At 70.2% G+C, this 57,671-nt stretch carries 48 protein-coding genes and 1 pseudogene (2 of these 49 cut by a window edge); 38 read left to right on the top strand and 11 right to left on the bottom strand.

Annotated features, from left to right (window positions below; all coding sequences use genetic code 11):
- On the bottom strand, nucleotides 1-3,216 hold the 5' portion of the coding sequence (locus EY822_RS00730; protein WP_227496906.1) for a choice-of-anchor I family protein. It extends 405 nt beyond the left edge of the window; the window shows 3,216 of its 3,621 coding nt (coding positions 1-3,216); the start codon lies at nucleotides 3,214-3,216; the stop codon falls past the left edge of the window.
- Nucleotides 3,217-3,392: 176 nt separating this feature from the next.
- On the opposite strand from EY822_RS00730, the gene EY822_RS00725 reads away from it, so the two are divergent.
- Entirely contained in the window at nucleotides 3,393-4,202 is an 810-nt protein-coding gene (locus tag EY822_RS00725) for an NAD-dependent epimerase/dehydratase family protein (RefSeq protein WP_150306519.1), read from the top strand.
- A gap of 44 nt (nucleotides 4,203-4,246) precedes the next feature.
- Nucleotides 4,247-5,554, top strand: a complete 1,308-nt coding sequence (locus EY822_RS00720) for an alpha-hydroxy acid oxidase (protein ID WP_150306518.1) — start codon at nucleotides 4,247-4,249, stop codon at nucleotides 5,552-5,554.
- A 33-nt stretch (nucleotides 5,555-5,587) separates the two neighbouring features.
- Here EY822_RS00720 and EY822_RS00715 read toward each other — a convergent pair whose 3' ends face one another.
- Nucleotides 5,588-7,054, bottom strand: coding sequence for an MDR family MFS transporter (locus EY822_RS00715; protein WP_150306517.1), 1,467 nt, complete (start codon nucleotides 7,052-7,054; stop codon nucleotides 5,588-5,590).
- 103 nt (nucleotides 7,055-7,157) lie between these two features.
- On the opposite strand from EY822_RS00715, the gene EY822_RS00710 reads away from it, so the two are divergent.
- The 7 genes from EY822_RS00710 to ligD all read left to right on the top strand — a co-directional run bounded on the left by EY822_RS00710 (nucleotide 7,158) and on the right by ligD (nucleotide 14,272).
- Nucleotides 7,158-7,463 carry a hypothetical protein gene (locus EY822_RS00710; protein ID WP_150306516.1) on the top strand — a complete coding sequence of 102 codons (306 nt, stop codon included), beginning with the start codon at nucleotides 7,158-7,160 and terminating at the stop codon, nucleotides 7,461-7,463.
- A gap of 48 nt (nucleotides 7,464-7,511) precedes the next feature.
- Nucleotides 7,512-9,173 carry a circularly permuted type 2 ATP-grasp protein gene (locus tag EY822_RS00705; RefSeq protein WP_150306515.1) on the top strand — a complete coding sequence of 554 codons (1,662 nt, stop codon included), beginning with the start codon at nucleotides 7,512-7,514 and terminating at the stop codon, nucleotides 9,171-9,173.
- Nucleotides 9,173-10,114 carry an alpha-E domain-containing protein gene (locus tag EY822_RS00700; protein WP_150306514.1) on the top strand — a complete coding sequence of 314 codons (942 nt, stop codon included), beginning with the start codon at nucleotides 9,173-9,175 and terminating at the stop codon, nucleotides 10,112-10,114. The genes EY822_RS00705 and EY822_RS00700 overlap by 1 nt, the downstream gene beginning before the upstream one ends.
- The gene (locus EY822_RS00695; RefSeq protein WP_150306513.1) at nucleotides 10,111-10,956 is read left to right on the top strand and encodes a transglutaminase family protein; all 846 of its coding nucleotides are present in this window, start codon (nucleotides 10,111-10,113) and stop codon (nucleotides 10,954-10,956) included. Before EY822_RS00700 ends, EY822_RS00695 begins: the two co-directional genes overlap by 4 nt.
- A 47-nt stretch (nucleotides 10,957-11,003) precedes the next feature.
- Nucleotides 11,004-12,224 (top strand): MFS transporter, encoded by a 1,221-nt coding sequence (locus EY822_RS00690; protein WP_227496905.1) that lies wholly within the window; start codon nucleotides 11,004-11,006, stop codon nucleotides 12,222-12,224.
- A gap of 193 nt (nucleotides 12,225-12,417) precedes the next feature.
- Nucleotides 12,418-13,236 carry a potassium channel family protein gene (locus EY822_RS00685; RefSeq protein ID WP_150306512.1) on the top strand — a complete coding sequence of 273 codons (819 nt, stop codon included), beginning with the start codon at nucleotides 12,418-12,420 and terminating at the stop codon, nucleotides 13,234-13,236.
- Between the two features lie 13 nt (nucleotides 13,237-13,249).
- Complete coding sequence (gene ligD, locus EY822_RS00680; protein ID WP_150306511.1) at nucleotides 13,250-14,272, top strand: non-homologous end-joining DNA ligase; 1,023 nt, start codon at nucleotides 13,250-13,252, stop codon at nucleotides 14,270-14,272.
- A 168-nt stretch (nucleotides 14,273-14,440) separates the two neighbouring features.
- Here ligD and EY822_RS00675 read toward each other — a convergent pair whose 3' ends face one another.
- Nucleotides 14,441-15,493 (bottom strand): ATP-dependent DNA ligase, encoded by a 1,053-nt coding sequence (locus EY822_RS00675; RefSeq protein WP_150306510.1) that lies wholly within the window; start codon nucleotides 15,491-15,493, stop codon nucleotides 14,441-14,443.
- A gap of 73 nt (nucleotides 15,494-15,566) precedes the next feature.
- Here EY822_RS00675 and EY822_RS00670 point away from each other — a divergent pair, with 73 nt between their 5' ends.
- A complete protein-coding gene (locus EY822_RS00670; RefSeq protein ID WP_227496904.1) occupies nucleotides 15,567-17,144 on the top strand; it encodes a bifunctional phosphatase PAP2/diacylglycerol kinase family protein in 1,578 nt (525 codons plus the stop codon).
- An 18-nt stretch (nucleotides 17,145-17,162) separates the two neighbouring features.
- Here the strand turns inward: EY822_RS00670 and EY822_RS00665 are convergent, their stop codons facing one another.
- Nucleotides 17,163-17,816, bottom strand: coding sequence for an FMN-dependent NADH-azoreductase (locus EY822_RS00665; RefSeq protein ID WP_150306509.1), 654 nt, complete (start codon nucleotides 17,814-17,816; stop codon nucleotides 17,163-17,165).
- 112 nt (nucleotides 17,817-17,928) lie between these two features.
- Here EY822_RS00665 and EY822_RS00660 point away from each other — a divergent pair, with 112 nt between their 5' ends.
- The 9 genes from EY822_RS00660 to EY822_RS00620 all read left to right on the top strand — a co-directional run bounded on the left by EY822_RS00660 (nucleotide 17,929) and on the right by EY822_RS00620 (nucleotide 27,826).
- A complete protein-coding gene (locus EY822_RS00660) occupies nucleotides 17,929-19,590 on the top strand; it encodes a catalase (RefSeq protein ID WP_150306508.1) in 1,662 nt (553 codons plus the stop codon).
- Nucleotides 19,587-21,284 carry an AMP-binding protein gene (locus tag EY822_RS00655; protein ID WP_150306507.1) on the top strand — a complete coding sequence of 566 codons (1,698 nt, stop codon included), beginning with the start codon at nucleotides 19,587-19,589 and terminating at the stop codon, nucleotides 21,282-21,284. The genes EY822_RS00660 and EY822_RS00655 overlap by 4 nt, the downstream gene beginning before the upstream one ends.
- A gap of 308 nt (nucleotides 21,285-21,592) precedes the next feature.
- Nucleotides 21,593-22,366: a DUF4129 domain-containing protein gene (locus tag EY822_RS00650; protein WP_227496903.1), complete on the top strand. Its 774-nt coding sequence runs from the start codon at nucleotides 21,593-21,595 to the stop codon at nucleotides 22,364-22,366.
- A complete protein-coding gene (locus EY822_RS00645) occupies nucleotides 22,363-22,890 on the top strand; it encodes a hypothetical protein (RefSeq protein ID WP_150306505.1) in 528 nt (175 codons plus the stop codon). The genes EY822_RS00650 and EY822_RS00645 overlap by 4 nt, the downstream gene beginning before the upstream one ends.
- Nucleotides 22,887-23,867, top strand: coding sequence for an AAA family ATPase (locus EY822_RS00640; protein WP_150306504.1), 981 nt, complete (start codon nucleotides 22,887-22,889; stop codon nucleotides 23,865-23,867). The genes EY822_RS00645 and EY822_RS00640 overlap by 4 nt, the downstream gene beginning before the upstream one ends.
- On the top strand, nucleotides 23,864-25,255 hold the full coding sequence (locus tag EY822_RS00635; protein ID WP_150306503.1) for a DUF58 domain-containing protein: 1,392 nt from the start codon (nucleotides 23,864-23,866) through the stop codon (nucleotides 25,253-25,255). Before EY822_RS00640 ends, EY822_RS00635 begins: the two co-directional genes overlap by 4 nt.
- A complete protein-coding gene (locus tag EY822_RS00630; RefSeq protein ID WP_150306502.1) occupies nucleotides 25,252-25,941 on the top strand; it encodes a hypothetical protein in 690 nt (229 codons plus the stop codon). The genes EY822_RS00635 and EY822_RS00630 overlap by 4 nt, the downstream gene beginning before the upstream one ends.
- 38 nt (nucleotides 25,942-25,979) lie before the next feature.
- Nucleotides 25,980-27,053, top strand: a complete 1,074-nt coding sequence (locus EY822_RS00625) for a ketopantoate reductase family protein (RefSeq protein ID WP_150306501.1) — start codon at nucleotides 25,980-25,982, stop codon at nucleotides 27,051-27,053.
- On the top strand, nucleotides 27,050-27,826 hold the full coding sequence (locus tag EY822_RS00620; protein ID WP_150306500.1) for a glutamine amidotransferase: 777 nt from the start codon (nucleotides 27,050-27,052) through the stop codon (nucleotides 27,824-27,826). Before EY822_RS00625 ends, EY822_RS00620 begins: the two co-directional genes overlap by 4 nt.
- On the opposite strand, the gene EY822_RS00615 is transcribed toward EY822_RS00620, so the two are convergent.
- Both EY822_RS00615 and EY822_RS00610 read right to left on the bottom strand, forming a co-directional pair.
- Nucleotides 27,810-28,688, bottom strand: coding sequence for an aldo/keto reductase (locus EY822_RS00615; RefSeq protein WP_150306499.1), 879 nt, complete (start codon nucleotides 28,686-28,688; stop codon nucleotides 27,810-27,812). The two genes, EY822_RS00620 and EY822_RS00615, sit on opposite strands and share 17 nt — an antisense overlap.
- Nucleotides 28,689-29,257: 569 nt before the next feature.
- Nucleotides 29,258-29,962: an NAD(P)H-hydrate epimerase gene (locus EY822_RS00610; protein ID WP_150306498.1), complete on the bottom strand. Its 705-nt coding sequence runs from the start codon at nucleotides 29,960-29,962 to the stop codon at nucleotides 29,258-29,260.
- Nucleotides 29,963-30,101: 139 nt separating this feature from the next.
- Between EY822_RS00610 and EY822_RS00605 the strand changes: the two genes are divergently transcribed.
- The 9 genes and pseudogenes from EY822_RS00605 (at nucleotide 30,102) to EY822_RS00565 (ending at nucleotide 39,796) form a co-directional block, all read left to right on the top strand.
- On the top strand, nucleotides 30,102-30,902 hold the full coding sequence (locus EY822_RS00605; protein WP_227496902.1) for an aldo/keto reductase: 801 nt from the start codon (nucleotides 30,102-30,104) through the stop codon (nucleotides 30,900-30,902).
- 21 nt (nucleotides 30,903-30,923) lie between these two features.
- Nucleotides 30,924-31,859, top strand: coding sequence for a glycoside hydrolase family protein (locus tag EY822_RS00600; protein ID WP_150306497.1), 936 nt, complete (start codon nucleotides 30,924-30,926; stop codon nucleotides 31,857-31,859).
- A gap of 233 nt (nucleotides 31,860-32,092) precedes the next feature.
- Nucleotides 32,093-33,577, top strand: a complete 1,485-nt coding sequence (locus EY822_RS00595) for an SPFH domain-containing protein (RefSeq protein WP_150306496.1) — start codon at nucleotides 32,093-32,095, stop codon at nucleotides 33,575-33,577.
- A 77-nt stretch (nucleotides 33,578-33,654) separates the two neighbouring features.
- The gene (locus EY822_RS00590; RefSeq protein WP_150306495.1) at nucleotides 33,655-34,575 is read left to right on the top strand and encodes a J domain-containing protein; all 921 of its coding nucleotides are present in this window, start codon (nucleotides 33,655-33,657) and stop codon (nucleotides 34,573-34,575) included.
- Between the two features lie 165 nt (nucleotides 34,576-34,740).
- Entirely contained in the window at nucleotides 34,741-35,862 is a 1,122-nt protein-coding gene (locus EY822_RS00585) for an LLM class flavin-dependent oxidoreductase (protein ID WP_150306494.1), read from the top strand.
- Nucleotides 35,855-36,478, top strand: coding sequence for an FMN reductase (locus EY822_RS00580; RefSeq protein WP_227496901.1), 624 nt, complete (start codon nucleotides 35,855-35,857; stop codon nucleotides 36,476-36,478). The genes EY822_RS00585 and EY822_RS00580 overlap by 8 nt, the downstream gene beginning before the upstream one ends.
- Nucleotides 36,479-36,641: 163 nt before the next feature.
- A pseudogene (locus tag EY822_RS00575) lies at nucleotides 36,642-37,013 on the top strand (ChaB family protein).
- 122 nt (nucleotides 37,014-37,135) lie between these two features.
- The gene (locus EY822_RS00570; RefSeq protein WP_150306492.1) at nucleotides 37,136-37,345 is read left to right on the top strand and encodes a hypothetical protein; all 210 of its coding nucleotides are present in this window, start codon (nucleotides 37,136-37,138) and stop codon (nucleotides 37,343-37,345) included.
- Between the two features lie 144 nt (nucleotides 37,346-37,489).
- The gene (locus EY822_RS00565) at nucleotides 37,490-39,796 is read left to right on the top strand and encodes a glycosyltransferase family 2 protein (RefSeq protein WP_150306491.1); all 2,307 of its coding nucleotides are present in this window, start codon (nucleotides 37,490-37,492) and stop codon (nucleotides 39,794-39,796) included.
- Here EY822_RS00565 and EY822_RS15200 read toward each other — a convergent pair.
- Nucleotides 39,781-40,245, bottom strand: coding sequence for a protealysin inhibitor emfourin (locus EY822_RS15200; protein WP_227496900.1), 465 nt, complete (start codon nucleotides 40,243-40,245; stop codon nucleotides 39,781-39,783). The genes EY822_RS00565 and EY822_RS15200 overlap by 16 nt on opposite strands.
- Nucleotides 40,242-41,306 carry a M4 family metallopeptidase gene (locus tag EY822_RS00555; RefSeq protein ID WP_150306490.1) on the bottom strand — a complete coding sequence of 355 codons (1,065 nt, stop codon included), beginning with the start codon at nucleotides 41,304-41,306 and terminating at the stop codon, nucleotides 40,242-40,244. The genes EY822_RS15200 and EY822_RS00555 overlap by 4 nt, the downstream gene beginning before the upstream one ends.
- 158 nt (nucleotides 41,307-41,464) lie before the next feature.
- Between EY822_RS00555 and EY822_RS00550 the strand changes: the two genes are divergently transcribed.
- The 4 genes from EY822_RS00550 to EY822_RS00535 all read left to right on the top strand — a co-directional run bounded on the left by EY822_RS00550 (nucleotide 41,465) and on the right by EY822_RS00535 (nucleotide 43,990).
- Entirely contained in the window at nucleotides 41,465-42,058 is a 594-nt protein-coding gene (locus tag EY822_RS00550; RefSeq protein ID WP_150306489.1) for a CDP-alcohol phosphatidyltransferase family protein, read from the top strand.
- A gap of 35 nt (nucleotides 42,059-42,093) precedes the next feature.
- The gene (locus tag EY822_RS00545; RefSeq protein WP_150306488.1) at nucleotides 42,094-42,603 is read left to right on the top strand and encodes an FHA domain-containing protein; all 510 of its coding nucleotides are present in this window, start codon (nucleotides 42,094-42,096) and stop codon (nucleotides 42,601-42,603) included.
- A 2-nt stretch (nucleotides 42,604-42,605) separates the two neighbouring features.
- Entirely contained in the window at nucleotides 42,606-43,307 is a 702-nt protein-coding gene (gene ftsR, locus EY822_RS00540) for a transcriptional regulator FtsR (protein WP_150306487.1), read from the top strand.
- Between the two features lie 137 nt (nucleotides 43,308-43,444).
- The gene (locus tag EY822_RS00535; protein ID WP_150306486.1) at nucleotides 43,445-43,990 is read left to right on the top strand and encodes a MerR family transcriptional regulator; all 546 of its coding nucleotides are present in this window, start codon (nucleotides 43,445-43,447) and stop codon (nucleotides 43,988-43,990) included.
- A gap of 183 nt (nucleotides 43,991-44,173) precedes the next feature.
- On the opposite strand, the gene EY822_RS00530 is transcribed toward EY822_RS00535, so the two are convergent.
- A complete protein-coding gene (locus EY822_RS00530) occupies nucleotides 44,174-44,986 on the bottom strand; it encodes a ParA family protein (protein WP_150306485.1) in 813 nt (270 codons plus the stop codon).
- A gap of 76 nt (nucleotides 44,987-45,062) precedes the next feature.
- Between EY822_RS00530 and EY822_RS00525 the strand changes: the two genes are divergently transcribed.
- From EY822_RS00525 to def, 3 genes are read left to right on the top strand one after another with little or no spacing between them, the layout of a single operon-like run.
- A complete protein-coding gene (locus tag EY822_RS00525) occupies nucleotides 45,063-48,467 on the top strand; it encodes a pyruvate carboxylase (RefSeq protein ID WP_150306484.1) in 3,405 nt (1,134 codons plus the stop codon).
- 60 nt (nucleotides 48,468-48,527) lie between these two features.
- The gene (locus EY822_RS00520) at nucleotides 48,528-49,973 is read left to right on the top strand and encodes a mycothione reductase (RefSeq protein WP_150306483.1); all 1,446 of its coding nucleotides are present in this window, start codon (nucleotides 48,528-48,530) and stop codon (nucleotides 49,971-49,973) included.
- Nucleotides 49,970-50,461 (top strand): peptide deformylase, encoded by a 492-nt coding sequence (gene def / locus EY822_RS00515; RefSeq protein ID WP_150306482.1) that lies wholly within the window; start codon nucleotides 49,970-49,972, stop codon nucleotides 50,459-50,461. Before EY822_RS00520 ends, def begins: the two co-directional genes overlap by 4 nt.
- A gap of 35 nt (nucleotides 50,462-50,496) precedes the next feature.
- On the opposite strand, the gene EY822_RS00510 is transcribed toward def, so the two are convergent.
- Nucleotides 50,497-52,323: an AMP-dependent synthetase/ligase gene (locus EY822_RS00510; RefSeq protein ID WP_150306481.1), complete on the bottom strand. Its 1,827-nt coding sequence runs from the start codon at nucleotides 52,321-52,323 to the stop codon at nucleotides 50,497-50,499.
- Nucleotides 52,324-52,472: 149 nt separating this feature from the next.
- On the opposite strand from EY822_RS00510, the gene EY822_RS00505 reads away from it, so the two are divergent.
- From EY822_RS00505 to EY822_RS00495, 3 genes are all read left to right on the top strand, one after another.
- On the top strand, nucleotides 52,473-53,438 hold the full coding sequence (locus tag EY822_RS00505; protein ID WP_150306480.1) for an ROK family glucokinase: 966 nt from the start codon (nucleotides 52,473-52,475) through the stop codon (nucleotides 53,436-53,438).
- Between the two features lie 126 nt (nucleotides 53,439-53,564).
- Nucleotides 53,565-54,254: a lysophospholipid acyltransferase family protein gene (locus EY822_RS00500; RefSeq protein WP_150306479.1), complete on the top strand. Its 690-nt coding sequence runs from the start codon at nucleotides 53,565-53,567 to the stop codon at nucleotides 54,252-54,254.
- Between the two features lie 111 nt (nucleotides 54,255-54,365).
- Complete coding sequence (locus EY822_RS00495; RefSeq protein ID WP_150308689.1) at nucleotides 54,366-55,694, top strand: class II 3-deoxy-7-phosphoheptulonate synthase; 1,329 nt, start codon at nucleotides 54,366-54,368, stop codon at nucleotides 55,692-55,694.
- Nucleotides 55,695-55,874: 180 nt separating this feature from the next.
- Here EY822_RS00495 and pknB read toward each other — a convergent pair whose 3' ends face one another.
- A protein-coding gene (gene pknB / locus EY822_RS00490) for a Stk1 family PASTA domain-containing Ser/Thr kinase (protein ID WP_150306478.1) crosses the window boundary here: on the bottom strand, nucleotides 55,875-57,671 show its 3' portion. Its footprint extends 168 nt past the window's final position; only the last 1,797 of its 1,965 coding nucleotides appear in the window; the start codon falls outside the window, past its right edge; its stop codon occupies nucleotides 55,875-55,877.

Here is a 57,671-nt window from a genome sequence, read left to right as displayed (position 1 = left end):
GTCGATCTGACCGGAGTCCGCACGGTTCGTGCCCTCGGCGAACGTGACGAAGTTGTCGCCACCGGCGGCGAGGAACGAGTTGGCCGCGACGCGGAAGACGTCGTCCGCCCCGATGTCGGCACCGCGATAGCTCATCGACGTGATGCGCTCGCCACGGGCGGCGTCCGGGTCGTACTCGTAGCCGAATCCCTCGGAGACGCCGAGGTGCAGCTTGGGCCGCGACGCGCCGTCGGGCTGCCACTGCTCCTCGAGGATCTGCTCGAGCTGCGCACCGGTGAGGTCCATGGTCACGAGCGTGTTGCCGAAGGGCTGGACGCTCGCCACATCCCGGTAGGTGACGGACCCGTTGTCGCCGTAGAGCAGGTCGGCGCGGAGTCCGCCCGGGTTCATGAGGGCGATCTGCGCGGGTTGCCCACCGAAGGACTCGTTCGAGGTCGCCCAGAGGTGCATGTCGGCGACCAGGTTGCCGAGGGAGGACTCCGAGCCGCGGTCGGATCCGTCGGCACCGGCGCGCCGGATGTCGGCGCTGATCGAGCCGATCTCCTGGGATCCCACGACCTCCGCCTCGGCGGATGCGGCATCGACGATCGACGCCACCGCCGCGTCGGCGGGGTAGAGGCCGACGGTGCCGTCGGTGAGCGGCAGGATGTCTCCGCTCAACGAGACCACGGAGTTGTCCGCGCGGTCGACCTCGAGCACCAGGCGGTCGAGGTTCGCGCCGTACTGACCGGACTGCAGCACCGGGCGCTCGACGCCGGTCGCCCACCCCGGAACCGGGAAGGTGCAGTCGTAGATCGCGTGGGTGTGGCCGGAGAGCACGGCGTCGATGCGCGGGGAGGCTCCGGTGACCAGACCCGAGAAGGTGCTCGACCCGGCTGCGATGGTGGCGCAGTCCGTGGTCTCGGCACCGTCGTGGGTGAGGAGGATGAGAACATCGGCCTCGCCGTTGCTGTCATCGCCGTCCTGCAGCTGGTCGGCCACCCGGTTGGCGGCGGTGAGCTGATCGCCGAACTCGATGTCCGCGATGCCGTCAGGCGACACCATGGCGGCGGTCGTCTCGGTGACGGTGCCGATGAAACCGACGCGCACGCCGTCCACCTCGGTCATCCAGTACTCGTCGAGAGCGGGGGTGGTGGTCCCGGCCAGGTACACGTTGGCGCCGAGCCCGAACCGGGCGTCGCCGTAGCGGGGGAGCACCCGGTCGGTGAGATCGGCGAAGCCTCCGTCGAACTCGTGGTTGCCGACCACGGACGCGTCGAGGCCCGCGGCGACGAGCGCGTCGATCGTGGGGGTGTCCTGCTGCGAGAACGAGGTGAAGGTGGATGCCCCGATGTTGTCGCCCGCGGAGACGAAGAGGGTGTTCTCGTTGGCGGCACGGAGTTCGGCCACGGCACCGGCCAGCACGGCTGCACCGGCCTCGCCGTTGCCGGCGTTGTCCTCGATGCGTCCGTGGAAGTCGTTGATGCCGAGCACCTGGATGGTCGTGGTGTCGCCCGCGGGAGCATCCGCGGTGACGTCGATGTCGAACATCGTGGTCGTGCCCGACACCTCGTTGCCGACGACGAGCATCGGCCGCGACGTGGGCGACACGTCCGCGGCGACGAAGGTCAGACCCTCGGGGCCGAGGTCCCCGGCAGCCGAGAGCGCGGCGAGGGGGTCGGCGGCATCCTCGACCGACACCGAGAAGTCGCGGTTGTTGAGGTAGGTCACGAACTGGGCCGACGTCGGATCGGAGATGTCGAACACCCCGATCCCGCCGACGCGCTCGAAGCCGATGAAGGCGTAGGTGCGGCCGTCGATCTCCCCGATGGTGAGGTTCTCCGGCTCCGGGCCCTTGTCGTCGCTCCGGCCCTCGAGGTTCGACTCCGAGTGGTTCGAGTTGAAGAAGGCCGGGCTCGCGGCGGCGGTGATCTCCTCGAGCATCGAGCCCGAGTCGAAGACCTGCTCGCCGTCGGTGGACCAGATGGAGAACGAGCGGGCGCCGAAGGCGTACAGCTCGTCGTAGCAGCCGAGCGCGTCGTTGTAGCCGTTCTCCGTGGTGACGTTCAGACGCCCGAGCTCGTCGTCGCCGGTGCGGGCCGCGAGCGGGCTCGTTGCGCAGACGGGCAGGTCGGCGACCCGCGCCCCCTCTTCGTAGTCGCCCCATTCCCGGGCGTCGCCCTCGTTGGCGGTCACGAGGTACGTCTGGTCGCCCGCCGAGTAGGCGTTGATGCCGTCGGGCATGTACATGCCGTACAGACCGTCGAAGGTGCGGATGTCGATCGACGATCCGCCCTCTGTATCGCCGTCCGCCGGGTCCCGGTCGGAGGGGTCGATGCCGTTGCCCTCGACGCCGTGGTCCTTGAACCCGAGGGGCCAGATGTCGGTGACCGACGCCTGCTCGATGTCGACCACCGCGACCGCGTTGGCCTCCTGCAGTGCGACGTAGGCGGATCCGCCGTCGATGGCCACGTACTCGGGTTCGAGGCCGCGGGACACGGGGTTGTCGTCCTCCGCTATGCCCGCGAAAATGCGCACGTCCGGGTGCAGCGGCGTGTCGCCGTCGGCCTCGAAGGCCGAGAAGCCGGCGGTCCGCACGGCCGACTCCTCGGCGGCGGCCACAGTGTCGGGCAGCGTCACGATGCTGACCGAGCCCTCCGGGTCGACGGTGTAGTCGTCGTTCGGTTCGCCCTCGTTGGCGACCACGGCGTACTGGCCGTCGGCCGAGATGGCGACCATGTCGGGCTGCGCCCCCACGGTCACGGAGCCGAGGATGTCGCCCGCTCCACGAGCGTCGAAGAACACGAGGCGGCCGTCGTCGGTCTTGGTGGTCGCTTCCAGGGCGATGACGCCGAGTCCGTCGGCCCGGATGGCGAGCGAGTTGGCCACGCCGTCGCTCGACAGCGTGGTGAGCTTCCGGGGTGCGGCAGGGGTGCTCACGTCGAGAACGTCGACGGCGCCGGCCTGCGCGTTGACGACGAAGACGCGGTCGTCGTAGTACGCCACGATCTCGGCCGCGGACTCGTCGAACACGCCGGTCTCGTAGGTTCCGAGAGGCGAGAGTCGGAGTGCTGCGTCGGAGGCGGAGTAGCTCACCGGCTCGTCGACGATGGCCGCGTGGGCGGCCGGGACCGGGACGCCGGCCACGAGCGCGAGTGCCACGGCGGACACGGTGGTTGCGGCGGCGACGGTGCCGACCGGGCGGAGGGTGCGGCGCGTGCGCCGGAATGCAGACATGGAACTCCAGGGGAAATGTCGGGGGACGCGAACTGTCTACGGAGGAGACGTTGCCGGGAGGTGAACGCGAAGCATCCGCCCGGAATCCATTCCCGATCCGCGCCGTCCCGATCCGGCACGGCGGTCGAGCGGGCGACCGCGGTATCCGTACGGGGGAAAAGGTATAGACACGACTCATGACGATTCTCGCTATCACCGGCGCGACCGGCCGCATCGGCACTGCTCTCCGCTCGCTGCTCGCGGCGCCCGACCGCACACTGCGGCTCATCGACGTGGTGGAACCCGACGGGGTCGATCCCGAGCGCGAGGAGTTCGCGAGCGTGTCGATCGAAGACGAACGGTCGATGCACCGGGCGCTCCAGGGTGCGGATGCCCTCGTGCACCTCGCCGGGTTCCCGTCGGAACGCGAGTGGCAAGACATCCTCGAGACCAACATCTCCGGCACCTACGTGGCGCTCGAAGCCGCGCAGGAGGCGGGTGTGCGCAACGTGTTCCTCGCCAGCTCGATCCATGCCGTGGGCGCCGCCACCCTGGGCGATGTGGCGGGCGTGCGGGAGCCGAATCCGCGTCCGGACACCTTCTACGGGGTGAGCAAGGCCACGATGGAGGCTCTCGGTGCCGTCTTCGCCACGCGGCACGACATGTCCATCGTCTCTGCGCGCATCTGCCACTTCTCCGACGTACCCGACGGCAGCGGCCGCGACCTGCAGTTGTGGGTGTCGCCCGGCGACATCGCGCGACTCGTCGAGGCGACCGTGGCGCTCGACCGGCCCGGGCACACCGTCGTGTGGGCGGTGTCCCGCAACGGCGCGGCATGGCTCAGCCCGGAGGCGGGCGAGTCGATCGGCTTCGTGGCCGTCGACAGCTCCGTCGATCCCGGCCTCGGGCCGGATGAGGCGCTCGCGCACACCGGAATGACGCTCACCGACACGCTCGGTGGGGAGTTCCTCGATGACGAGGAGCACCCGCTCGGTGAGGCGCTGTGACCGAGCCCGCCCCTGTTGACCACCGCACCGATCGCGAGGATCCGATGACCGAACTCCGGGACGCCCCCGCAGACAACGGCCCCGACGCCGTCCCGGCGCCCGACGCCCGCGTGAAGACGCAGCGCCAGGTGCCGCGCATCTCCGAGGTGCGGGAGCTGCTGCAGTTCCGCGCCCCCGTGCTCGACCCCGTGGCCCGTCGGCTCGCGGGTGCGCTCACGATCGGCGACCTGCGCCGCATCGCCCGGCGCACCACACCGCGCTCCGTGTTCGACTACGTCGACGGGGCGGCCGACGAGGAACTGACGGTCCGCAAGAATCGCGCGGCCTTCCGCAACACCGTGTTCGTGCCGGAGTTCCTCAACCCGGTGGCCGACCCCGACCTCTCGACCGTCATCAGCGGCACGCGCATCGCGATGCCGCTCGTCTTCGCCCCTACCGGGTACACCCGCATGATGCACCACGCGGGGGAGACGGCGGTGGCGCGGGTCGCCGCCCGCAACAACCTGCCCTACGCGCTCTCCACGGTCGGCACCTCCACCGTCGAGGAGGTGCGGGATGCCGCGCCCACCGGGAACAACTGGTTCCAGCTCTACCTCACCAACAACCGGGCGCTGAACGACGAGCTCCTCGACCGGGCGCTCGCCGCGGGCTTCACGACCGTGGTGCTCACCATCGACACCGCGGTCGGCGGACGCCGGCTGAAGGATGTGCGCAACGGGCTGACCATTCCTCCGTCCCTCACGCTCAAGACGTTCCTCGACATGTCCCGGTTCCCGTCCTGGTGGATCAACAAGCTCACCACCCCGGCGATCGAGTTCGCGTCGGTGCGCGACTTCCCCGGCTCGTCGGCCGATGTGGCGGCGTTGCTCTTCGACCCCGGTCTCGCCTATGCCGACCTCGAGTGGTTGCGGGCCACATGGCCGCACACGCTGCTCGTGAAGGGCGTCCTCAGCCCCGCCGACGCGCGGCGCGTGATGGCGCTCGGAGCCGATGGTGTGGTGGTGTCGAACCACGGCGGGCGCCAGCTCGACCGCACCCCGGCCACGCTGGAGGCGTTGCCGGCGGTGCGCCAGGCGGTGGGCCCGGATGCGACGGTGCTGCTCGACAGCGGGGTGACTCACGGTCAGGACATCGTCGCGGCCATCGCGCTCGGAGCGGATGCCGTCATGGTCGGTCGCGCGTACCTCTACGGCCTCATGGCCGGCGGCGAGCGCGGAGTGGAACGCGCGCTCGAGATCCTCCGGTCGGAGTATCAGCGCGGCCTGCAGCTGCTCGGGCTGCGCTCGACCGACGAGATCGACGCGCGCCACGTGCGTCCGCCGTTCCCGTTGCCGGGCGGCCCCGCCGTCTGACCGCGTCGGCGGCGGCTCATCGGCGAGGGCCGATCAGCGGGATCCGGCGGTGCCCGACTCGTCGGTCGGGCCCACGGGGTCCGACGGGGCGACCGCCGCGACCGGCGTGCGTGGCATCGTCACGGCGGCGACGACGGTGAGAGCCGCCGCCACGGCGACGGCCGCGAACACCGCGGACGACGCCGACTCCACCGTCGCGGGATCCGATGCGGAGCCGCCCCCGGCGGCGAAGATCGCGTTCGCGACCGCGCCGAAGATCGCCACACCGACCGCGCTTCCGATGGACCGGGAGAACATGTTGGCCCCCGTCACCACGCCCCGCTCGTTCCAGTCCACGCTCGACTGGGCGGCGATCAGCGACGGCGTGGCCACGAGACCCAGACCGAGCCCGACGAGGAAACAGCACACCGCGACGACGAGCACGCTCGGCTCACCGGCCAGCACGGCGAGCGCCGCGGCGCCGGCGATCACGATGACCATGCCGATGAGCACCGTGTTGCGGAATCCGATCGTGAGGTAGAACCGCCCCGACAGCGTCGCCGAGATCGGCCAGCCGATGGTGAGGGCGGCCAGCGCGAGCCCTGCCGTGAGAGGCGACACACCGAGCGCCCCCTCCAGATAGGTCGGCACGTACGACGTCAGTCCGATGAGAATGGCCCCCACGCCGATGGAGACGAGCGCCGTCGTCAGCAGCAGACGCCGGGAGAACACCCAGAGCGGCAGCACCGGTTCTTCCGCTCGCCGCTCCACGAGGCCGAAGAGCGCCAGGAGCGCGCCTCCCACGGCGAACGCCCCGATGCTCTGCGGGGAGTCCCAGGCCCACGCCTGTCCGCCCTCGAGGATGGCGAGGATCAGCAGGGTGAGCGACGTCGTGAGGAGCACCGCGCCGAGATAGTCCACGCGATGCTTGCGGCGCACGATGTTCTCGGAGAACGTGCGCACGATCATCCACCCGGCGAGCACGCAGAGCGGGATGTTGATGAAGAAGATCCAGCGCCAGCTGAGGAACTCGGAGAACACCCCGCCCAGGGTGGGCCCGACCACGCTGGACACCGCCCACACGCTGGCGAGGTAGCCCTGCACCTTGGCCCGCTCGGCCACCGAGTAGATGTCGCCGGCGATGGTGATGGCCATCGGTTGCACCGCGCCCGCGCCGAGCCCCTGCACCGCGCGGAACGCGATCAGGGCGGGCATGCTCCACGCGAGTCCGCACAGGATGGAGCCGAGCAGGAACAGCGCGATGCCGATCAGGAGGATGGGCTTCCGGCCCACGATGTCGGAGAGCTTCGCGTACACCGGCACCGACACGGCCTGGGCCAGCAGGTACACCGAGAACAACCACGGGAACTGCGAGAAGCCGCCGAGGTCGCTCACGATCGACGGCACCGCGGTCGCCAAGATGGTGGCATCGATCGCCACGAGCCCGGTCGTCAGCATGAGGGCGATGAGGATCGGGCCACGCTCCGAGCGGAACCCCACGTCCGCTGTAGGTGTCACCATCCCATCTTTCCCCACCCGCGGAGCGGGTGCGGACCTTCCATCCCGGCGCGACCGCTCGCATCCCGCCACCGCGTCCGGATCCGCTCCCCGATAGTCTGGGCCGATGACCGATTCAGCACGGCACGAGAGCGACGAGTACACCGGCGATGCCACCGAGTCCGGCGAGGTCGACGCGACCCAGCCCGAGGGCGAGCGCAGCGACGGTGCCGGCGGTCCGGACGATCTCGACGAGCGCGCGGAGGCGCCGAATGACGCGGTGACCTTCGGATCCACCGCCGTGGGCAGCCCGAGCCCCGATCTCGAGCGGAGCGTCGACCGGGAGGCCAACCCGGTCGGCAGCAAGGCCGAGTCCCGCCCCGAGGCCCTCATCGAGGGCGGCCGGGTGGCGACCGCCGAAGACATGGAGTGACCCGCCGCCGGAAACACGGCGGCAACACGCCCTAGTTATGCTCGCCCCATGGGCGACCTCTTTTCCGGATACGGCTCCACCCTCGTGCCCGCACACAACGGTCTTCGTGCGTCGGCATGGGACGAGATGTTCTCCGATCCGGACACCGACGCGCGACTCGGTGTGCGCGATCCCTACCGGGAGATCTACGCGGCTCTGTCGCAGATGACGCAGGAGGAACTGCGCGACCGCACCGAGGCGCTCGCCAGTTCCTACCTCACCCAGGGCGTCACGTTCGACTTCGCGGGGGAGGAGCGGCCGTTCCCCATCGACGCGGTGCCCCGGGTCATCCCCGGCGACGATTGGCTGCGCGTCGAGGCGGGCGTGAAGCAACGGGTGCGTGCGCTCGAGGCCCTCCTCGCCGACGTCTACGGCCCGCGGAACGCCGTGCGCGACGGCGTGCTGCCGGCGTCGCTGATCACCTCCTCCTCCCACTTCCACCGCCAGGCGGCCGGAATCGAGAGCGCCAACGGCGTACGCATCCAGGTCTCCGGCATCGACCTCATCCGCGACGAGGTCGGGGCCTGGCGGGTGCTCGAGGACAACGTGCGCGTGCCGAGCGGCGTGAGCTACGTGATCTCCAACCGTCGGGTGATGGCGCAGACCCTGCCCGAACTGTTCGTGTCGCTGCGCGTGCGACCGGTGGGCGAATATCCGAACCGGTTGCTGCACGCTCTCCGCGCGAGCGCGCCGGAGGGCGTCGACGATCCCACGGTGGTGGTGCTCACCCCGGGCGTCTACAACTCGGCCTACTACGAGCACACGTTGCTCGCCCGCCTCATGGGCGTCGAACTCGTCGAGGGCCGGGACCTCTACTGCGCCAACGGTCGAGTATGGATGCGCACGACAGCCGGCCCCACGAGGGTCGACGTCATCTACCGCCGGGTCGACGACGAATTCCTCGATCCGCTGCAGTTCCGGGCCGACTCGGTGCTCGGCTCGCCCGGACTCATGCTCGCCGCCCGTCTCGGGAATGTGACCATCGCCAACGCCATCGGCAACGGGTTCGCCGACGACAAGCTCGTGTACACCTACATCCCCGAACTCATCCGCTACTACCTCGGCGAGGAACCGATCCTGCCGAACGTCGACACGTGGCGGCTGGAGGAGCCCGATGCGCTCGAAGAGGTGCTGGACCGCCTCGGTGAACTCGTCGTGAAGCCCGTCGACGGGTCGGGCGGCAAGGGACTCGTGATGGGCCCCGCCGCCTCGGCCAAGGAGTTGCGCGACCTGAAGGCGCGGCTGCTGCGCGATCCGCGCGGCTGGATCGCGCAACCGGTGGTGCAGCTGTCGACCATCCCCACCCTGGTGGAGGACGGGATGCGGCCCCGGCACGCCGACCTGCGCCCCTTCGCCGTCAACGACGGGTCCGACATCTGGGTGCTGCCCGGCGGTCTCACCCGCGTGGCGCTGCCGGAGGGCCAGCTGGTGGTGAACTCCAGCCAGGGCGGCGGCTCGAAGGACACCTGGGTGCTCGGCACCGAGCCCGGCAAGGCGCCCAGCACCGTCGACTCCCACGACGTGCTCGGCCTCGTCACCGAGCAGGCGACCACCCAGTCCATCCCGATCATCTACGACCGGCAGCACGTGCCCGACGACTCGCGCGAAGACAGCGCCCAGGCCGATCAGGGGCAACAGCAGCAGCAGGCGACCGAGGGAGGGGAGTCCTGATGCTGTCGCGAATCGCTGAATCGCTGTTCTGGATCGGACGCTACGTGGAGCGTTCCGACGGCACCGCCCGCATCCTCGACGTGCACCTGCAGCTGCTCCTCGAGGATCCGTGGATCGACGAGGACACCGCGTGCCGGTCGCTGCTGTCGGTGATGGGCAGCAGCGACCCCCATCCCGACGGGGAACGCACCGACCTCACCCGCGCCGACGTGCTGGGCATCCTCGCCGTCGACCGCGCGCATCCGGCGTCCATCGCCCACTCACTGCGGTCGGCGCGGGAGAACGCGCGCCGGGCCCGGGAGATCGTGCCCACCGAACTGTGGGAGTGCCTCAACGCCACGAGTTCGCGGATGCCGCGCCGCGTGGCCGCCGACAAGGTGCACGACTTCTTCCGCTGGGTGCGCGAGCGTTCCGCGCTGGCGATCGGCATCATCGAATCGGCCACGAGCCGCGACGAGGCCTGGCACTTCCTCACCCTCGGCCGCAGCATCGAGCGCGCCGACATGACAGCGCGGCTGCTCGCCACCCGGTCGCTCACCGAGGCGTCCGGACCGTCGTGGACCACGATCCTCCGGTCGTGCGGCGCGTACGAGGCGTACCTGCGCACGTACCGCGGCGTGCCGTCGGCGGTGAACGCCGCCGAGTTCCTGCTGCTCGACCGGCTGTTCCCCCGGTCGATCGTGTTCTCCGTGAACCGCGCCGAACAGTGCCTGCGCGACCTGCAGCCGGCCGTGGGGCGAGCCGGAATCGCCGACGACGCCCAGCGGATGCTCGGCCGGGTGCGCAACCAGCTCGAGTACCGCTCGATCACCGACACTCTCGAAGATCTGCCGCAGCACATGGAGGCCGTTCAGGTGGCCACGAGCGAGGCGAGCGAATCGATCCGGCAACGATACTTCCCCACGGATGCGGCCCCCATCTGGATCGGAGACCAGCTGTGAAGCGACTGCGGATCGAGCACCGGACCACCTTCAGCTACGCGGCCGACGTGGCGGCGTCGTACAACGAGGCACGGATGACGCCCGCGGTATCCGACGCCCAGCTCGTGATCCGCACGGGCATGAGCGTTTCCCCGGTGGGCTCGACCCACTCGTACACCGACTACTGGGGCACCGGCGTCACCGCGTTCGAGGTGCTGACCCCTCACCGGGAACTCTCCGTACTGTCCCGGAGCGTGGTCGAGGTGCGACCGGCGACCCACTCGGAGGATTCCCTGTCCTGGGAGGAACTCGAGGAGGCATCGCGGTCGACCCTCGAGCTGGTGGAGCAGTGCAACGCCACTCGCCTGACCGCACCGCCCGAGGAGGTCGCCCGACTCGCCACCGAGATCGCGTCGAGCGGGCTCGGGCCGGGTGACGCCGCGCTCGCCATCGCGCGGACCGTCGGCGATGCGGTGGACTACGTGCCCGGGGTCACCGGCGTGCACTCGACGGCGGCCGAAGCCTGGGTCGACCGCAAGGGCGTCTGCCAGGACATCGCGCACATCACCCTCGGCGCGCTCCGTTCCGTCGGGATTCCCGCGCGCTACGTCTCCGGCTACCTGCATCCGCAGCGCGACCCGGTGGTCGGAGAGACGATCCGCGGTGAATCGCACGCCTGGGTGGAGTGGTTCTGCGGTCAGTGGCGCGGCTACGACCCGACCAACTCGATCGAGATCGGCGATCGGCACGTGCTGGTGGGTCGTGGCCGCGACTACTCGGACGTGCCACCGCTGCGCGGGGTCTTCGCGGGCTCGCGATCCACGTCGCCCCGGGTGACGGTGGAGATCACGCGCGAGTCGTGACTCCGGCGTCGTGCGCGTGGATTCCGACGGGGTCGTAGCCTAGAGCGGTGCCCGCCCTCCGCCGCCTCGATCCGCGTCGGCGCACGGTACCCCGGGAGAAGCACCCCCGGGAGAAGCTGCCCCGCGACGTGCGGGTGCTCGGGGTGGTCGCCTTCTTCGTGATGGTCGGCTTCGGCGTTGTCGTTCCGGTACTGCCCGTGTACGTGCGGAGCTTCGGTGTGGGCTACGTGGAGGTGGGCGCCGTCGTCGCCGCCTTCGCGGTGATGCGACTGGTCGCGAGCCCGTTCGTGGGCAAGCTCGTCGACGTGCTGGGGGAGCGCACGGTGCTCGCCATCGGGATCGGCATCGTCGCGGTCTCGAGCGGGCTCGTCGGTCTCGCCGACACCTACCCGCAGGTGCTGCTGCTCCGCGGCGCGGGCGGCATCGGCTCGGCGATGTTCTCGGTGTCCGCGATGACGCTGCTGCTCGCGGCGTCGTCGCAGAAGACCCGGGGGCGAGCCGTCGGTTTCTACCAGGGCGGATTCCTCATCGGCGGGATGGCGGGCCCGGCCGTCGGCGGACTGCTGGCATCCATTTCGCTCACGGCGCCGTTCTTCTTCTACGCGGTCACCCTCGTGGCCGCCGGCACGGTCGGTCTCCTGATGCTCACCGGGCGCCGCCACGACGTGCCCGACGCGACCGCCTCGACCCTTCCGCTGCGCTCCGTGCTCGCCGATGCCCGCTTCCAGGCCGCGTGCCTGGCGAACCTCGCGCAGGGCTGGGCGGCGATGGGGGTGCGCGGCGCGCTCATCCCGGTGCTGGTGGTCGAGGTGCTGCACCGGGAACCGGCCTGGACGGGCATCGCGTTCGCGGCGGCGGCCGTGGTGCAGGCGCTCGCGCTCGGACCCGCCGGTCGCTTCGTCGACGGTGTCGGCCGCCGACCGGCGATCGTCTTCGCGTACGCCGTGGGCGCCGTGCTGATGCTCGCGATCCCGTTCGTGCCCGACATCTGGTGGCTCATGGCGCTGCTCTGCCTCTACGGGGTAGCGGCGGCGTTCATGGGCACGGCTCCTGCGGCATCCGTCGGCGACGCGGCTGGGGCTCGGGGCGGGCAGCCCGTCGCCGTGTTCTCGGCGTTCTCCGACCTCGGGGCCATCGTCGGCCCGATCGTCGCCGGCCTCCTGCTCGACGCGTTCTCCTATCCGGCCGCGTTCGCGTCGGCCTGCGTGCTCATGGTCGCCGCTTCGCTCTTCGCCCTCCGGATGCCCCGCGAGACGCGATCCGCCTGAGGGGCGATTCGACGCCCGCACCCCACACTCACCTTCCCGTCCCCGCTCCGCCTTCCCGTCGTCGCGACCGCAATAGGGGTGGCGGGGATGCGAAACGGAAGCGGGGATGGGGGATGTCCCGGGTCCTCGCCATGCGCCACCCGGGGCACGGACCGGAACGCACACCCGGGGCACCGCCGGTACGATCGCCTCCATGAGACAGACCGCGTGGCGCTCGGCGACCGAGTGGCCGCTGACGGCGGCGGCGGGTCTGTTCCTCCTCACCTACGGCTGGCAGGTGCTGGCCCAGCCGGAGGGTGCGCAGCTCCTCCTCACCGAGGTGATCCTCTGGGCCACCTGGGCGCTGTTTGCCGTGGACTACGTGGCGAATCTGGTACTGGCACCCGTGCCGCGACGCTGGTTCTGGCGGCACCTGCACGAGCTGCTCATCGTGGCGCTGCCCGTGCTCCGACCGTTGCGGTTGCTGCGCCTGATCTCGGTGCTGGCGCTGGTCAACCGCGTCGAGGAGGGGCTGTTCCGGGGCCGCATCGTGCTCTACGCCGTGGGGAGCTCGCTGCTGCTCATCGTGGTGGCGGGCCTCGCGATGCTCGACGTGGAGCGCGACGCTCCGGATGCCACGATCACCACGTTCGGCGACGCGCTGTGGTGGGCGGTCGTCACCATCACCACCGTCGGCTACGGCGACCTATCGCCAGTGACCCTGGCCGGCAGGTTCATCGCCGTCGCCGTGATGGTGGCCGGCATCGCCCTGCTCGGCACGATCACCGCCTCGCTCGCATCCTGGTTCCTCGACCGGGTGAGCTCGGCCGAGGCGAAGGACCGCGCCGACGCGAAGTCGGACATGGACCGCCTCACCCGGGAGGTCGCCGAGCTCCGTGCCGTGATCGTCGCGCAACGGCACGGCATCACCGCGCCGGCCCGACCGGTCGACCCCGGTGACATCCGCCCGGACCTCGTGCCCCCGACGACCGGACCCGTGCGGGCCGACTCGGCCGGTCGGAGCGCGGGCTGAGTAGATTTGCGCCATGGCAACCGAAGCGATCGTCCTCCCCGTCGACGGCCCGCACGGCACGCGCGACGTGCGGATCTCCAGCCCGAGCCGCGTGCTCTGGCCGGACCTCGGCATCACGAAGCTCGACCTCGCCACCTACCTGGCGACGGTGGGCACGGCGTTCCTCGCGGCGAACGGCGACCGACCGCTGGCGCTCCAGCGGTTCTCGAACGGCATCGACGGCGACCAGTTCTTCTCGAAGAACCCGCCGAAGGGAGCCCCCGAGTACGTGCGTTCGGTGACGGTGGTCTATCCCAGCGCCCGGTCGCATCCGCAGCTCGTGCTCGACGAGCCCGCCGCCGCGGTGTGGGCGGCGCAGATGAACACCGTCGTGTTCCATCCGTGGCCCTCTCGGGCGGGCAACTCCGACAATCCGGATCAGCTGCGCATCGATCTCGACCCGCAGCCGGGCACCGATTTCGACGACGCGATCCCCGCCGCGCTCGAGCTGCGCTCCGTGCTCGCCGAGGCGGGGCTCGACGCCTTTCTCAAGACCTCCGGCAACCGCGGCCTGCACGTCTTCGCGCCGATCGAGCCGCTGCGCGAGTTCCTCGACGTGCGGCATGCCGTGATCGCGGCCGCTCGGGAACTCGAACGCCGCATGCCCGACCGGGTCACCACGGCGTGGTGGAAGGAGGAGCGCGGCGAGAAGGTATTCGTCGACTTCAACCAGGCGAACCGGGACCGCACCATGGCCGGTGCGTACAGCCCACGGGCACTCGCTCACGCCCCCGTCTCCTGCCCGATCGAGTGGGACGAGCTGGAGAACGCCGACCCGCGCGCCTTCACCGTGCTCACCGTGCCCGAGCGGCTGGCCACCACGGGAGACCCGTGGGCGCGGATGCACGACAAGCCCGGCACGATCGACGTGCTGCTCGGCTGGTGGGAGCGCGACCTCGCCGCGGGCCTCGGCGAGCTGCCGTTCCCGCCGGACTACCCGAAGATGCCGGGCGAGCCGCCGCGCGTGCAACCGAGCCGGGCGAGGAAGACCGACTGAGCCGCCCGGCCGTGCCGCCGTCAGTGCCGGCTCAATCGCTCAGTGCGCGTCCCCATGCCGGCTCAATCGCTCAGCGCGCGTCCCCATGCCGGATTGAGCGCGTAACGCTCGCACCCATGCCGGATCAAGCGCACAACGCGGGAGGGTGGGGGGAGAGGGAGGGCCGGGTCAGGCGAGCACCCTCTGCAGGTCGTAGGCGATCGGCCGGTCGAGCTGGTCGAAGGTGCACGACCGCGCCTCCCGGTCGTCGCGCCACCGCGCGAACTGCACCGTGTGCCGGAAGCGTGCGCCCTCCATCTGGTCGTACTGCACCTCGATCACCCGCACCGGCTCCAGCCGCACGAACGACACGTCCTTCGACGACGAGAACCGGCTGCGGTCGGTCTCGCCGCGCACCGCATCGCCGGAATCATCACGCACCACGAGCTCGTCCAGTTCGTCCACCAGCTCCAGCCGGCGCGCGTCGCTGAAGGCGGATGCCCCGCCCACGTTACGCAGCGTGCCCTCGTCGTCGTACAGGCCGAGGAGCAGTGAGCCGACTCCGCGCCCGCTCTTGTGCACGCGGTATCCGACCAGCACCACGTCGGCCGTGCGGTGGTGCTTCGTCTTCAGCATGATCCGCTTGCCCGGGGCGTACGCAGCGGCAAGCGGCTTGGCCACCACGCCGTCGAGTCCGGCGCCCTCGAACTCCACCAACCAGCGGCGGGCCAGTTCGCCGTCCTCGGTCGTGCGGGTGAGGAAGATGGGCTCGCCCACCGTGCCGATCAGGTCCTCCAGTGCTGCGCGCCGCTCCGCGAATGGCGCGTCGAGCAGGCTCTCCTCCCCCTGGGCGAGCAGGTCGAAGCCAACGAACGCGGCGGGCGTGTCCCGCGCGAGCGTACGTACCCGGCTGTCCGCGGGGTGGATGCGCTGCGACAGTGCCTCCCAGTCGAGTCGCTCGCTGCCGGGTGCACCCGTGCGCACCACGATCTCCCCGTCGAGAACGCACGGCTCGGGCAGCAGGCGGGAGAAGGCCTCGACCAGTTCGGGGAAGTAGCGGGTGAGCATCTTCGACCCGCGGCTGCCGATCTCGACCGTGGAACCGTCGTAGTAGACGATCGCGCGGAACCCGTCCCATTTCGGTTCGTAGCTGAGCCCGCCGGGCACGCTGTCGGGCTCCGGCACGGTCTTCACGGCCTTGGCGAGCATGGGGGCGATCGGCGAAGCGGGACTCGGCTGCATGACTCGATCTTCCACCCTCGGCGTTGTCCCCGTCGGCGACCCGCTCACCCGGAGAGAGTCCTACCCTTGAGCCATGATGCTCCGTCGGCCGGTCGCCCCGCGCGTCGCCCTGCGCCGCCTCCGGCTGATGCCCCGTGCCGTGCGACGCGTGGATGCGGTGGTGGCGCGTCGCATCAACGGCCGCGCCGCGCATCCCGTACTCGACCGCGGCGCGGTGCACCTCTCCCGCGCGGCCGACCGCGGCGTGCTCTGGTTCTCGCTCGCCGGCATCCTGTCGCTCGCCGGTCACCGCCGCGCCGGCGTGCGCGGTGCCGCGTCGCTCACGCTCGCGAGCATCCTGGCGAACCTCGTCGGCAAGCGGATCTTCGGTGGCGACCGGCCGCTGCTGAAGGACGTGCCGGTGGGCAGGAGGCTCCGCAGGCAGCCCACGTCGCCGTCATTCCCGTCGGGGCACTCGGCGAGCGCTGCGGGATTCGCCGCGGGCGTCGCGCTCGAGTCGCCCCGGGTCGGCGCCGCGATCGGTCCCCTGGCCGGTGCGGTGGCGTACTCCCGCCTGCACACCGGAGCCCACTGGTTCTCCGACGTGGTGGGCGGCCTCGCGATCGGCGTGGCTATGGCAACGGTGGGCAAGGCCCTCGTGCCTGCCCGGGCGGATCGCCGGATGCGCGTCGGGCGGCGTTCGGGTGGCGCCGAGGTCGTCCTGCCCGCGTCGGCCGACGGGGAAGGGGTGCTCCTCCTGATCAATCCTTCTTCGGGGCGAAGCGTCTGGCGCCCCGACCCCACCGGGTTCGTCAGCGAGAATCTGCCCGCGGCCACGGTGCGGCGACTCGCGGACGGCGACGACCTCTCCGACATCGTTTCGAGCGCCTTCGGCTCGTCACGCCCGCCGACCGTGCTCGGGGCGTGCGGCGGTGACGGAACCGTGGCAACCGTCGCCCACCTGGCGCGGGCGTTCGACGTGCCACTGCTGGTGCTGCCGGGCGGCACCTTCAACCACTTCGCGCGCGCCGCGGGACTCGAATCGGTGGAGGATGCGGTGCGTGCGTTGCGCTCGGGCCACGGCGTGCGGGCCGATGTCGCCGAGCTGAGCGTCGACGGCGCGGAGCCGCTGACCGTGTTGAACGCGGTGTCGCTCGGCGTCTATCCCGCCTTCGTCGCCGAACGGGAGCGGCGGGAACGGTACCTCAGCAAGTGGCTGGGTGGCCTGGTCGCCGCGTCCCGCGTGCTCCGCCGAGCCCGTCCCGTCGACATCGTGGTAGAGGGCCGCCGGGCACGGGTCTGGTCGGTGTTCGTGGGCGTCAACCGCAATCACGCGGCCACCGTCGCTCCCATGCAGCGCCTCCGCCTCGACGACGGCGTACTCGACGTGCGTGTGCTGCACGCCGGAGCGCGACCGCACGCGGTGGCCGCGCTCGCCTTCGGTCGGCGCACCAGCGCGGCGTTGCGCACTCTCCGGCTGCTGCCCGCGGCCGCCGCGGAATCACGGATCACCGACGAGGTGGTCATCGCGGTGCGGTCGCCGGATGGAGCACCCGCGCGACTCGCGCACGACGGCGAGGTGCTCGACGGCACGGGATCGGGGACGCGGCTGCGCGAAGCGACCGTGCGCATCCGGCCCGGTGCACTCCGGCTGTACAGTCCCCGCGCCTGACCATCGGCGCGGCGAGGATCAGACGGCCGCGGTACCCAGCCGGGTGGCGAGCGCTGCGGCGTCGGTGTGCGCCTGAGCGAGTTCGCGCTCGGCGCGGGGGATGTCGTCGACGCGCGCGGGGATGACCTCGGCGAGCGTGAGGCTCGTCGTGATCACCGAGACGTCCATGCCCAGTGCCTCGCCGAGGATGATGCGCAGCACGGGCACCGCGTGGTCCCAGCCCTCGGTGGGCGTGCCCTCGTCGTAGGATCCGCCGCGGCTCGACACGACCACGGCCGGCTTCCCCGCGAGCGGCTGCGACGGAACGTCGAACGGCGTGGTGATGCCGGGAACGTGGATGTAGTCGACCCACGCCTTCAGCGTGGACGGCAGGGAGTAGTTGTACAGCGGCGCGCCCACGAGCAGCACGTCGGCGCTCAGAAGTTCCTCGAGGATCTCGTTCTGCAGCGCCTCGTCCTCGGCGGACACGGTGCTGCCCTCGGCGCGCAGGCGCTCGGGCCAGTGCAGCGCGGCGTCGGAGAGGTGCGGAAGCGGGTTGGCGTGAAGGTCCCGGTACACGACGGTGTTATCCGGGCCGGCGGCGGCCCACGCGTCGGCGAAGGTGCGAGTGATGGCGCGCGACCGGGACGAGACCGAGTCGGCGGAGGAGTCGAGGTGCAGAAGTCGGGGCATCCGCCCATGCTAGCGACCGGAAGCGCCCGAGCGACCGCCGCGCGGTGGGGTGCACAGGCCGCCTGAGGCAGGATGGAAGCATAGGCTCGACCCGTTTCGTGAAAGGAACTCCATGACAGACGTTTCTGCGCAGCCGCCCGCCGAGGGCGACGACCGACCGGTACTCACCAACCGGCAGGGTCACCCCGTATACGACAATCAGAACTCCCGCACCGTGGGCGCGCGCGGCCCGGCCACGCTGGAGAACTACCAGTTCCTCGAGAAGATCAGCCACTTCGACCGGGAGCGCATCCCGGAGCGCGTCGTGCACGCCCGGGGCGCCGTCGCGTTCGGCCACTTCGAGGCCACCGGCACCTGGGGCGACGAGCCCATCGCGAAGTACACCCGCGCCAAGCTCTTCGCCGAGGCGGGCAAGCGCACCGACCTCGCCATCCGCTTCTCCACCGTGATCGGCGGCCGAGACTCCTCCGAGGCCGCCCGCGACCCGCGAGGCTTCGCCGTGAAGTTCTACACCGAAGACGGCAACTGGGACCTCGTCGGCAACAACCTCGGTGTCTTCTTCATCCGCGACGCCATCAAGTTCCCCGACGTCATCCACTCCCTGAAGCCCGACCCCGTCACATTCCGCCAGGAGCCGGGCCGCATCTTCGACTTCATGTCGCAGACTCCCGAGTCGATGCACATGCTCGTCAACCTGTTCAGCCCGCGCGGCATCCCCGCGAACTACCGCACGCAGCAGGGCTTCGGCGTGAACACGTACAAGTGGGTCAACGCCGAGGGTCTCACCCACCTCGTCAAGTACCACTGGATCCCGAAGGCCGGGGTGTCGAGCCTCACCGAGAAGGATGCGGCAGCGATCCAGGCGGGCGACCTCGGCCACGCCTCCAAGGACCTCTACGACGCCATCGAGCGCGGCGACTACCCCGAGTGGGAACTCCGCGTGCAGGTCATGAGCGACGACGACCACCCCGAGCTCGACTTCGACCCGCTGGACGACACCAAGGTGTGGCCGGAGAATCAGTTCCCGCCGAAGGCCGTCGGCACGATGGTGCTCACGAGCAACGTGCGCAACTTCTTCGCCGAGAACGAGCAGCTCTCGTTCGGCACCGGTGTGCTCGTCGACGGACTCGACTTCTCCGACGACAAGATGCTCGTGGGGCGCACCTTCTCCTACAGCGACGCGCAGCGCTACCGCGTGGGGCCGAACTACCTGCAGCTGCCGGTGAACTCGGCGAAGAACGCCCGCGTCTCCACCAACCAGCGTGACGGCCAGATGACCTACTCGGTGGACGGCGGCGGCGAGAACCCGCATGTCAACTACGAGCCGTCGATCACCGGTGGTCTCCGCGAGGGGACCTACCCGACCCACGACGAGCAAGGTCCGGAGATCACGGGGCGCCTCACCCGCAAGCGCATTCCCCGCACGAACGACTACATCCAGGCCGGACAGCGCTACCTGCTCATGGACACCTGGGAGCAGGACGACCTCGTGTCGAACCTGGTGACGCTGATCGGGCAGGCTTCGCGCGAGGTTCAGGAGCGCATGGTGTGGCACTTCTTCCTGTGCGAGGACGAGCTGGGCGCGCGCGTGGGCGAGGGACTCGGCATCACCGCCGACGACGTGCGGTCGCTTCCGCCGCTCGCCAGCCAGACGCTGTCGGAGGACGAGCTCGCCCGCCTCGCGAACCTCGGCTCGAACGGCACTCGCGACGTGGGCGACCTCGAGATGACCCACTGCGTTCCCAACGAGCGCATGGTGCTGGCCGGCGAATGACCGCCCCCGACTTCCGCGCCGCCCGGGACCTGCTCCTCTCCTCCCGGCAGGACATCGCCTCGGCGAGCGAGCAGTTCCGGTGGCCGGACGTCGGGGACTCCTTCAACTGGGCCACGGACTGGTTCGACGTCGTCGCTCGCGACAACGACCGCATCGCCCTCTGGCTCGTGGAGGAGGACGGCAGCGAGAGCCGGATCAGTTACGCCGACATGGCCGAGCGCTCGGACCGGGTCGCCACCTGGCTCGCTGAGCAGGGGGTGTCGCGGGGAGACCGCGTGCTGCTCATGCTCGGGAACCAGGTGGAGCTCTGGGAAGCGATGCTCGGCATCATGAAGCTCGGCGCGGTCATCCTGCCCACCTCCACGGTGCTGGGTGCCGCCGACCTCGCCGACCGGGTGCAGCGGGGCGGCGTGCACGCGGTCATCGCGAACGCGGCCGACACCGCCACGTTCGACGCGGTACCCGGCGACTACACCCGCATCTGCGTGGGGCACGAGGTCGCCGGGTGGGCGCGGTTCGCCGATGCTGCCACGGCGTCGCCCGACCGCCCGCGGGTGGACGTGCAGTCCGACGACCCGTCGCTGATCTACTTCACCTCGGGCACCACGAACAAGCCCAAGATGGTGGTGCACAGCCAGGTCTCGTACCCGGTCGGCCACCTGACCACCATGTACTGGCTCGGGGTGCGCCCGGGCGACGTGCACCTCGCGATCAGCTCGCCCGGCTGGGGCAAGCACGCGTGGAGCTGCTTCTTCGCGCCGTGGATCGCCGAGGCGACGGTCTTCGTGTACAACTACGCGCGCTTCGACGCCGGCGCACTGCTCGCGCAGCTGCGCCGGGCCGAGGTGACCACCTTCTGCGCGCCGCCGACGGTGTGGCGGATGCTGATCCAGTCGGAGCTCGGGGAGCGCCCGCCCGCGCTCCGGGAGATCCTCTCGGCGGGGGAGCCCCTCAATCCCGAGGTCATCAACCAGATCGACCAGGCGTGGGGACTCGGGATCCGCGACGGCTACGGCCAGACCGAGACCACGGCCATCATCGGCAACGCCCCGGGGTCGGCGATCAAGGCCGGCTCGATGGGGCATCCGCTTCCCGGGGTGGAGATCGCCCTCCTCGATCCGGCGACGGGGGAGCGCGCCGAGGAGGGCGAGGTCTGCCTCGACCTGTCCACGGCCACGGTGAACCTCATGTCCGGGTACTTCGGAGATGCGGAGCGCACCGAAGTCGCCATGCGGGATGGTTTCTTCCACACCGGCGACGTGGCGAGCCGCGATGCCGACGGGTTCATCACCTTCGTCGGTCGCACCGACGACATCTTCAAGTCGTCGGACTACAAGGTGTCGCCCTTCGAGGTGGAGAGCGTGCTGATCGAGCATCCGGCCGTCGCCGAAGCGGCGGTGGTGCCGGCGCCGCACGAGACTCGGCTCAGCGTCGTCAAGGCGTACGTGGCTCTGGCCGCCGGGTGGGACGCCTCGCCGGAGACGGCGCTCGAAGTTCTGCGACACGCGCGGTCGGGCCTCCCGCCCTACATGCGGGTGCGGCGGGTCGAGTTCTTCGAGTTGCCCAAGACGAGTTCGGGCAAGATCCGGCGGGTCGAGCTGCGGCAGCGCGAGCAGGAGGCCGCCGACCGAGGCGAGCGCCTCCCCGGCGAGTGGCGCGACGACGAGTTCCCCGGCTTGAAGCCCGGTCGCTGAGCCTGTCGAAGCGACGCGTACGGTCGCTGAGCCTGTCGAAGCGACGTGAGGTGCGCAGCGTCCCTTCGACGAGCTCAGGGACCGAATGGTGCCTGTCGAAGCGACGTGAGGTGCGCGACGTTGCTTCGACGAGCTTCAGGGACCGTGGGGTTCGGTCGAAGTGACGTGAGGTGCGCTGCGTCCCTGCGACGAGCTCAGGGACCGGTGCGACAGGCGTCGCAGCGGAGCCGACCACGGGGCGCGCGTCGCGGCCCGTAAGCTGGCTGCACGCCGTCGACCGGCGGATGCGCAGCGAACGGAGTGGTGGCGTGCGGAAGCAGGGGGCATCGTTCGCCGTTCTCGCGGGCGCCGGAGCCCTGCTGACCCTGGCCGTCGTCGGAGCCGCGCTGCGGGGCCCGTGGGTGATCGAGCCGCGCGACTACGACTTCGCGTTCCCGCCCCCACCGACGCCCACCGCGCAGCCCCAACCCGCTGAGGAGGGAGCCAACGGTCCACTCCTGCCGCCGGCATCCGAGGCCACGCCCCTCGACCTGAGCTGGGTTCTCGCCGTGCTCACCGTGGTGGCACTGAGCGCACTCGCGTTCCTGCTGTGGCGGTTCTGGTTGCGGTACCGGCAGCCTCTGCCCGAGGCGGACGCACCCCGGGGAGCCGGCATCGTGGACTCCGCCGACGTGCTCCCCGACATCCCGGTGCTGCTGCGCGGCGTGGAGGCGGCCCGGGTGTCGTTGCGGGACATCGCCGACCCGACCGACGCCGTCGTCTCCGCCTGGCTCTCCCTCGAGGAGGCGGCGGCCGAGTCGGGTGTGGCCCGGCATCCCGCGGCCACCCCCACCGAATTCACGGTCGCCATGCTCACCGCCACCCGGGCGGCGCCCGACGCGACGGCCGAACTGCTGTCGCTCTACGAGCTCGCCCGGTTCAGCACGCATCCGGTCACGGCGGTGGAGGTGGAACGCGCGTCCGACTGCCTGGGTCGGATCGCCGCGAGCTGGCACGCGCCCGCCGCGGCGCCCGCAGCCGCGCCCGCCGCCGTCGCGCACCCCGCCGCCCCCGCCCAGCCGTCCAATGGGGACCCGTCATGAACGGCGAAACGCTCACCCCGAAGACGATTGCGATCCGCACCGCTTTGCTCGCCGTCGGCGTCGGCGGTCTGGCCTACGCGCTCGGCCTCAGCCTGGTGCTCGCGCTGCTCATCGCCGCGACCATCGCCACCATCGGTGCGCTGATCCCCCTGTTCGACCCCATCCGGGATGCGGCCTGGTCGGTGAGCGCCGTCACGCTGCGCAAGGGCGCACGGCGGGAGATCTCCCGCCTCTCCTGGTCGATGTCCACCGGAACGCGGGGAGTGAGCGCCTCGGCGGGAAGCAGGCTGCACGACATCGCCGCGCACCGCCTCGCGCTTCGCGGCATCGATCTCGACGATCCGGCCGATCAGGACGCGGCCGAGGACGCCCTGGGTCGCGTCGCCTACCGCGTGCTCAGCACGCCATCGATCACCACGGCGGATGCTCTGCTCGCCGTCGTACGCGCGCTCGACCACCTCGACGCGACACCCGACCCCGGCAGGTCGCCGCGGGCCGCGCCTCTAGCCGAAAGGTCGTCATGACCCCTTCGCCCCTGCCCGTTTCGGAAGTCGCCCGCCTGAGCGACCTCGTGCTCGCCGAGGTCGGTACCGCCGTGGTCGGCATGCGGTCCGCGCTGCGGGTGGCCCTTGCCGCGGTGCTGGCGGGCGGCCACGTGCTTTTCGAGGACGTCCCGGGGCTCGGCAAGACCCTCGCGGCGCGGTCGCTCGCCACCGCGCTCGGCCTCGACTTCCGCCGCCTGCAGTGCACACCCGACCTGCTGCCCGCCGACATCACCGGCTCGTACGTGTACGACCCGCTCGAGTCGCGGTTCGTGTTCCGGCCCGGCCCGGTGTTCACCGGCATCCTGCTGGCCGATGAGATCAACCGCACCGCGCCGAAGACCCAGTCGGCGCTGCTGGAGGCCATGGCCGAGCGCCAGGTGACGGTGGAGGGCACCAGCTACCAGCTGGAGCGTCCCTTCCACGTGATGGCGACGTCGAATCCGGTCGAGTACGAGGGCACCTATCCGTTGCCCGAGGCGCAGCTCGACCGATTCATCGTTCGGCTCTCCGTCGGCTACCCGGATGCCGACGCCGAGACCGACGTGCTCGCACGCCGACTCGCGCGCCGCACCGAGGAGGCGAACGTGGCGGCGGTCGTCGACGCCGCCACGGTGCTCGCCATGCAGGCCGGGGTGGAGGCGGTCGACGTGGACCCGGACATCGTGCGGTACTGCGTCGACATCGCGGCCAGCACCCGCAGCCATCCCGCCGTCGAGGTGGGCGCGTCGCCCCGCGGCTCCCAGGCGCTGGTGCTCGTCGCCCGCGCGCTGGCCGTGCTGTCGGGCCGCGACTACGTGACTCCCGAGGACGTGAAGGGGATCGCCGTGAGCGCCCTCGCTCACCGCCTCACCCTCACCCCGCAGGCGTGGACGAGCGGTGTGCAACCGGCCGCCGTCGTGCAGGGACTGCTCAGCGAGGTGGCCGGACCCGCCGCCGTTGCCGCGACGGCGCGATGACCTGGCGCCTCACCGAGGCGGCGACCGTCGGTGCCGCGGCCGGCGGCGTGCTGGTCGTGTTCGGCACGCTCGTCGGGCGGCCGGATGTCGCCGTGCTCGGCGTGCCGCTCGTGCTCGGCGTGCTGTGGGGCTGGCTCCGCAGCCCGGCGGGATCGGTGACGGCCGAGCTGCACCGGCCCGAGCAGTCGGCGCGCGTGGGGGAGGTGGCGAGCATCCTCGAGCTCTCCCCGGCGCCGGGAGTGCCCACGATTCGGTTGCGCGTGCAGGCGCCGGGGCACCGACCCGCCGAAGCGCTGGTCGCCGTCGACCAGCCGCGCCGCATCCGGCTCGCCATCTCGACGGTGCGCACCGGTCGACTCACCGTGTTCCCCGTGGACTACGTTCCGTCCGGCCCCGACGAGGTCGCCCGAGGCGCGCTCCGGTCGGTGCCACCGGCCGCGGTGACGCTGCTGCCACGCCTGCGGCCGCTCAGCGAACTGCCGTTGCCCTTCCGCCTGCAGGGCCTCACCGGCGCGCACGGTTCGCGGCGCGCGGGCGATGGTGGCGACCTGCACGACGTGAACCTCTTCACCCCCGGCGACCGGCTGCGGCGCATCGACTGGCGGGTCACGGCCCGCCGCGCCGGGCAGGGCGTGGGCGGCATGCCCGGGCGGCTCACCAACCTCTACGTGCGTCGCACGTTTGCCACGGCGGACGCGACGGTGATGCTCGTCATCGACTCGCGCGACGAGGTGGGTCCGGCGGTGGCCAGTTGGGGTGACATGACGCCCGTGCGCCAGGACGAGGCGACGTCGCTCGACATCGCGCGCGAGGCCGCGGCATCGCTGGCCCGCCACTACCTCGATGCCGGCGACCGCGTGGGCATGGACGACCTCGGCCGCACCCGGGCGCCGGTCGCACCCGCCGCCGGACGGCGCCACCTGCACCGGCTCGTGCAACGCCTGGTGCTCTCGGCGCCGGACGACGGCAGCCCCGCGCGCCGGGTGCGGCCGCCGCACGTGCCGTCGGGGGCCCTCGTCGTGATCTTCTCCACGTTCCTCGACGATGAGGCGGCGCGGATGGCGGCGATCTGGCGGCACTCCGGGCATCGCGTCGTGGCGGTGGACGTGCTGCCGAGGGCCGACACCGTCGACCTCGAGCCGCACGAGCGCATCGCCTACGAGATCGTGCGGCTCGAACGGGTGGACCGGCTGCGCGAGTTGGAGCGCGGCGCCGTCGAGGTGGTGCGCTGGGAGCCGGATGCGCGTTCCGGCGGTGCGCGGCACGGTGTCGACCGGCCGCACGCGGCATCGGACGGCACGAGTGCGCACGGAGACGGACACCGCGGAGGGCGCGCCGACGCCGCGGTCACCCTCGCCGCCTTCGCCCGCTCGAGGGCGCGGCGATGAGCGCCATCACCGGCACCCGCACCCGTGCCGGTGCGGGTGTCGGTGCCGCGATGCACGCCCGGTGGGCGCGCCTGATGCGCGCGCTCCGGCTCGAGCGGCCCCGCCCGCGGGTGGAGGTGGGAATCGGCCGGGCGGTCCCCGCCTGGGTGCTCCGGGCGTTCCTCGTCGTGGTCGGCGTGGGCTGCACCGCGGTGGTCGCGTTGAACGCCACGCAGTGGACCCTCACCGCGGTCGTGCTCGCCGCGGTCCTGATCCGGCCCCTCCCCGTGCTGCAGGCCGTGCTGGTGCTCTCCTGGGGCGTCGGCCTCACCCTCGCGACGACCGATCCCGCCCAACCTTCGGCATTCGCCCTGCTGTTCGGTGTTCACCTCTTCGCGGTACTCGGACGCTTCGTGGGCGGGCTGAGCTGGTCGGCGCGGGTCGAGGTGCGCGCACTCCGTCGCCCGGCGCTGCGGTTCGGCGCGATCCAGGCCTTCGCGCAGGTGCTCGCCCTGGCCGGAGCCTGGCTCTCCGGTGCCGGGGTCGCCGCCGCGTGGGTGGCGGTGCTGGCCGGAGTCGCCCTCGCCGCGGCCGCTTGGTTCGTGCTGCGACGCATCGCCTTCCCCGGTCCGGCGTCCCCGCCGCCCTCCACCGCTCCGGTCGAGAGCAGCCGAGAGGACGGATGGTCGTACCGGCTCCACACCTGACCGATGCCGGAGGAGTCCGGTCGTGGCAGGGTGGTCGAATGCGATACGTGATCATCGGCTCCGGGGCGATCGGCGGAGCGCTTGGCGCGCGACTCGCCGGGGCCGGCGGGGCGCATCCGCCCGTACTCGTCGCCCGCGGGGATCACGGCCGCGCGCTCTCGACGTCCGGTCTGCGACTGCGGACCCCCGACGAGGACATCACCATTCCGGTGGTCGTGGCGCAGACGCCGCAGGAGGTGACGCTGCGGGACGACGACGTGTTGGTGCTCACCACCAAGACGCACCAGGCCGAGGCCGCACTGCGCGACTGGGTGGACCGGCCCGTGCTCGCGGGAGAATCCGCGGCCGACCCGGGAGCGACGGTTGTCGGCACCGCGGGCGAACGCCTGCCGATCCTGCTCGCGCTGAACGGGGTGGCGAGCGAGCGGATGGCCCTCCGATACTTCGAGCGCGTCTTCGGGGTGTGCGTGTGGTTGCCCGCCGTGCATCTCGAGCCGGGCGAGGTCATCCTGCGCATCGCTCCGACGAGCGGCATGTTCCTGATCGGGCGGTATGCGGGTCCGGGCGTGGCGTCGCCTGCGGATCGCGAGCTCCTCGCCACCGTGACCGCCGACTGGACCGCCGCGAGCTTCGTCGTGCACACCATGGACGATGTGATGCGGTGGAAGTACGCCAAGTTGCTCAGCAATCTGGGCAACGCCCTGCAGGCGCTCCTCGGCGCCCGGAGCCCGTCCCTGTCCACGATCGCGGACCGGCTGCGCACCGAGGCGGAAGAGGTGTACCGATCCGCCGGCATCGAGTGGGCGAGCCCCGACGAGGAGGCCGCCCTCCGCGGTGACGTGTTCGACAACCGCCCGGTCCCCGGTACGCCGACGGAGCTCGGCGGATCGTCGTGGCAGTCGATGGCGCGGGGGTCCGGCACGATCGAGACGGACTACCTCAACGGGGAGATCGCCTACCTCGCCCGGAGTAACGGTGGTCGGGCGCCGCTCAACGCGATGGTCGCCCGCCTCGCCCGGGAGGCCGCGGTCGCCGGCGCGGGCGCCGGGTCGATGACGGCCGACGAGCTGGAGCGCCGGCTCGATGAGGCGGAACGCGCGGCCGCACCATGAAACCTTTCCTCCTGCTCGCGACACGAGCCGAGGACGAGGCGGCGGACGGCGAGTACGCGGCGTTCCTCGAGGGAGCCGAGCTCGACACGAGCGACCTGGTTCGGGTGCGACTGGAGGCCGGGCCGCTGCCGGAGATCCGGCTCGACGACTTCTCCGGCGTGATCGTGGGCGGCAGTCCGTTCAACGCGAGCGACGACGACGCGGTGAAGAGCGACGTGCAGCGCCGCGTGGAGGGCGAACTCGCGGCACTGCTCGACCGGGTGATCGAGCACGACTACCCGTTCCTCGGGGCGTGCTACGGCATCGGACTACTCGGCACCCACCTGGGCGGTGTCGTCGACCGCACCTACACCGAACCGATCGGACCGGTGCGGGTGCGCCTCACGACCGGCGGCGCGGCCGATCCGCTGTTCGTCGGGATGGATCCCGAGTTCGACGCGTTCGTCGGACACAAGGAGGCGTGCTCGGTGCTACCTTCCGGTGCGGTGCTGCTCGCGTCGAGCGCGACCTGTCCGGTGCAGGCGTTCCGCGTCGGCGAGAACGTGTACGCGACCCAGTTCCATCCGGAGCTCACGGTCGACGGCATCCTCACCCGCATCCGGGTCTACCGCGGGTACGGCTACTTCGCCGAAGACGAGATGGACGCGCTCGTCGCATCGGTGCGGGCCGCACGGGTGACCCAGCCGGCGAGGCTCCTGCGGGCGTTCGTCGCACGATATGCGGCGGACGCCGACGGGAAGCCTCGCCGGCCGGAGGTCATGCCGCCGCGCTGAGTGCGGCGAACTCGTCGTCGGTGAGCTCGATCGATGCGGCGCGCACGTTGTCCTCGAGGTGCGCGACCGTCGACGTGCCCGGGATGGGCAGCATGACCGGCGAACGGCGCAGCAGCCAGGCCAGGGCGAGCTGCGATGGCGACGCGTCGTGCTCCACGGCGAGGGCGTCGAGCGGTCCGCCGGCGTTGGCGAGCTTGCCGGTGGCGAGCGGGAACCACGGGATGAAGGCGATGCCGTTCTCGGTGGCGTAGTCGAGGAGCGGCTCGGCGCTGCGGTCGGTGAGGTTGAAAAGGTTCTGCACCGACACGATGGTGGCGACCTTCGACGCGGCCTCGACCTCCGCGATATCGACCTCGCTCAGGCCGATGTGGCGGATCTTGCCCTCGTCCTGGAGCAGCTTGAGCTCGCCGACCTGATCCTCGAGGGGCACCTGCGCGTCGATCCGGTGCAGCTGGAAGAGGTCGATGCGCTCGAGACCCAGGTTGCGGAGGCTCATCTCGGCCTGCTGGCGCAGGTACTCGGGGCGGCCGACCGGTCGCCAGTCGCCGGGGCCCGACCGGGTGAGGCCGGCCTTCGTGGCGATCACGAGGTCGTCGGCGTAGGGGTGCAGCGCGGTGCGGAGGAGCTGCTCCGCGACGACGGGGCCGTAGGAGTCCGCGGTGTCGAAGAAGGTGACGCCCATCTCGACGGCTCGGCGGAGAACGCGAACGGCCTCCTCGGGGTCCTTCGGGTCGCCCCACACGCCCGGGCCGGTGAGCTGCATGGTGCCGTAACCGAGGCGGTGCACGGGGAGGTCCCCGCCGAGGTCGAAAGTGCCCGAGGCGTGGGCGATGGGGGTGGTGTCTGTGGCGTTGTCGGTCATGGCGATCCTCCGGAGGTTCGTGCCGGGCGTCCTGCCCGACGATCGTGAGTGGATGCGGTCGTTCTTGCCCCAAGCCGATCCGCCCGGTGTCTATTCCGCCCCCTGCTCGCTGAGCCTGTCGAAGCGACGTGGGGTGGGTTGCGTCCCTTCGACGGGCTCAGGGACCGTGTGGACGTAGCGGGCGCGGATCGTGGGGTTGCGGTCGCTGAGCCTGTCGAAGCGACGTAGGGTGCGGTGCGTCCCTTCGACGGGCTCAGGGACCGTATGGGCGCTTTGGCTGCGGTTGCGGCGGGTGGGGTTCCGGTCGCTGAGCCTGTCGAAGCGACGTGGGATCCGTTGCGTCCCTCCGGCGAGCTCAGGGACCGTGCGGGCGCGGTTCGCGTTTTTCGGTCGCTGAGCCTGTCGAAGCGACGTGGGGTGGGTTGCGTCCCTTCGACGGGCTCAGGGACCGTGTGGACGTAGCGGGCGCGGATCGTGGGGTTGCGGTCGCTGAGCCTGTCGAAGCGACGTGGGATCCGTTGCGTCCCTCCGACGGGCTCAGGGACCGTGCAGCGTGGGCGCGGGGGCGGCTAGTCGGGGAGGCGGACCAGCGGCTCCACCGCGGCGAGCTCCGGCCCCAGGCCGATGTCGACCAGCTGCACGTCTCCCGCGAGATGCGACGCGGGCGGCAGCAACAATCCCGCTTTGATGCCGCCGAAGGTCACGGTCAGGTCGGCGGGCAGCACCACGGGATCGGGCACGCGGCCGTCGTCGGGGTCGATGCCGCTCGGGATGTCCACCGCCACGACTCTCGGCCGAGGCTCGCGATCGAGCACCGGCAGGATCGCCGCGACGAGCTCCCGCGCGGTTCCCCGGAGCGCCGGATCCGCGCTCGTCCCGGTACCGAGGATGCCGTCGACGATCACGGCCGCACCCTCGGCGAGCGCCGCCACGCCGCCCGCATCCGGGTCGACCACTCGAGCACCCGCACGCAGCGCCGCCGCGAGGCCCTCCTCGTGCGCGCGGTTACCCATGAGGACGAGAGCGACATCGATGCCCTCGGCGGCGAGCTCCGCGCCCGCGAACAGGGCGTCACCGCCGTTGTTCCCCGTGCCGACGAGGAGGAGAACCCGAGGCCCGACAGTGTCCGCATTGCGTGCGACATCCCGAGCGGCCATCAGGGAACGCAGCTCGGCGGCGAGCGCCGCCGATGCCATTCGCATCAGCGGTTCACCGGCTGCGAGATGGGGCAGCTCGGCCTCGCGCACCGACCTCGCCGAATATCCCAGCCTCATCCCCCCACTATGCGCATCCCGCAACCGAGGAACAAGTCGAACTGCCGCACCCGCACCCGCCGCCGCACCCGCGACCGCGCGACGGCGCTGGGACGTCGGCGCCGGAACACGCCGCGCAACGCCGGGGTAGAACTGGGGGATGACGACGAACGAGAACTACGGTCAACCCGCTGTCGCGCTCGGTGCCGGATCCGCGCCCATGCCCCTCCTCGGATTCGGCACCTGGCAGATCTCCGACGCGGATGCGCCCGACGCGGTCGGGTTCTCCCTCGAGTCGGGCTACCGGCACATCGACACGGCCACCATGTACCGCAACGAGGCGGGCATCGGACGGGCGCTCGCCGACGCGGCGCTGCCCCGGGAGTCGGTGTTCGTCACCACCAAGCTGCCCGCGGAGAACGCGGGTCGGGAGCGGCGCACCATCGAGGAGAGTCTCACCAAGCTCGGGCTCGACTTCGTCGACCTCTGGCTCGTGCACTGGCCGCCGAACGGACAGGCGGCACCCGAGGTGTGGGAGCAGTTCATCGCGGCCCAGCGCGACGGACTCGCCACCGCCATCGGCGTGAGCAACTACTCGCTCTCCCAGATCGACGAGCTGACATCCGCCACCGGCGTGACTCCCGCAGTGAACCAGGTGCGCTGGGGACCGGCACTGCACGATCCTGCCTTCGCCGCCGGACTGGCCGAACGGGGTGTGGTGCTGGAAGGCTACAGCCCCTTCAAGGCGAGCAACCTCGCCGACCCCACGCTCGTCGGCATCGCTGAGGCGCACGACGCCACGCCCGCCCAGATCATCGTCGCGTGGCACGTGCACCACGGCTTCGTGGTCATCCCGAAGTCGGCGCAGCGGGACCGGATCGTCGCCAACGCCGCCGGTGCCCGCATCGACCTGAGCGACGCCGAGGTCGACTCCGTCGATAGGCTCGGCTCCGCATCCTGACCCCCACCCCCTTGGAGCACCATGCCCGACGCCGCCGCACCGCTCTTCCGCGACCCCATCTTCGACGGAGCCGCCGATCCCACGGTGATCTACAACCCGCACGAGGATGCGTGGTGGATGGTCTACACCAACCGGCCGACCACGAACACGATCGAGAAAGGAATCTACTGGCTCTTCGGCAGTGACCTCGGCGTGGCATCGTCCGACGACGGCGGCGCGACCTGGCAGTATCGCGGCATCCTCGAGAACCTCGCGTTCGAGTGGGGGCGCGGCACGTACTGGGCGCCGGAGATCTTCGAGCACGAGGGCGTCTTCCACATGTACGTGAGCTACATCCGTGGCATCCCGGTCGGCGGACCGCCCGCCGAGATGAAGATTCATCACTACACGAGTTCCGACCTACTCGACTGGACCCACGTCGGCCCCCTCGCGCTGCACTCCGACTTCGTCATCGACGCGTGCGTCATCCGCCGTCCCGACGGCGGATTCCGCATGTGGTACAAAGACCAGCTGAACGGCTCGATCACCTGGGCTGCCGACAGCGACGACCTCTACGAGTGGACCGACCGTGCGGAGGTGCTCCGCACCCCGGGCGGTCACGAGGGGCCGAACGTGTTCGAGCTCGGCGGCTTCTTCTGGCTCATCGTCGACACCTGGGCGGGGCAGCTCGTGACCAGGTCGACCGACCTCGAGAAGTGGACCGAACAGGGGCTCATCCTGGCCGGCGAGCACGGGGTGCCGAACACGCGTGCCGACGACGTGGGACCCGGTCTGCATGCCGACGTGGTCGTCTCGGGCGAACGCGCGTGGATCTTCTACTTCACCCACCCGGATCGCGTGGGCTCCGAGCACCCCACCGTCCGCAGCCGCCGATCCTCCATCCAGGTCGCCGAGCTCCGTGTGGAAGACGGCACGCTCGTGTGCGAGCGCGACCGGGTGGCGGCGCCCCAACTCTGATCGACCGACGCCCCCGTCGCGTCGACCCGATCCGCGGAATTCCGCAGGCCGCGCGCCGTGGGTGTCCGGATCGACGTCCTCCCCCTGCCCGGACGCACCCGCGGCACGCGAATCGAGGGATGACTCGGAGCGCCGCCGTCCGACATACTGTGTCGTGTTCCCCGGCTGCCGAATAGTGCTCCGGTGCCGCCCGTCATCCCGACCGGGCCAGGGACCCGTACGGAGGACACCTCATGCCCCCTCTCGAACCCGTCGGCGCCGCACTGCTCGGCCTCCTCGCCCTGATCGTCTTCATCGCCCTCATCGTGCTGCTCCGGGGGATCAAGGTCGCGAAGCCGGACGAGGCCATCATCGTCACCTCGCGGCAGAAGACGCTCCGGCCGGGCGACGTCGAGACCGAGAACGCGGGCCAGCGGGTCGTCTTCGGATCGCGGGTCTTCGTCAAGCCCGTAGTCGAGGCGCACTTCAAGCTGAGCCTGCGCAGCCGTCAGCTCAACGTGCAGGCGACGGCGCAGACGCGCGACGCCATCACCATCAAGGTCAACGCGGTGGCCGTGGTGAAGGTGGGCGGGTCGGAGTCGATGGTGCGAGCCGCCGCCCAGCGGTTCCTCAACCAGCAGGACCAGATCGAGTCCTCCACCGAGGAGGTGCTGAGCGGCTCGGTGCGCTCGATCGTGGGCCAGCTCACGGTCACCGAGATCATCACGAACCGTTCCGCACTGCAGGGCCAGGTGCTCGAGGCGGTGCGCGAATCGCTTGACGTGCAGGGCTTGCAGATCGACACGCTGCAGATCAAGGAGATCGACGACGACAACGGCTACATCCGCGACCTGGGCCGCGCGGAGGCGGCCCGCGTGAAGCAGGTGGCGGAGATCGCCGAGTCGGTGTCGCGGCAGGCGTCGGAGGAGGCGCGGATAGCGGCCGATCAGGCCGTCGCCGAGCAGCAGCGCAAGCTCGATCTGCGGAACGCCGAGATCCAGAAGGAGACCGACCGTGCGCGGGCGGAGGCCGCGGCATCCCGTCCGCTGGCCGAGGCGATCTCGCAGCAGGAGGTCATCTCGCAGCAGGAGGTGACCGCCGGGAAGCGCGTCGGTTTGCGCAAGCAGGAGCTCGACGCCGAGATCCGTGCCGTCGCCGACGCCGAGGCGTACGCACTCGAGAAGCGTGCGCAAGCGTCCGCCGCCGCCAACGTGGCATCCGCCAACTCCGACCGCGACCGGCGCAAGGCGGCCGCCGAGGCGCTCGAGGCCGAAGGTGTCGCCGAGAAGAACCGGCGCATCTCGGCCGCCGCAGCACTCCAGGCGGAGGGCGAGGCGGAGGCGAACTCGATCCGCGTGAAGGGCGCCGCCGCTGCCGAGTCCAGCCGCGCCCAGGCGGAGGCGCTCAACGAGCGGGCCGACGACCTGCTGCGCTCGCAGGTCATCGCCCAGCTGCCCGAGATCGTGCGAGCGGCCTCCGAGCCGCTGTCGGCGATCGCGAACATGACCGTGATCTCGAACGACGGGAACGGCGCCGACCGGGTGGGCCAGAGCGTCGCCGGTCAGCTGGCCACCTCCACGCAGATCGTGCGGGACCTCGTCGGCATCGACATCGCGGATGTGGTGAACGGCCGGGCCGTGGGGGAGGCCGCAGGACGTGCCCTCGCGCAGTCCGTTCCCTCCGCGCCCGAACCGCGCAATCCGGCGGCGCCGCAGGCCCAGCCTGAGCCGACCGACTGAACCGGTCCACCGCACCGCGCCGGTATCCTCGGGTGCACGCTCCATCGCCGTCCCGCCCGAGGAAGTAGAACGACCGGATGCCCGAGAGCCCGGCCTCAGCCACACCCTACGAGGTGCTCGGCGTCGCCCCGTCCGCGGAACCGGAGCAGCTGCGCCGCGCGTATCGGCGGCTGCTCCGCGACACCCATCCGGACACCGGAGGTTCCGCGGTTCGCTTCCATGCGGTGCAGGCCGCGTGGGAACTCGTCGGGGATCCTCTTTCGCGGGCCGCCTACGACCGGGGCCGACCCGGCGAGGACGTGCACCCCGCACGCGACCCGGCCCGCCGAAGCGGAACCCTCCGCGCACGATCCTTCGGCGCGCCGGGTGCCCGTACCCGGGCGCGGTACGTGGCGCTCGTGACGGCGGGTTCGTCCCCCGTCGCCGATCCGTATGCGGTCGCGGTGGTGCGCACCGCCTCGCGGGAGGCGCGGCTGGTGCTCGCGCACGCACTCGCCGAGGAGGCGACGGCCGACCTCGTCTCCGGCCTCGGCATGGCCTTCACCATCTGGAACGACGTTCTCGCCGGCCGCTCGGGCGGGACCCTCGACCACGTCGTACTGGGACCCGCGGGGCTGTTCGCCCTGCGCTCCGCCGACTGGGGATGCGCGGTGCGGCTGGTGCGCGGCGAGCTGGCGGGTGCAGACGACGACCTCGGCGAAACACCCCTGGCGGCGCTCATTGCGACGGCGCGGGCCTTCGAGCGGTCCCTGGGCGTCCGATTCGGCGCCGAGGTCGTGGTCGTGCCCGACTCCGCACTCGCCGAACCGCTCGTGGTCGTGCACTCCGGTACGCACGCCGGTGCCATGGTGGTGCGGCGCTCCCTTCTTCCGAGGCTCGTCCGGCACGGCCCGAACGGCCCGTCCGCCATGGGCTACTCCGGCGCCGTCGACCTTCGCGCCCGGCTCGCGGAACGGATCCGCTTCGCGCGGAATCCGCATCGCACGGAGTCCGGTTAACACGGCATCCGCATCGCACGGCATCCGCATCGCACGGCATCCGCATCGCACGGAATCCGCTCAGCACGGAATCCGCTCAGCACGGAATCCGCTCAGCACGGAATGAAACGGATGGCTTCGCCGTTCCCTCATCTGTATGCAATTGCATAGATAAGGAGAGGTACCATGCAGTTCGGAATCTTCACGGTCGGGGACGTCACCGTCGACCCCACCACCGGCGTCGCGCCCACGGAGCACGAGCGCATCATGGCGATGCTCACCATCGCTCAGAAGGCCGAGGAGGTCGGGCTCGACGTCTTCGCCACCGGTGAGCACCACAATCCGCCGTTCGTGCCCTCGTCGCCCACCACCCTGCTCGGCTACATCGCGGGCCGCACGGAGCGGATTATCCTCTCCACGTCCACCACGCTGATCACCACCAACGACCCGGTGAAGATCGCCGAGGACTACGCGATGCTGCAACACGTGGCCGAGGGGCGCGTCGACCTCATGATGGGGCGGGGCAACACCGGACCCGTCTACCCGTGGTTCGGCAAGGACATCCGCAACGGCATCGACCTCGCGATCGAGAACTACAACCTGCTGCACCGCTTGTGGCGGGAGGACTTCGTGGACTGGGAGGGACGCTTCCGTACCCCGCTGCAGGGCTTCCAATCGACCCCGCGACCGCTCGACGGCGTACCGCCGTTCGTCTGGCACGGCTCCATCCGCAGCCCGCAGATCGCCGAGCAGGCCGCGTTCTACGGCGACGGGTTCTTCGCGAACAACATCTTCTGGCCGAAGGAGCACTTCCGGCGGCTCGTCTCGCTCTACCGCGAGCGGTACGAGCATTACGGTCACGGTCGCGCCGATCAGGCCTACGTCGGACTCGGCGGCCAGGTGTTCATGCGCAAGAACTCGCAGGACGCCGTGCGGGAGTTCCGGCCCTACTTCGACAACGCGCCCGTTTACGGGCATGGCCCATCGCTCGAAGAGTTCACCGAGCAGACCCCGCTCACCGTGGGCAGCCCGCAGGAGGTCATCGACCGCACCCTGTCGTTCCGTGACACATTCGGCGACTATCAGCGCCAGCTGTTCCTGATGGACCACGCCGGCCTGCCGCTGAAGACGGTGCTCGAGCAGCTCGACATCCTCGGCACGGAGGTCGTGCCGGTGCTGCGTGCCGAGTTCGACCGGCTGCGCCCCGCCGAGGTTCCGGATGGCCCGACGCACGCCGACCGCGCGCGCGCCGCACGCGCCACCTCGCCGGAGCGCACGGTCGAGGGAGCGGAGAAGGCCCGTGCGTAGCCGCGCCATCGCCGTGGTCACCGCGGGTCTCGGAGCGCCGTCCTCGAGCCGCATGCTCGCGGACCGATTGACCGAGTCGACCGTGGAGCGCCTCCGCGCCGACGCGATCGACACCCGCATCACCGTGATCGAACTCCGCGATCTGGCTCACGACATCACCAACGCGATGCTGACCGGATTCCCGAACTCCGAGCTCGCCACGGCGATCGACGCGGTCACCGGTGCCGACGGCGTCATCGCGGTGACGCCCATCTTCACGGCCAGTTACAGCGGGTTGTTCAAGTCGTTCTTCGACGTTCTCGACCGGGATGCCCTCGATGGCATGCCCGTGCTGGTCGGCGCCACGGGCGGCACCGAGCGGCACTCCCTCGCCCTGGACCACGGGCTGCGGCCGCTGTTCGGCTATCTTCGCGCGGTGGTTCCGCCGACCACGGTGTTCGCCGCCTCCAGCGACTGGGGTGGAGCGTCGGCGACCGCGGCGCTCGGGGCCCGCATCCACCGCGCGGGTGCCGAGTTCGCGGACCTCGTCGCCCGGTCGGAGCGTTCGCTCTCCGTACGCGACCCCTTCGCCCTCGACGGGGACTTCGCCTCCCGCATCGGCGGCGGGGTGGCCTGAGCGGTGCTGCGGGAACCCGCCGTCGTTCTCCTCTCGCCCGCGCAGGGAGAACGCCTGCCAGACGCTGCACCCTCGCCGCAACCCCTCCCGGCGAGGGGAGACGCACGGTACGTTTTTCCTACCGTGGGGGAGAACAGGAGATCCCGTGCCCGCGTCCGAGGAAATGCCGGAAACCCTGCGCCGATCTCCCCGTCATGCCCAGGCCATCTGGTCCGAGACCCATGATTCGGCGGTCGAGTCCTACGGCGAGGGGGAGCGAGCCCATCGCACCGCCTTCGCTGCTCTCTAGCACTCGTACGAGAAGGTCGGGGACCACTGGGAGCAGAAGGAGCAGCGGGGTCCCTCCGATGATCGCGCGGCAGGGGAACCTAAGGCCGACACCGCCGGGGGAGTGGACGCCAACGCATCGAAGAAGCACCTGTACGAGCTGGCCCAGCGGCTCGACGTACCGGGCCGGTCGTCGATGACGAAGGACGAACTGGTCGACGCCATACAGAAAGCCAACGATCGAGAGAGTCGTCGCAGTAGAGCGTGACCCGCACCACCGTGCCTCGGCTGCCCGGGGCGTGACAACTGAACAGTCCTGACACAAACCCGAAGTGTGAGACGACCGTGGAAGCACGACAGCATCCAGCGCCGAGCCCGGATGACCTCGAATTGCGCCCCATCTCCTCGTCGCGCTGGCGCGTGGGCGATCGCCGGCTGAATGGTAGACCCGGCATCAGCCTGCTCGGGTTCATCGACCTCACCGATGGTGGATTCGAGGTCACCCGCTTCGATTCCTGCTCGGCCCGCGGCGCCTACCCCAGCCTCGACGATGCCGTCGCAGACTTCGCGCGACGCCCGGGTGGTCACGAGTTCCAGTGATGATCGGCCCGATGGGTGGCGTTGCGGGCTGTCCCCTCTAGTGGGGACCGCGGGTGTACCCCGGCGTGCCCCATACTGAATGCTGCGGGGCTTCCCCCCACTGGTGTTACCCGAACGCCTCTGGCCCCGCGAAGGACGCCCACCATGCCCGAAACCCGGTCCCTCAGCGTGCCCCGGCCCGTTCCCCACCCCGATCCGACCCGACGACTCCCCACCCTGCACCCCCGGCCGAGCACCCGAACGCTCGCTCTCGCCCGGATCGCCATCTTCGCCACGATTCTCATCTGGCTCGCCTACGCGGTCTTCACCGTGCTGAGCCTGATGGTCGAGCCGTGGGCGGGGGATTTCGGCTTCGCCCTCTCCTCCCTCGGCTATCTCGCCGTGGTGACGTTGCTCGCCGTTCCGGCCCTGCTCTACCTCGTCGTCCGGCTGGGGGCGCTCGAGCGGTTCCGCAATCACGTACGGGTGCCGCGTGCCGCACTCGACCGCTTCTACGCCACCCGCCGACCGTCGGTGACCGTGCTGATCTCCTCGTCCGACCAGGGCATGGCTGCGGTGCGGCGGTCACTGTGGTCGGCCGCACTCCAGGAGTATCCCGATCTCCGCGTGGTGCACCTCCTCGATGGGCCGGGTGGAGCGGGCAGCGACCGCGACGACCTCCGTGGTGTCGCCGCCGAGGTCGCCAGCGAACTCGTTCCGCTGCGATCGCGCTTCACCGAGGCTCGGGAGCGGTTCTCGATCGAGGGGGTCGAGGCCGGTTCGGACACGTCCGCGGCGTCGGTGCTCGCCGACCACTACGCCTGGGCCGCCGCCTGGCTGCATCGCAAGGCCAACTCCTCGGCCGGTCGGTTGCCGGCCGACCGCTTCTTCGCCGACGAGGTGCTCGCCGGGCTCGGTGACGAGCTCGAACTCACCGCGGTGGCGCTGTTCGCCGCGGTGAACCAGGGTGAGGCACCGGACGCGCAGCGCATGTCGGAACTGTACGACCGGCTCGTGTGGATCTTCAGTGCCGAGCTCGAGACGTTCGAGCGTCGGGCGTTCGCGTCCCTCCCGTCGGGGAACGGTCGCGCGGGAAACCTGAATGCCTATCTCGGGCTGATGGGGGGAAGCTACCGCCTCGAGGACTCGCCCGACGGCGGGATACTGCACCCGTGTGCTCCTGCGGACGCCGATACGGTCGTGCCGGATGCCGACTTCGTGATCACGCTCGACGCCTCGTCCGTGGTGCTGCGCGACTATGCCCTGCGCCTGGTGCACCACCTCGAGCTCCCCTCGAATGCCCGCGTCGCCGTGGTGCAGACGCCCTCCTCATCCGTCGCGCGCGCCACCACCGTGCTCGGACGCACCATCGAGGCCGCCACCGATCTGCAGCACCTGCAGCTCCAGGGCATGACCCGGTTCGGCGCCACGGTGCTCGCCGGATCCGCCGCTACGTTCCGCACGCGTGCGCTACGCGACATCGTCGACGTCGAGATCTCCGGGGGATTCGAGTTGCGTCGATTCTTCCGCGGGACTGCGGCCTGGCACGACTCGGCAACGAGCCTCGAATTCGAGCGCAACGGATGGTCGCTCGTCAACTATCCGGAGCGCCTCAGCGCCATCGATACGCCCCCCGACTTCGGCTCGCTCGTCGCACTGCCTCGCCGACGGGCCGGCAGCGGGATGATCGTGCTGCCGCGAATTCTCGGTTCGGCCGGCGACCGACGCGCCCGTGGCGACCGGGTGACCGGAAGCGAGCTGCTCGTTCGGGTGAACGCGGTAACGTCACCCGCGGTGGTCAGCATCGCCCTGCTGTTCGTGCTCGCGTTCCCGCACGACGGCGCGCTCCCCGGGATCGTGTTCTTCCTGCTCGCGCTGCCGTACTTCCTCTCCCGGGGCGCCGATCTGCGGCGATGCGGCCACCGCTACTCCACCGCGCTCTGGGTGTACGCCCTCCAGTTGGTGCTGCTGCCGATGAATCTCGCCGGTGCGTTCCGCTCGGTACGGCAGGCCATCACCAACACCCGCTCGTCCGCGCCCGTGGCGACGTCGGCGCAGGGGCGCACGGTCACCCCCATCGCCTACGTGCTCGTGCCGGTGGCACTGCTCGTGCTCCTCAGTGCGCGACTCCTCGTCGACGTCACGCGGGGCCACTGGGGCGACGCGGCCTTCGGTGCGTTCCACGTCGTGCTCCTCCTGGTCGCCGGTATCGCGTTTCTGGGGGTGCGGAACTCGATCGTCGACATCGGGGTCGGACTCCGCCGCCGGAGCAGGGCGGGGAACGTTGTCGCAGAGGCACCCGCCGGCCCGCTCGACTGGAGGGCCGTGCTGTATCACGGACACGTCGAGGGCGTCGTGCCGCGATCGCAGCTCAGGGCCCGGGCGCACCGCTCGGGGGGACGGCATCGCGTCGAGCGCACCCTCGGCAGCGATGCGGGGGAGCGCCGTACGGAGGATCAACCGCGGGGCTGATCGCCGTCGCGGGCCTCCTCCTGCCGTCGACCGTGAACCGGAGCCCGGTCCTCGGGAAGCTCGCGCTCAGCCCGTTCGACCACGGATGGATCGACCGCAGGCGAATCGGCCGCTGGCGAATCGACCGAAGGGCGATCGACCGCTGGCGGATCGAGCTCGGGCAGGTCGATGGGCCGAGTCGGCGGCACGGGATTCCCGGCGGAGCGCACCCGATCGACGAGCGTGCGCCACGGGCCCTCGACCTGCTGCTCGGGCAGGCGTGCCTCATGGGCGTTCGCCACGATGATGTAGAAGTACCGGTCGGGCTGGGGTGGGTCGTCGACCTGCTCGTCCCACGGGCATGCATCCACCAGCAGGTGCCAGTCGGACGATTCGGGCCCGTCGGTGTCGACGACCCAGCGACGGGTGAGCCCGGAGAACCCGCCGGAGCGGGAGACCACGATCCTCACGGCGTCACCTGCACCCCCACAGTCTTCCACGCACTCGCCACGGCCGCCCGCTCCCGCGACGCGGCACCGAAGCGCGCGTGCGCGGCCGTCACGGTGGCCGAGGCGAACGTGACGAAGTCGGTGGTGGGAGCGAGATCACCGCGCACGATGGTGTCGTACCAAATGCGGCCGGCGCCCTGCCAGGCGAACCCGCCGATCTCTTCGGCCGCGAGGCAGAAGGCTCGGTTCGGGATGCCGGAGTTGATGTGCACACCGCCGTAGTCCTCGGTGGTCACCACGAACGACGTCATGTGAGCGGGTTGCGGGTCGCGCCCCAGAAGGTCGTCGTCGTACGCGGTTCCCGGCGCCTTCATCGAGCGGAGTGCCACACCCTCGACCGAGTCGGTGAACAGCTCCGCGCCCACCAGCCAGGAGGCCGACGACGCCTCCTGTCTGTGCAGATGCTGTTCGACGAGCACGCCGAAGACGTCGGCGATCGACTCGTTGAGTGCACCGGACTCGCCCGAGTACGTCAGGTTCGTCGTGTGCTGGATGACGCCGTGGCTGAGCTCGTGGCCGAGAACGGTGATGGACTTCGTGAAGCCGTGGAAGATCTCACCGTCTCCATCGCCGAACACCATCCGCGACCCGTCCCAAAACGCGTTCTCGTAACGGTGCCCGTAGTGCACCGTCGCGTCGAGGGGCAGTTCCGCACCATCGATCGAAGCCCGGCCGAACGCATCGGCGAACATCGCATACGTCGCTCCGAGCCCGTCATAGGCCTCGGTCACGGCGGCATCGCCGTTCTCCGGTTCGCCCTCGCCCCGCACGCGGCGGCCCGGAAGTTCCTCGGCCTGCCCTGCGTCGAAGATCGTGCGCTGGGGGCCCCGCGGCGTGCGGGTGGCCATCCCGGGAGCCGCCCGTCCCGAGTCCTCGGCCTCCTGGCGCGCAGCTCGACCGGAGTGCACCGGTTCGTCATCGCGCAACGCCGCTCGCGCAGCCTCGGCGACCGCCGGCAACCGTGTGTCCGCTGCGGTTGCGAGGTGTTGCAGAAGGTACGGCGGCAGGATGTAGTGGCGCATGCTTGATCCTGACACGCCCCACCGACACTCCAGCGGCTCCCGCCGGGAAGACAGGCGGCTCGCGCTGGGATGCGGAATACGCGCGTCCCGCATGCGCCACCCGACAGGCCGGTAGCTCCCACCGGGACGCCCGGGGAGTCGCTCAGTACACTCGGACAATGGAGCGGGACGCGCTGATCGTCACCGATCGGGTCTGGACGATTCCGAACGTGCTGAGCTTCGTCCGGCTGGGCTTCGTGCCGCTCGTCCTGTACCTGATCCTCGCGGAGCGGGACGCGCTCGCGCTGATGGCGCTCATGGTGGCGACCCTGACCGACTTTCTGGACGGATTCCTCGCCCGGCGCCTCAATCAGGTCACGAGGCTCGGGCAGGTGCTCGACCCCGCCGCCGACCGCCTCTTCATCTTCGTCACCTTGATCGGCCTCACCTGGCGAGACGTCCTCCCGCTCTGGCTCGCCGTCGCCATCGTGCTGCGGGACGTAGTGCTGCTCGGCGTCTGGGCTCTTCTGGCCGCGAGACTGGGGGGACCGCTCCCGGTGAACCGGGTCGGCAAGCTGGCCACCTTCTGCCTGTTCTACGCCCTCCCCATGATCATGGTCGGACAGGCTTTCCCCGAGGTGGCGGATTACACGGATCCCGTCGCCTGGACATCCGCTTTCGCGGGTACATTCCTGTACTGGTGGGCGGGCGTACTGTACGCGCAGAGAACCGTCCGACTAATCCGGCGCGAGCGCAATGTGACCCACTCGTGATCAGATACGCTGGTGAAACTGAAGGAGGTGCGCGCATGGGAGATCGCGAAGGCGACCGTACGCCGCAGAACGATGGCGTGCCCCGAAACGGATCGGCACGGGCTCAACCGTTCACGAATACCGATACGACGGCCACTTTCAGTGATGAGCTCGGTGCCCACCTCGCCGGAATCGACTCGAGCGTCTCGCCCGAAGAGCGCGAGGCGGTGGGGTCGCTCCCGTCCGGATCCGCGCTCCTCGTCGTCCGTCGCGGGCCGAACGCCGGGGCCCGGTTCCTGCTCGACGCCGACGTCACGACGGTGGGTCGGCACCCCAACGCCGACATCTTCCTCGACGACGTCACCGTGTCTCGTCGTCACGCCCAGTTCCTGCGCTCGGGCACGTCGTTCCAGGTCAAGGATCTCGGCTCGCTGAACGGCACCTACTTCGACGGCGTCCGCATCGACACGGCGTTGCTCAGCGACGGCGCGGAGGTGCAGGTCGGCAAGTTCCGGCTCACCTTCTACGCATCCCGGCAGGACCTCGTCCCGTCCGCGGGCAAGTAGTAGTGCCGGCATCCTCCGCCGCGGCCAGTGCGCCGGGGCCGGCGCAGCGTCTGAGCATCGGCCAGGTGCTCGCCCGACTCACGCCGGAATTCCCGGATCTCACGCCCTCGAAGCTCCGCTTCCTCGAGGAGCAGCAGCTGGTGTCGCCGGCGCGCACGGAGTCGGGCTACCGCAAGTTCTCGCCGGGCGACGTGGAGCGCCTGCGGCTCATCCTGTCGATGCAGCGCGACTCCTACCTGCCGCTCAAGGTGATCCGCGAATATCTCGTCGACCTCGATGCCGGTCGATCGCCCGTGCCGCCCGGTGCGGCGTCGGGCCCCCGCCCCTCCATGCTGTCGCAGGAGCGCCGGTACAAGCGCGAGGAACTCGTGCGCGAGGCGGGCGCCACCATGATGCTGTTGAACGACGCCATCACCGCGTCGGTCATCGTGCCCGCGGAGGTGTACGGTGACGAGGCCGTAGCCGTTCTGAAGGCGCTCGTGGAACTCTCCCGCTGCGGAATCGAACCGCGTCACCTCCGGGGCTTCCGGGCGGCGGCGGAGCGGGAGCTCGGACTGATCGAGAGCGCCCTCGTACCCATCTCGCGCCGCAAGGACACCTCGAGTCGCGCGCATGCCGCGGAGCTCGCCCAGGAGATCGCCGCGCAGCTCGAAGTGGTACGGGGAAGTCTGATTCGCTCGGCCCTCGGGCGGCTCGCCCCGTAGACTGATCCTCGAGCACGGTCCTCCGATCCGACACGCCGAAACCTTCGGTCCAATGTCCCCGGTCGGGAGTGCGCGGTCGGTACGTTGGACCAAGGCGTTCTCGCGAGCCGAGGGGCGAAGAGGTGGAAGGCAGACCGATGAGTGAACTCAGCCGTAACGACGGAGCGCGTTACGACCTCGGCCTCCTGTTCACCGACGGACTGCCCGAGATGGATGCGAAGGCCGGTTACCGCGGAGCCGTCGCCGCTCGAGCGGCCGGAATCAGCTATCGGCAACTCGACTACTGGGCCCGCACGGGTCTCGTCGAACCGACGGTGCGCGGTGCGGCCGGTTCCGGATCGGCTCGCCTCTACGGCTTCCGCGACATCCTCGTGCTGAAGCTCGTCAAGCGCCTCCTCGACACCGGCATCTCCCTGCAGCAGATCCGTACCGCTGTCGAGCAGCTCCGCGAGGCCGGCGTGTACGACCTCGCCCAGACCACTCTGATGAGCGACGGCGCGAGCGTGTACCTCTGCACGTCGAACGACGAGGTCATCGACCTGGTCAGTCGCGGCCAGGGCGTCTTCGGCATCGCGGTCGGCAAGGTTCTGCGCGAGGTGGAGACCAGCCTCGTCGAACTCAACACCGAGACCGTCGACCCGATGGACGAGCTCGCCGCCCGCCGGGCCACCCGCGCCAGCTGACCCGTCCGATCCCCACGATTCCTGAGCCTGTCGAAGGGATGCAGGTCCCACGGCCCCTGAGCTCGTCGAAGGGATGAAGGTCCCACGGCCCCTGAGCCCGTCGAAGGGACGCACGTCTCACGGCCCCTGAGCCCGTAGAAGGGACGCGCCGCGACCTCCGCCGGCCTCCCTGACGGCGAACCGCTACGCGCGCGGAGCCTCGGCGAAGTCGCCGATCTTCGCCGCGCGCATCACGCGTTCGAGGAGTGCGTCGAAGTAGCCCGCCATCTCCTCGGCGCTCTCGCCCGGCCAGATGTGCAGCGGCCGCGCCGCTCCCTGCGCCTGCTGCAGCGACGTGCGCTCCGGCAGCTGAGGCGAGAGCAGGAGCGGACCGAACATGTCGCGCAGTTCCTTGATGCGGAACTGGTGCTCGAGCGACTGCATCCTCGCGCGATTGATGATGATGCCGAGGGGCTGCAGCCGGGGGCTGAGACCCCGACGGATCTCCTCGACCGCCCGGAGCGCCCGGTCGGCGGCCGCCACGGAGAAGAGGCCGGGTTCGGTCACCACGGTCACGCGGTCGCTCGCCGCCCAGGCCGTTCGGGTGAGGGCGTTCAGCGAGGGCGGGCAGTCGATGAGCACGAGGTCGTAGTCGGCCTCCACGTGCGCGAGCGCCTCCTCCAGCTTCCAGATGTCGCGGATGCTGGGGTGCGGGCCGTCGAAGTTGATGGCCGACGGGCTGCCGATCAGCACGTCCATCGTGCCGGCTCGGCCCTTGGTCCAGCCGCTCGGAGCGATGGCCGCGCGCACCACCTTCTCCTTGGGGGAGGCGAGCACGTCGGCGACGGTCGCGTGCCCGGCGGGAGTGATGTCCATACCGGTGGACACGTCCGCCTGGGGGTCGATGTCGACCACGAGAGTGCGGAGACCCTTCGCGAAGGCCGCTGATGCCAACCCCAGTGTCACCGTCGTTTTCCCGACGCCTCCCTTCAGGGAGCTGACGCTGAGTACATGCACGAGGCATACGTTACCTTCAGTAGTCTTGGGACACCTAAACGCTGACAGTGCGGCGGTACCCGTTCGAAAGGCACGCATGTTCTCGAAGATCCTGGTGGCAAACCGCGGCGAAATCGCCATTCGTGCGTTCCGAGCCGCGGTCGAACTGGGAGCGAGAACCGTCGCGGTTTTCCCGTACGAGGACCGCAACTCCATGCACCGTCTGAAGGCCGACGAGGCGTACCTCATCGGCGAGGCGGGTCACCCCGTGCGCGCGTACCTCGACGTCGCCGAGATCATCCGCGTCGCCCGCGAGAGCGGCGCCGACGCCATCTATCCGGGCTACGGATTCCTCTCCGAGAACCCCGACCTGGCCGAGGCGGCCCGCGCAGCCGGCATCGCCTTCATCGGCCCGGGGTCCGACGTGCTCAAGATGGCCGGCAACAAGGTCACGGCCAAGGAGCACGCGATCGCCGCCGGCGTCCCGGTACTCGCCTCCACCGAGCCGTCCACCGACATCGACGGACTTCTCGAACAGGCCGAGAGCATCGGGTTCCCCCTCTTCGCCAAGGCTGTGGCCGGTGGTGGCGGGCGTGGGATGCGCCGCGTCGAGACCCGCGAAGACCTGCTCGAGGCGCTCACCGCCGCGATGCGGGAAGCCGACAGTGCGTTCGGCGACCCCACGATGTTCCTCGAGCAGGCCGTGCTGCGACCCCGCCACATCGAGGTGCAAATCCTCGCCGACGCCACGGGCGAGACGGTGCACCTGTTCGAGCGCGACTGCTCCGTGCAGCGCCGCCACCAGAAGGTCGTGGAGATCGCGCCTGCGCCGAACCTCGACGAGGATGTGCGGCAGGCCATGTACCGCGACGCCGTCGCCTTCGCGAAGAGCATCGGCTACGTGAACGCGGGCACCGTCGAGTTTCTTCTCGACACCGCCGGCGAGCGCGCCGGACAGCACGTGTTCATCGAGATGAACCCGCGCATCCAGGTCGAGCACACCGTGACCGAGGAGGTCACCGACGTCGACCTGGTGCAGTCGCAAATGCGCATCGCCTCGGGGGAGACGCTCGAGCAGCTCGGACTGCAGCAGAAGGATCTCCGCCTGCGCGGTGCCGCGCTGCAGACCCGCATCACCACCGAGGATCCCGGCGCCGGGTTCCGGCCCGACACCGGCAAGATCACGACCTACCGTTCGCCCGGCGGCGCCGGCATCCGCATCGACGGCGGGACCGTGGCGACCGGCGCGCAGATCAGCCCGCACTTCGACTCCATGCTGGCCAAGCTCACCTGCCGCGGGCGCGACTTCCCGGGCGCCGTCGTGCGTGCGAAGCGCGCCCTCGCCGAGTTCCGCATCCGCGGTGTCTCCACCAACATCCCGTTCCTTCAGGCCGTGCTCGACGACCCCTCCTTCGCCGCGGGCGACCTCAGCACGTCGTTCATCGACGAGCGGCCGCAGCTCGTGCGCAGCAACATCTCGAAGGATCGCGGCACGAAGATCGTCAACTGGCTGGCCGACGTGACGGTCAATCAGCCGAACGGCGCCCGGGTGGGCACCTCGGTGCCGCGGGAGAAGCTGCCGGACACCGACCTGTCCGTGCCGCCGCCGCCCGGGTCGCGCCAGCGGCTTCTCGAGCTCGGCCCCGAGGGCTTCGCCCGAGCCCTGCGCGAGCAGGTTCCGCTCGCCGTCACGGAGACGACGATGCGCGACGCGCACCAGTCGCTCCTCGCCACGCGCGTGCGCACGACCGATCTCCTCGCCGTCGCCCCGCACGTCGCCCGCAATACCCCCGAGCTCTTGTCCGTCGAGGCCTGGGGCGGTGCCACCTACGATGTGGCGCTGCGATTCCTCGGTGAGGACCCCTGGGAGCGACTCGCCTCGCTGCGCGAGGCACTGCCGAACGTGGCGATCCAGATGCTGCTGCGCGGCCGCAACACCGTGGGGTACACCCCGTACCCGACGGAGGTGACCGACGCGTTCGTGCGCGAGGCCGCCGTCACGGGCGTCGACATCTTCCGCATCTTCGACGCCCTCAACGACGTCGAGCAGATGCGGCCGGCGATCGAGTCGGTGCTCGCCACCGGTACCGGTGTCGCCGAGGTCGCCGTCTGCTACACGGGCGACCTCATGAACCCGGGCGAGGACCTGTACACCCTCGACTACTACCTGCGGCTCGCCGACACGATCGTCGACGCGGGCGCGCACGTACTCGCGATCAAGGACATGGCCGGGCTCCTGCGTCCGTCGGCCGCGGAGAAGCTGGTAACCGCGTTCCGCGAGCGTTTCGACGTGCCCGTGCACGTGCACACCCACGACACCGCGGGCGGTCAGCTCGCCACGCTCCTCGCCGCGAGCCGCGCCGGGGCCGACGCGGTCGACGTCGCCAGCGCACCGATGGCCGGCACCACCAGCCAGCCCTCGTTCTCCGCGCTCGTCGCCGCGCTCGCGCACACCGAGCGGGACACCGGCATCTCGCTGCAGGCCGTCAGCGATCTCGAGCCGTACTGGGAGTCCGTGCGCCAGGTCTACGCCCCGTTCGAGTCCGGACTGCCGGGACCGACGGGACGCGTGTACAAGCACGAGATCCCGGGCGGGCAGCTTTCCAATCTGCGGCAGCAGGCCATCGCCCTCGGCCTTGCCGACGACTTCGAGCTGATCGAGGACATGTACGCCGCCGCGAACAACATCCTCGGCCGCATTCCGAAGGTGACCCCGTCGTCGAAGGTGGTGGGCGACCTCGCCCTGCAGCTCGCGGCAGCGAAGGCCGATCCGAAGGACTTCGCCGAGAACCCGCAGAACTACGACATCCCCGACTCGGTGATCGGGTTCATGGCCGGCGAACTCGGCGACCTGCCGGGTGGATGGCCGGAGCCGTTCCGCACCAAGGTGCTGGAGGGTCGCGACGTCAAGGTGCGCGAGCAGGAGATCTCCACCGAGGACCGCGAGGCGCTCGAGGGCGGCAGCAGCACCGTGCGCCGATCCACGCTCAACCGGTTGCTCTTCCCGCAACCCACCAAGCAGTTCCTCGAGATCCGCGAGCTCTTCGGCGACCTGTCCGTCGTGAACACCATCGACTACCTGTACGGGCTGCGACAGGGCGAGGAGCACGTCGTCCGCATTGCGAAGGGCGTCGAGATGTTCATCGGCCTCGAAGCGGTGGGTGACGCGGACAGTCGCGGGATGCGCACGGTCATGACGATCGTGAACGGTCAGCTCCGCCCGGTGTTCGTGCGGGACCGCAGCATCAAGGTGGAGTCGAAGAGCGCCGAGAAGGCGGATCTGGCGAACTCCGGACATGTTGCGGCCCCGTTCTCGGGCGTCGTGACCCTGAAGGTCGAGGTGGGTGCCGTGGTCACCGCGGGGCAGCCCGTCGCGTCGATCGAGGCCATGAAGATGGAGGCCGCGATCACGTCGTCCATCGCCGGTCGCGTCACCCGCCTCGCCGTGCCGGCCACCCAGCAGGTGGACGCCGGGGACCTGCTCGTGATCGTGGAGCCGTGATCGGACGCGCACCGTTCGGCACCGTCGACTCCCGCGGCACGCACGCCGTGTCCTTCCGAGGTGAATGAGGACGCCCTCGCCTTCGACCTGATCATCGTGGGCGCGGGGTCCGGCAACTCGATCCTCGATGACCGGTTCGACGGGCTCTCGGTGGCGTTGATCGACGACGGAGAGCACTTCGGGGGCACCTGCCTCAATGCCGGGTGCATCCCGACCAAGATGTTCGTGCACGTGGCCGACCTGGCGGTGGCCGGTGCGGACCGCGAGCGGTTCGGGCTCACCGACGTCACCCCGGGGGCGGAGTGGCTGCGCATCCGGGATCGGATATTCGGCCGCACGGACTCCATCAGCGAATCCGGGCTGGAGTACCGCCGTTTCGGCAGCGCGAACGTGACGCTGTTCCGCGAGACGTTCCGCTTCGTGGCGCCGACCGAGCTGGTCGGCGCGAGCGGCGTACGCATCCGCGGGTCCCGCATCGTCATCGCGGCCGGCTCCCGTCCGAGGCCGCTTCCCGTCGCCGTCGCCTCCGCAGCGGCGGGCGGCATCCACGACTCCGACTCGATCATGCGCATCGATCGTCTCCCGTCGTCCCTCCTCATCGTGGGCGGCGGGTACGTCGCGTGCGAGTTCGCGCACGTGTTCGACGCGCTGGGCGTCGCGGTGACCCAGGTCATCCGCGGATCGCGCCTCCTGGCCTCGGCCGACGACTCCGTCTCCGAGCGCTTCACCGGGCTCGCCGCCGAGTCCTGGGACCTGGTGACCGAGAGCTCCGTGCACGCGATCGACCGGACGGAGGACGGGGTGCGCGTCGCCCTCGACTCCGGTGCCGTCCTGTCCGTCGACGCGGTGCTCGTGGCGATCGGCCGGGTGCCCAACACGGACACACTCGGCGCGGCCGATGTGGGCTTCGATCTCGCCGACCACGGCCTGCTCGCCGTCGACGAGTACCAGCACGTTCTGAGTGGAGGACGCCCGCTGTCCTCGGTGTTCGCTCTCGGTGACGTCTGCTCGGCCGCGCAGCTGAAGCACGTCGCGAACGCGCAGGCAAGGGCGGTGCAGCACAATCTTCTGCACGCCGAATCGCCGGTGCGCGCGGATCCGGGGCCGATCCCCGCGGCAATCTTCTCCAGGCCCCAGGTCGCGTCCTTCGGGGTCACCGAGCGCGACGCTCGGGCGACCGGCAGGGATCCGGTCGTCGTCGTGCAGAACTACGGCGACACGGCGTGGGGGTGGGCGCTCGAGGACACCACGAGCTTCTGTAAGCTCGTGGTCGACGCACGCACCGGGCAGCTGCTCGGTGCACACATCCTCGGTCCGGACGCGAGCATCCTGCTGCAGCCGCTGATCCAGGCCGCCAGTTCCGGTACCTCGGTGCGCGGACTCGCGCGCGGGCAGTACTGGCCGCATCCCGCGGCCACCGAGATCGTCGAGAACGCACTGCTGAAGGCCGAGGCTGCGCTCGTCGAGCGTGGCGCGTCCGCGGCGAATGAAGGAGCACCCGAGTGACCGAACGACAGATCCGACTCTTCGGTGACCCCGTGCTGAAGACCCGATCGGCGGAGATCGTCGACATCGATGACGGAGTGCGCTCGCTCGTAGCGGATCTGCTCGACAGCGTGCGGCTGGAAGGGCGGGCCGGTGTCGCCGCGCCGCAGATCGGGGTGAACCTCCGCGCGTTCAGTTACAACGTGGGGGAGTCGTTCGGCTATTTGCTGAACCCCGAGATCGTGGAGTTGCGCGGTGAACCGGAACTCGTCGACGAGGGATGCCTGTCGGTGCCCACTCTGTGGTTCCCGACGATGCGGCATCCGGAGGCCACGATTCGCGGAATCGACCTCGACGGCACCACGGTCGAACTCAGCGGCACGGGTGTTCTCGCGCAGGCCTTCCAGCACGAGGTCGACCACCTCGACGGCCTTCTCTACCTCGACCGGCTCGACAAGCCGAGCCGTCGCGAGGCGATGAAGCAGGTGCGCGAAAGCGACTGGTTCTAGCCGCCCCGCGCACCCGCCTTCGGACGTTCCACCGCTCAGAAGTTCAGCGAGTGGCCCTCGGTGACGGGCGCCGATACGTACATCGAGTCGATCACGCTCGCGAAGTCGTTCACGATGATGGCGCGCTTGATCGACATCTTGGGCGTGAGGTGACCGCTCGCCTCGGTGAGCTCCGTGGGCAGCACCACGAACTTGCGGATGGACTCCGCCCGCGAGACATGCGCGTTCGCGAGGTCCACCGACCGCTGCACCTCGGCCAGCACGACCGGGTGCTTCGCCGCCTCGGTAATCGGCATGTGCTCGTCCTCGCCGTTGTTCTTCAGCCACACGGGCAGCATCTCGGGGTCGAGGGTGACGAGGGCACTGATGAACGGGCGGTTGTCGCCCACCACGATCACCTGTCCGATGATGGGGTTGGCGCGGATCGGGTCCTCGAGCGCCGCCGGGGCGACGTTCTTCCCGCCGGCGGTCACGAGCATCTCCTTCTTGCGCCCGGTGATGGAGAGGTAGCCCTCCTCGTCCACGGTGCCGATATCGCCCGTCTTGAACCACTCGCCGTCCATGACCTCCGCGGTCGCCGCCGGGTTGTTCCAGTAGCCGTCGAACACGTTGATGCCGCGCACCTGGATCTCGCCGTCATCCGCGATGCGGATGGACACCCCCGGCAGCGCCGGGCCGGTGGAGCCGATCTTGAAGGTGGACGGCCTTCCGACGGAGACCGGCGCCGTGGTCTCGGTGAGACCGTAGCCCTCGAGGATGGTGATGCCGAGGCTGCGGAAGAAGTGGCCGAGCCGGAGCCCGAGCGGGGCGGACCCCGATACGGCGTACTCCACGTTGCCGCCCATGGCCGCTCGCAGCTTGCTGTAGACGAGCTTGTCGAAGAGGGCGAACTGCGCCTTCAGCTTGAACGGCACGTGTCCGGCGTCGACGGCCTTGGAGTGCTCCACCGCGACATCCGCCGCGTGACGGAAGATCTTGCCCTTGCCGGCGGCCTCGGCCTTCTGCTCGGCCGAGTTGTACACCTTCTCGAACACCCGGGGGACCGCGAGCAGGAAGGTGGGCTTGAACGATCCCATCGAGGGCAGCAGCTGCTTCGTGTCGGGCTGGTGACCGACCTTCACTCCGCCGTGCACCGACAGGACGGCGATGAACCGAGCGAAGATGTGCGCGGTGGTGATGAACAGCAGGGTGGTGGACCCCGGACGGATGACCTCGGGGATGGCACGGGCGGCGTTGCGGCTCAGCTCCACGAAGTTCGAGTGCGTGAGCACGCACCCCTTCGGGCGACCGGTGCTGCCCGACGTGTAGATGAGGGTGGCGAGGTCGCTGCCCTTCGCGAGCGACCGGCGACGTTCCACCTCATCGTCGGACACGCCGGTGCCCGATGCGGCGAGCTTGTCGAGGTCGCCGAGGTCGACCTGCCAGACCTTGCTGACGAGCGGCGCATCCGCACGGATCTCGTCGAAGCGGAGGAAGTGGTCGGGGGTCTCCACGATCATGGCGACGGCACCCGAGTCGATCAGGTTCCACTGCACCTGGCTCGGCGAGGACGTCTCGTACACCGGGACGAGCACGGCGCCGGCGAACCAGGTCGCGAAGTCGATGAGCGTCCACTCGTACCGCGTCTTGCACATCAACCCGATCTTGTCGCCGGGTTCGATTCCCGCGGCGATCAACCCCTTCGCAAGAGCACGAACCTGGGCGAGGAACTCCGACGCCGTCACGTCCTTCCAGCCCCCGGATTCGGTGGGCAGGGCGAACAGGGCGAGGTCGGGCGTCTCCGCCACGCGCTGCAGGAGCAGGTCCGTCGCATTCGCGTCCGGGTCGGCCTCTACGAGGGCGGGCACGTCGTATTGCTTCACGGCAACTCCTTCGGTACCGGTCGGGTGATGTCCAATACTCTAGCCTGTAGGCGGGGTCTCGAATCGGTGTCGTCCCGGCACTTTCGTGCTGCGCACGCCCCAGTTCCATAACCCCCTTCCCGTCCCCTTCGCCCCCGGAGAGTAGTCCCGTGCATTCAGTAGGAATCGACATCGGCGGCACCAAGATCGCGGGCGCCCTGGTCGACGACCTCGGCACGATCCTCCGCGAGGACCGCCAGCCCACGCCGGCGGGATCCCCGGACTCGATCGTCGACACCGTGGTCGCGATGGTCGAGCGCCTGTCGGTGGGGGAGCCGGTCGCCGCGGTGGGTGTGGCCGCCGCGGGGTTCATCGATGCCGCCCAGTCGACCGTCTACTACGCGCCGAACATCAACTGGCGCAACGAGCCCTTCCGGGACAAGCTCGAGGCGCGCATCCCGCTGCCGATCATCGTCGAGAACGACGCGAACGCCGCGGGGTGGGCCGAGTTCCGCTACGGCGCCGGACGGCTCGTCAGCGACATGGTGATGCTCACCATAGGCACCGGCGTGGGCGGCGCGATCGTCGCCGGTGACCGTCTGTTCCGCGGCGGCTTCGGTGCCGGGGCCGAACTCGGACACATGCGGGTCGTGCCCGGCGGGCTGCCCTGCGGCTGCGGGGCGCACGGGTGCATCGAGCAGTACGGATCGGGCCGGGCACTCCTCCGCATCGCGAACGAGCTCGCCGACCTGGGCGGCCCGCACGGCGGCGCCCTCGCCGAGCGTCGCAGCGAAGCCGGAGTCCTCACCGGCGCCGACGTGAGCGCGCTGATCATCGCGGGCGACCCCGGCGCGATCGGAGCGCTCCGGCAACTCGGCACGTCGCTCGGCGAGGCGTGCGCGAGCCTCGGTGCGATCCTCGACCCGCAACTGTTCGTGTTCGGCGGTGGCGTGGCCCAGGCCGGCGACCTGCTGCTCGATCCCATCCGCGAGGCGTACGCCGCCCACCTCCCCGCACGGGGCTACCACCCCGAGCCCGACTTCCGGATCGCGGAACTGGTGAACGACGCGGGCGTCGTCGGAGCGGCCGACCTGGCGCGACTCCACGCCGACCTGCTGCCGACCCGCGTCCGGTAGCAGCGTGCGCCGGCCGCGTCCGGTGGCAGCGCCAGGCGTCCGGTGCACCGGATCGGCGCCGACGTCGGAATGCGCGATGGTGCCTCGGCTCGTCGGTAAGCTGTACCAGATCGGTCGGGAGGACCCATGTTCTATTGGTTCATGAAGAATCTGGTCGCCGGGCCACTGCTGAAGAGCACCTTCCGCCCCTGGGTGACCGGATCCGACAACATCCCGAAAAAGGGCGCGGTCATCCTGGCGAGCAACCACCTGTCGTTCATCGACTCGGTGTTCCTCCCTCTCGTCATCGACCGCAACGTGGCGTTCCTCGCCAAGAGCGACTACTTCACCGGCAAAGGCATCAAAGGCTGGGCCACGAAGATGTTCTTCAAGGCCACCGGCATGCTGCCCATCGACCGGTCGGGGGGAAAAGCCTCCGAGGCGTCCCTCAACACCGGCCTCCGCCGGCTCGCGGCCGGCCACGTGCTCGGCATCTACCCCGAGGGCACGCGCAGCCCCGACGGGAAGATGTACCGGGGCCGCACCGGCGTCGCACGCATGATCCTGGAGGGCCACGTGCCCGTGGTGCCGGTGGCGATGATCGACACCGAGAAGGTCATGCCGATCGGTTCCCGCATCCCGAAGGTGCGACGGATTGGTGTGGTCATCGGGGAGCCACTAGATTTCAGTAGGTTCGAAGGCCTCGAGGGTGACCGCTTCATCCTGCGCTCGATCACCGACGAGATCATGTACGAGCTCAACAAGCTGAGCGGTCAGGAATACGTGGACGTGTATGCGACTTCGGTGAAGGAGAAGCGCGCGAGCGTCTCTCGCTGAGTCGCCCGTCCGGCGAGGGCCGACAGTGGCCGGAACCCAAGCATTCGATAGGAAACGCAGGATACACACGTGGCAATCACCAGCGAACAGGTCGTTCTCCCGCAGCAGTCCGTGATCGAGGGACTCGATCACTGGCGCACACTCGAGATCAAGCAGCAGCCGCACTGGCCGGACGCGGATGCCGTGCGCGCCGCCTCGGCGGAGATCGCGACTCTGCCGCCGCTCGTCTTCGCGGGCGAGGTCGACATCCTCCGCGACCGCCTCGCGCGTGCCGCCTCGGGCGGCGCCTTCCTGCTGCAGGGCGGCGACTGCGCCGAGACCTTCGCGGGCGCGACGGCCGAGGCCATCCGCAACCGGGTGAAGACCATCCTGCAGATGGCCGTCGTGCTCACCTACGGCGCCTCGATGCCGGTCATCAAGATGGGTCGGATGGCCGGGCAGTTCGCCAAGCCGCGGTCCAGCGAGTCGGAGACCCGCGGTGGCGTCACGCTGCCGGCATACCGCGGTGACATCGTCAACGGTTACGACTTCACCCCGCAGTCCCGGACGGCCGACCCGGCCCGGTTGGTGAAGGGTTACCACACCGCCGCATCCACACTCAATCTCATCCGAGCGTTCACCCAGGGCGGCTTCGCCGACCTCCGCCAGGTGCACGACTGGAACAAGGGCTTCACGTCGAACCCGGCGAACCAGCGCTACGAGCAGCTCGCCCGCGAGATCGACCGCGCCATCAAGTTCATGGAGGCGGCCGGCGCCAACTTCGACGAGCTGAAGCGGGTGGAGTTCTACACGGCCCACGAGAGCCTGCTGATGGACTACGAGCGACCGATGACCCGGATCGACTCACGCACGGGCACGCCGTACAACACCAGCGCCCACTTCGTCTGGATCGGTGAGCGCACCCGCGAGCTCGACGGCGCCCACGTGGACTTCCTCTCCCGCGTACGCAATCCGATCGGCGTCAAACTCGGACCGGCGACCACGCCCGCGCAGGTTCACGAGCTCATCGAGAAGCTCGACCCGACGCGCGAGCCCGGGCGACTCACGTTCATCACGCGGATGGGTGCCGGGAAGATCCGCGACGCCCTGCCGCCCCTGCTCGAATCGGTGAAGTCGAGCGATGCCCTGCCGCTGTGGGTGTCCGACCCGATGCACGGCAACGGCCTCACCACGCCCACCGGATACAAGACCCGCCGCTTCGACGACGTGGTCGACGAGGTCAAGGGCTTCTTCGAGGCGCACCGCGATGCAGGCACCTTCCCCGGTGGCATCCACATCGAGTTGACCGGCGACGATGTGACCGAGTGCCTCGGCGGATCCGAGGACATCGACGAGGCCACCCTGGCCACGCGGTACGAGTCGCTCTGCGACCCCCGTCTCAACCACATGCAGTCGCTGGAACTCGCGTTCCTGGTGGCGGAGGAGTTGGGCGCCCGCTAGACCGGCTGCCCGCTAGTCGTGTGGGTGCGGGGGCGGGGATGCCTCGGGGCTCCGCCCGACGATGCCCACCGAACACCGAACACCGAACACCGAACCCCGAACCCCGAACCCCGCGACACCCCCGCCCCTTCACGTCGCTGAGGAAGCCGCGGTCGCGTGCGAGGTGCAGGGGTGGTTGGGTCAGCCGGAGGCGGTGATCGCCAGGTTGATCGTCGACCCGCGCCGCTGCATCGATCCGGGGTCGGGGCTCGCCGACACGACCTCGGTCAGCGGGTTCGGCAGTGCATCCCAGAACGCGGAGTACCGGACGACGAAACCGAACTCGGCGAGGGCGGCCTTCGCGTCGTCGCGGGTCAGGCCGATGACGGCGGGCACCTCCACGAGGTCGGGACCCTTCGACACGGTGAGGGTGACCGCGTCGCCCACCCGAACCGGGTCGGTCGTAGGTGTGACGGCGGTCACCGATCCGGCGGTGATCGTCTCGCTGAACTCCTCATCGCCGGGCTCGCCCACGAGCCCCACCGCGTCGAGGTTCGCGGTCGCTACGCCGACCGGCTGTCCCACCACGTCGGGGATCGGCCCAGCCGACACCACGAGCTGCACCGGGCGCCGTTCGGCATAGGTCTCGCCGAGCGCGGCACCCGCATCGTCGAGGGCGACGATCACATTGCCCTCCGCCACGTCGCTGAACTGTGCAACGGTGTCCCCGAGCACATCGAAGTCGGCGAACTGCTCCCGCACCTCGTCCTCGGGGCGGTCCTGGTAGTCACCGACGGGCACCATCCGCGGGCCGCTCGACACGATCAGATCGATGCCCTCACCGCTGTGCAGTCCGCTGCCCGCCGGAGGGTCGGTGCCGATGGCCGATCCGCTCGCCACGACGGGATCGGTGGTGTTCTCCACGGTGACCACGAAGCCGGTCTGTTCGAGTTGCGCCTGCGCCGTCGCGGCGTCGAGGTTCGCCACATCGGGCACGGCTATCGCGGCACCGGGACCGGAGCTGAAGTACCAGCCGGTGCCCGCAGCTGCTGCCGCGAGCATCACCACCATCGCGAAGAGCCAGAAGCCCCTGCGCCGTCGGGATCGCGTCTTGGTGGCGAGTGCGGACGCCCGTGCGGGAAGCTGCGGCTCATCGTCGCGGGCATCCCGTCCGTGCTCCTCGACCGCACCGGGCGGTGAATAGGGAACGGCGGATCCCGTCGCCCCGATCACCTGGGTCTCGGCGGTGGTGCCGACCTCCGGACCGAGGGCGGGCGGCAGCACCATGGTGCGCTGCGGACCCGCGGGTCGGAAGCCGTTCGACTCCATCAGCGTCTGCGCTTCGAAGAGCTGGTCGAGCATCGCGCCCGCGTCCCTCGGCCGCTGGTCCGGGTCCCGGGCCGTCGCCCACAGCACGAGGTCGTCGAGCTCCACCGGCACCGACGGATTCGCCGAGCTCGGCGGAGGCACCGTGTCGTTGGCGTGCTGGTAGGCGATCTGCATCGGCTGGTCGCCGGTGAACGGCTGGGCGCCGGCCAGCATCTCGTACATCATGATGCCGACCGCGTAGATGTCGCTCCGGGTGTCGGCGATGCCGCGGGTGACGAGTTCGGGGGAGAGGTAGGCGATGGTGCCGAGAAGCGCCTGTCCGGTGGCGGTGTTGGCGCTCACCGCCCGGGCGAGGCCGAAGTCGCCGATCTTGATGCGGCCGTCGTCGGCGAGCAGCACGTTCTCCGGCTTGAGGTCGCGATGCACGATGCCGGCCTTGTGCGCGGCGGCAAGACCGGAGAGCACGGCCTCCATGATGTCCATCGTCTGCTCGGGAGTGAGCGTCGTGTACTCCTGCAGAAGATCCCGCAGCGTCATGCCCTGCAGGTACTCCATCACCAGATAGGCGCTGTCGGCGTCCTGACCCTGGTCGAAGACGTTGACCACGTTCGGATGCGCGAGGCGTGCAGCGGACCGCGCCTCCTGAATGAACCGCTCGGTGAAGACCGT

This window comes from Planctomonas psychrotolerans (genome assembly GCF_008642235.1).
Taxonomy (GTDB): Bacteria; Actinomycetota; Actinomycetes; order Actinomycetales; family Microbacteriaceae; genus Planctomonas; species Planctomonas psychrotolerans.
The sequence above is the reverse complement of the archived record's forward strand: the minus strand, read 5'-3'. Positions and strand labels throughout refer to the sequence as shown.

Bases quoted from the DNA above. Each gene is read 5' to 3' on its own strand.
- EY822_RS00675 (WP_150306510.1), bottom strand. From the start codon at position 15,493: ATGCAGCCGAGTCCCGCTTCGCCGATCGCCCCCATGCTCGCCAAGGCC.
- EY822_RS00645 (WP_150306505.1), top strand. From the start codon at position 22,363: ATGAACGGCGAAACGCTCACCCCGAAGACGATTGCGATCCGCACCGCT.
- EY822_RS00655 (WP_150306507.1), top strand. From the start codon at position 19,587: ATGACCGCCCCCGACTTCCGCGCCGCCCGGGACCTGCTCCTCTCCTCC.
- EY822_RS00625 (WP_150306501.1), top strand. From the start codon at position 25,980: ATGCGATACGTGATCATCGGCTCCGGGGCGATCGGCGGAGCGCTTGGC.
- EY822_RS00595 (WP_150306496.1), top strand. From the start codon at position 32,093: ATGCCCCCTCTCGAACCCGTCGGCGCCGCACTGCTCGGCCTCCTCGCC.
- ligD (WP_150306511.1), top strand. From the start codon at position 13,250: ATGGCAACCGAAGCGATCGTCCTCCCCGTCGACGGCCCGCACGGCACG.
- EY822_RS00525 (WP_150306484.1), top strand. From the start codon at position 45,063: ATGTTCTCGAAGATCCTGGTGGCAAACCGCGGCGAAATCGCCATTCGT.
- EY822_RS00700 (WP_150306514.1), top strand. From the start codon at position 9,173: ATGCTGTCGCGAATCGCTGAATCGCTGTTCTGGATCGGACGCTACGTG.
- EY822_RS00585 (WP_150306494.1), top strand. From the start codon at position 34,741: ATGCAGTTCGGAATCTTCACGGTCGGGGACGTCACCGTCGACCCCACC.
- EY822_RS00630 (WP_150306502.1), top strand. From the start codon at position 25,252: ATGAGCGCCATCACCGGCACCCGCACCCGTGCCGGTGCGGGTGTCGGT.
- EY822_RS00710 (WP_150306516.1), top strand. From the start codon at position 7,158: ATGACCGATTCAGCACGGCACGAGAGCGACGAGTACACCGGCGATGCC.
- EY822_RS00615 (WP_150306499.1), bottom strand. From the start codon at position 28,688: ATGACCGACAACGCCACAGACACCACCCCCATCGCCCACGCCTCGGGC.
- EY822_RS00535 (WP_150306486.1), top strand. From the start codon at position 43,445: ATGAGTGAACTCAGCCGTAACGACGGAGCGCGTTACGACCTCGGCCTC.
- EY822_RS00600 (WP_150306497.1), top strand. From the start codon at position 30,924: ATGCCCGACGCCGCCGCACCGCTCTTCCGCGACCCCATCTTCGACGGA.
- EY822_RS00555 (WP_150306490.1), bottom strand. From the start codon at position 41,306: ATGCGCCACTACATCCTGCCGCCGTACCTTCTGCAACACCTCGCAACC.
- EY822_RS00635 (WP_150306503.1), top strand. From the start codon at position 23,864: ATGACCTGGCGCCTCACCGAGGCGGCGACCGTCGGTGCCGCGGCCGGC.
- EY822_RS00620 (WP_150306500.1), top strand. From the start codon at position 27,050: ATGAAACCTTTCCTCCTGCTCGCGACACGAGCCGAGGACGAGGCGGCG.
- EY822_RS00565 (WP_150306491.1), top strand. From the start codon at position 37,490: ATGCCCGAAACCCGGTCCCTCAGCGTGCCCCGGCCCGTTCCCCACCCC.
- EY822_RS00640 (WP_150306504.1), top strand. From the start codon at position 22,887: ATGACCCCTTCGCCCCTGCCCGTTTCGGAAGTCGCCCGCCTGAGCGAC.
- EY822_RS00670 (WP_227496904.1), top strand. From the start codon at position 15,567: ATGATGCTCCGTCGGCCGGTCGCCCCGCGCGTCGCCCTGCGCCGCCTC.
- EY822_RS00715 (WP_150306517.1), bottom strand. From the start codon at position 7,054: ATGGTGACACCTACAGCGGACGTGGGGTTCCGCTCGGAGCGTGGCCCG.
- EY822_RS00685 (WP_150306512.1), top strand. From the start codon at position 12,418: ATGAGACAGACCGCGTGGCGCTCGGCGACCGAGTGGCCGCTGACGGCG.
- EY822_RS00720 (WP_150306518.1), top strand. From the start codon at position 4,247: ATGACCGAACTCCGGGACGCCCCCGCAGACAACGGCCCCGACGCCGTC.
- EY822_RS00725 (WP_150306519.1), top strand. From the start codon at position 3,393: ATGACGATTCTCGCTATCACCGGCGCGACCGGCCGCATCGGCACTGCT.
- EY822_RS00590 (WP_150306495.1), top strand. From the start codon at position 33,655: ATGCCCGAGAGCCCGGCCTCAGCCACACCCTACGAGGTGCTCGGCGTC.
- EY822_RS00605 (WP_227496902.1), top strand. From the start codon at position 30,102: ATGACGACGAACGAGAACTACGGTCAACCCGCTGTCGCGCTCGGTGCC.
- EY822_RS00500 (WP_150306479.1), top strand. From the start codon at position 53,565: ATGTTCTATTGGTTCATGAAGAATCTGGTCGCCGGGCCACTGCTGAAG.
- EY822_RS00610 (WP_150306498.1), bottom strand. From the start codon at position 29,962: ATGAGGCTGGGATATTCGGCGAGGTCGGTGCGCGAGGCCGAGCTGCCC.
- EY822_RS00660 (WP_150306508.1), top strand. From the start codon at position 17,929: ATGACAGACGTTTCTGCGCAGCCGCCCGCCGAGGGCGACGACCGACCG.
- EY822_RS00705 (WP_150306515.1), top strand. From the start codon at position 7,512: ATGGGCGACCTCTTTTCCGGATACGGCTCCACCCTCGTGCCCGCACAC.
- EY822_RS00550 (WP_150306489.1), top strand. From the start codon at position 41,465: ATGGAGCGGGACGCGCTGATCGTCACCGATCGGGTCTGGACGATTCCG.
- EY822_RS00665 (WP_150306509.1), bottom strand. From the start codon at position 17,816: ATGCCCCGACTTCTGCACCTCGACTCCTCCGCCGACTCGGTCTCGTCC.
- EY822_RS00545 (WP_150306488.1), top strand. From the start codon at position 42,094: ATGGGAGATCGCGAAGGCGACCGTACGCCGCAGAACGATGGCGTGCCC.